The organism is Cellulomonas soli, from assembly GCF_052036975.1.
Taxonomy (GTDB): domain Bacteria; phylum Actinomycetota; class Actinomycetes; order Actinomycetales; family Cellulomonadaceae; genus Cellulomonas; species Cellulomonas soli_A.
This window is the reverse complement of record NZ_JBQIAR010000020.1, coordinates 1-42,204: the sequence shown is the minus strand read 5'-3', so window position 1 is coordinate 42,204 and position 42,204 is coordinate 1. Positions and strand designations below refer to the sequence as shown.

Below are 42,204 nucleotides of genomic sequence, written 5' to 3'. Positions count from 1 at the left end.
CATGAGCGAGCATCCCGGACAACTGTCGCCGATGTCCTGAGACATGCTGTCGCCGATGTGCTGAAACCACACACCACCGCTACCGCCAACGATGTCCCAGGACGTCGACGACAGCCCGAACCCGGATCAGGGTTCGGGCTGTCGTGCATTCCGGGGGCCGTCTACTGCTGCCGCGTCCGGCCCTCTGGCGGGATGCCGTACTCCGGGTTGATGAGGTCGCTCCATTGCCCGAAGGCCGGGCGCTCAAGCCAGAACCCCTGGACGGGCGCATCCTCGAGCGTCAAGACGTCCTTGGAGTCGGCTGCGACCGCCCTGTCGATGACCTGAACTCGTGCGCTGCCGTCTGGTTCGAAGACCGCGGTCGTGGTGCGGACGGCGCGCTCGCGGCGGTAGCGCCGGTCTCGATCCGGGTACTCGAAGTCGGTGGTGATCCACCGCCAGAGGCGTCCCTCTCGCCAGTCGTAGTCGACGGACCGGGTACGCGTCCGGTGCGGGTCGAGGAAGACCACGCGCACGCAGCGGTTCACCGCGACCGTCAACGCCCAGCGCGGGCGGGGGCTGACACCGTCGGTGCCCACCGCCGTGAAGGCGCTCGCCGACGACTCGTAACGTTGCTGCGCCTCCGCGGCATCGATCCAGGTGATGGCGGAGGCGCCCCGCCCCTCAGCCCAGTAGTCGGCGTACCGAACGCTGTCGCTCACTACTCAGTACGTCCACTCGTCCGCGTCGAACTCGGTGTCGGAAGTGCTGCCGCGTGGCTTCACCAGGTGCCACCCGTGGGACGCCGTCGACGCACGGGAGGCACCGTGAGCGTCGGGACGGCGCGGAGCATGAACCGGTCGAAGTGCGGAACGGTGAACGCCGCGTAGCCGTGCTGCGGGGTGTACAGCAGCCCCATGTCGATCAGCTCGGCCCGGGTAGGACCGAGCTGTGTGGACTCGCGGTCCAGGAGTGACGCGACGTCGGCGGCCTTCTGCGGCTCGGCGCCTAGCTGGGCCATGGCGCGCAGGTACGCGCGCTGCAGCTCGGAGGTGCGGTCGAGCCGGACGCGGAAGAACGAGGAGTCGAGCTTGGCCTCGTACAGGTCGACTGCGGCATCGATGTCGTCGCGTGTGATGGGTGCCGTCTCGGCGACGCCCCACACGGCGTAGCCGAGCTCTTGGATGAAGTATGGATAGCCGCCGGTGACCTCGAAGGCGCGGTCCAGGGCTGCGGCATCGAAGTCGACGCCCTCGACGACGGCGGGCTCCCGCAGTGCCCGTCGCGCGTCGTCCTCGTCGAGCGATCCGATGATCGGGAACTTGAACAGTCGTTCGGCGTAGGACTTGGCGTCCCCCGCGAGCTCGGCCATCTGGGGTAGGCCGGCCCCGACGAAGGTCACGGGCAGGCCACGTTGGACGGTCTTGTGCAAGGCTATGATCAGCGCCTCGAGCTGTGCCTTGGTGAGGAACTGGACCTCGTCGAAGAGCATGACGACCCCGCGCTGGCGGTCCTGGGCCGCCTCACCGATCGCGACGAGCACGTCCGTGAGATCCATGACGAGATCGCCGTGGTCGGCGAGGCCCTCGATCACGTCGACATTCAGGCCAGCTTGGATCTGCCCGCTCGGGTCCACGGTGACGGTGAAGGACCCGAGTGCGGCTGCGGCCCGGTGGAACCGGTCGGTCCAGCGCGCGCGTGGCGCGAGCTGGAGGAGTGCCGCCCGGAGCTTGAGGGCGGTCTCCTGGCGGAAGGCGGCGTCGTCATGCTTGCTGACCTCGAGCTCGACGACGGCCCAGTCGGCTGCCAGGGCCTTGTCGCGGAACTGGCCCAGGAGGACCGTCTTCCCGACTCCGCGGAGCCCCGTGATGATCATCGACTGCTCGGACCGCCCTCGCGCGAGACGCTTGAGCAGGATGTCGAACGAGGCGAGCTGGTCGTCGCGCCCGACGAGGACATCCGGGCGAGCGCCGGCGTTCGGCGTGTACGGGTTGCTGACCGGGTCCACGAGCCACCTTACGAGTCTTAGGCCGCTTTATCTGCTTTGGATAAGACAGCCTAAACCTTGAAAGGTCGGCGGCGCATCGGCAGCCTGACCGCGATGCATGGCCCTCGTGACCGCGCTGTTCAGGCCGGGTGGCGGGCCGCCTCCACATGGGTAGGGAAGACTGCGGCGAAGGTCTCGGCGGTGGTGACGAGCCACTGCGCCCCCCCTCGAGTGCGGCGAGGTGAAGGGGCTCGCGGTCGTACGGGCCGTCTGACGCGTCGTCACGCAGGTCCGAAACGGCGTACCGGAGCTTCGCTGCGGGACTATGGCGCCATGCGTCTGCCCTGGAACCGCCGCCCGCCCGCCGTGGTCGATGCGTCCCCGCCGGAAGACCTTGAGGACGAGACGTCCGGCTGGGATGCGATCACTGCCGCGATGGTGGCGTTGCACGGCGCACCGGAGAAGCGGCATGTCGCCTACCACCCGGGCGTCGCGTTCGGCAGCCCGCTGCAGGGAGCGTCGGTCTTCGACGCAGGCGACCACTGGCACTACGTGACGTACGGACTGAGCGAGTTGTTCGGCCCCGACCCAGACGTCGCGCCGGAGGTCTCCGGTTGGGGCATCGAGCTGACGATGCGCGTGGTCCGAGGCACCGACGACGCGCCTCCTGAGTGGCCGTTCGGGATGGTGGCCGCGCTCGCGGCGCAGGTGCGGGAGACGGGCTGGATCCCGGCGCACGGGAGTCGCGCCGACATGCAGTCGCCGATCACCGGGTACCCGTGGAACCGTGCCGGTGTCCAGACGGGCCTGACGGCGTTTGCGTTCGTGGTCGACGGGCCGCTGGGTCGGATCGTCACGCCGCACGGGTCGGTGACGTTCATGCAGGCGGTGGGGGTGACCGAGGGCGAGCGGGTGCTGATGACGCAGTCCACGACGGACGAGGTACTCGCGGTGCTCCCGCAGGTGGCGGGCCTGCCTGTGACCGATCCTGGTCGCGCCTGAGAGATATCCAGGCGCCCCGGTCCTTCCCGAACCGGCACCATGGACCCATGAGCACCGACACCCTGACCCAGCTGACCGCCGACCTGACGACCGCCATGAAGGCCCGTGACGCCGATCGCGTGAGCGTGCTGCGCCAGGTCATCGGCGCGGTCCGGGCGGAGGCGAAGGCCGGCACGGTCGAGAAGGAGCTCACCGAGGAGGAGGTCCTCAAGGTGCTCACGCGTGAGGTGAAGAAGCGCCGCGACTCCGCGCAGATCTACACCGACGCCGGTGCCCCGGAGCGGGCCGAGGTCGAGACGCGGGAGGCCGACGCGATCGAGACGTACCTGCCGGCGCGGCTGTCCGCCGACGAGCTGGAGGCGCTGGTGCGCTCCGTCGTGGCGGACCTGGGGGCGACCAGCGTGAAGGACATGGGCGCCGTGATGAAGGAGGCGACCGCCCGGGCTGCCGGGGCCGCGGACGGCAAGGCGCTCTCGACGCTGGTCCGGGCCACGCTGCAGGGCTGAGCGCGACAACGGCGAACGACGAGCGGGGTGGGGTGCGCACGACGCGCACCCCACCCCGCTCTGTCGTGCTCGGGTGCTACCGCTAGCTGCCCAGGCCCGAGCTGATCGCGGTGATCAGCTCACCGTTCGACGTGTCGCCCGACAGCTCCCAGAAGAACGCGCCGCCCAGGTCGTTCTGGTTGGCGTAGCTCATCTTCCCGGCGATGGTCGCCGGGGTGTCGTAGCTCCACCACTGGCCGTGGCAGAACCCGTAGGCGGTGCCGCCGACGGTGCCGGTGGCCGGGCAGGTGTTCTTGAGGACCTTGTAGTCCTCGATGCCGGCCTCGTAGGTGCCGGGTGCGGCACCCGTCGCCGAGCCTCCGGGTGCCGCCTGGGTGACGCCCGTCCAGCCGCGGCCGTAGAAGCCGATGCCGAGCAGCAGCTTGTCCGAGGGGATGCCCAGGGACGTGAGCTTGTCGATCGCGGTGTCGCTGTCGAAACCGGCGATCGGCTGGTTCGGGTAGGACGTCAGCGGGGAGTGCGGTGCGGTCGGCCCGGTGGGGTTGAACGCACCGGCGTAGTCGTACGTCATCGGCATGAAGAAGTCGACGGACGAGGCGGCGGCCGCGTAGTTCGCCGCGTCGATCTTGCCGCCGGAGGTGCCGTCGGCGGTGATCGCCGAGGTCACCAGGTCGGTGCCGAACGCCGAGCGCAGGGCGCGCATGAGGTTCGGGTACGCCTCACGGCCCGAGGTGTCGCACGCGACGCCGCACGCGTTCGGGTACTCCCAGTCGATGTCGATGCCGTCGAACACGTCGGCCCACCGGGGGTCCTCGACGAGGGTGCGGCACGACGCCGCGAACGCCGCCGGGTCGGCTGCGGCCTGCGTGAAGCCACCCGACCAGGTCCAGCCGCCGAACGACCAGACGACCTTGAGGCCGGGGTGCATGGCCTTGAGCTTGCGCAGCTGGTTGAAGTTGCCGCGCAGGCTCGCGTCCCAGGTATCGGCGACGCCGTCGACGCTCTGCTCGGCCGTGTACGCCTTGTCGTAGTCGGCGTACGAGTCACCGATGGTGCACTTGCCGTTCTGCACGTTGCCGAACGCATACACGATGTGGGTCAGCTGGTCCGCGGAGCCCGACGTCTCGATGTTCTTGACCTGGTAGTTGCGGCCGTAGATGCCCCACTCGGTGAAGTAGCCGACCACGCGTCCGGAGCCGTCACCGGGCGTGGCCGGTGCGGTCGGGTCGGTGGTGGGCGGCGTCGTCGGCTGCGTGGTGGGGTCGGGTGTCGGGTCGCTCGGGTCGGTGGTGCCGGAGCAGGCACCCTGGTCGACCCACACGCCCGAACCGCCGGAGGTGCTGGGCTCCTCGCCCTGCGTCCACCACTTCGCCGACCAGGTGTGCTCGGCGTGCGAGACGAGCGCGCCGCCGGTGTAGGTGGCGGTGGCGCTCCAGGCGTCGGCCGTGCAGCCCGCCGGGTCGGCGGGGTCCGTGGGGTCCGTCGGGTCGGTCGGGGTGGTCCCGGCGCAGGCACCCTGGTCGCGCCAGACGCCCCACTCGCCGGTCGTGCCGGGCTGCTCGCCCTGCGTCCACCAACCGGCCCTCCACGTGTGGCCGTCGAACGTGACGGTGGCGCCGCCGGTGTAGACGGCGTCGGCGGACCAGGTCTCGCCGGTGCAGGTGGCGGCCGTCGTGACGGCTGCGGCGGCCCGGGCGGGTGCTGTGCCCGCGCTGCCCGCGGCCTGCGCGCCGAGTGCGCCGGCGACCGGCGTGATCGTGACGAGTGCCAGTGCTGCTGCGGTCAGTGCTGCTCGGATGCTTCTCATCGACCCCTCGTTCTGTCGGTGGGTGCGCACACCGGCGTTCGCCGGTGCCCGGGCTTCGTCGCCCGGTGCGCACGGGGGTTGCTCGCGGTGGCCGCGTGGCCCGGTCGGGCCGCGGCCCTCAGTCAGGATTCGGCTGGGCTCCTTCCGTCGGTCGGCAGGAGGTCACTGGCCCGCGGTCGCCCAGGCGGCACCGGCGACGCGGGAGGCGAGGCCGTCGAACGACCAGCGGTCCACGACGAGCACGGCACCACCGGGCGCCTCCGGGAGCCACCACTGGGTCTGTGGGACGGTCAGCTGGACCTCGCCCTCCGCGGTGGCGCACGCGACCGCGACCGTGGAGAGCGTGCCGTCGATCCCGTCGATGACGATCTCGGTGACCTGCGGCTGCGCGTCACTCGGCTGCGGGGTGAGCCCGTTCGGGCACCCGGTGCCGTCCTGCGTGTACGCCTGGGACCCGTCGAAGTCGGCGGCGACGGCCTCGCCCTGCAGCACTGCGAACGCGGGGCAGATCTGACCCTCGGCGCACCCTGCGGCCTGCACCACCGTGACGCCGGCGGTGGTGGCCCCGACCTGCCAGAGGTCGGGGACGCCCAGGAGCAGGGGGCCGACGACGGCACGGGTGTCCGTGGTCGTCTGCGCTCCCGTGGCGCTCGGGCTCGCGTCGGGCTGGGCGGTGGTGGGTGCCGCGTCGTCCGCGGTGTGCGGGCTGCACCCGGTCAGCAGGGCAGCGGCGAGGGGGACGGCGAGGGCGGCGAGGACGACGGCTGCTCGCCGGCGCGGGGAGGGGGCGGTGCTGGTCGGCATCGGGTTCCTTCCCGAGCGCCGTGAGGCGTGCGCAGCGCACGGACGCGGGGCCCTGGGAGTGGGACAAATCGGACGTGTCCCATCGTGGCGGGGGTCGCCGCCCAGGTCAGCCCTCCGGTGTGCGGAGTTTGTGAAGATGCCATACAAATCCGCTGCGCCCCGGCCGAGGCGCGAGCTGCGGGTGGGGAACGGTCAGTCGAGCCAGACCACGACGCCCGTGACCCCGCCGAGCACCGCCGCGACACCCGCACGGACCGCCCTCGCGCAGCGCTCCGGCGTGAACGAGCCCGGGTCGTAGGTCGAGGCGGACCCGAGCCCTTCGCCGCGGTACGACGCACCCGACCAGTCGGCGGCGGTGACGTTGGCGGTCGGTTCGGCGATCTCGGCGCCGACGACCAGGAACTGCTGGTCCAGGTGGTTGGCGGAGACGATGGCCAGCGGGTCGACCAGGTCCTCGCCGGCGCTGACGATCAGGTCGCCGCCCATGGCCAGTGCGTCGCTGAGGGTGGGGATCAGGTCGGCCGGCGTCCCGGCCGTGAGGGTGCGCAGGTCGACGTCCTCGGCCAGGGCCCAGTCCTGCACGGCGGCGACCAGGGCCCGGGTGGGCTCGTCGTCGCCGGAGGTCACCAGCACCACCCGGTAGCCCTCGCGGGGGCCGATGCCGTCCCATGTGCCAGGCCCGGGGACGATCGTCGCCTCCGGTGTGGGCGTCGGGTCGGGGGCGACGAAGCCGACGTCGAGGGCGCCGACGGCCACCGGGCCGGGGTGCGGCTGCGACCAGTCGGACCCCGTGGAGCACCCGGTGATCAGCGCCGCGGTGAGCGCTGCCACGGCCAGCGGTGCCCCGGCGTGCACCACGCGGGTGGGCAGGGTCGAGTCTGGCGCACGGGTGGGGCGGGGTCGCACGGGGTCGTCCTCCGGACGGGTGGGCGTGAGGGCGGCGGGGCCTCTTCGTACCTCACCGTGCAGGCCGTGGCGTACGTCGCACCAGGTCACGCGCCGAGCGTTCCGCGCGAGTTCGCCGACGGTCTCCTCCTCGTTCACGCGACTCGGACAGATTGCGCGAACCGACGATCGTCAGGAGCACGATGTCCCGCCGCGCCAGCAGCGCCACCCGCACCCGACCGGCCGTGCCGTTCCCGACCCCGAGCCGGTCCAGCACCATGCCGCGGACCTCGACCTCGCCCCGACACGGGCGGGCGTGGTCACCGGCGCGCGCACTGGCACCTCTGGCGCTGCTGGTCTGGGCGGCGCTCACGCTGGTGGCACCGCCTGCCTCCGCCCACGGCTTCTCGTCGGTCGTCTACGTGGACGTCGAGGCGCCCGAGCCGGGCGCGGTCCGCACCCAGCTGGGGCTCGAGTACGACCTGCTGGTGGTGTCCGCGGCCGACGCGCAGGGCGACGACCCGCTGTTCCAGGACGGGACGGCGGCGTTCGAGGGCGGCGACCCGCAGGAGCAGGCCGCCGCGCTGGACGCCCACGCGGGGACCGTCCTCGACTACGTGACGGCGCGGTTCACCGTGGCGTCCGGCGGGCGTGCGTGCACGCCTGAGCAGGTCGGCGACGTGCAGGTCGAGGAGCGCGACGGCGTGCCGTACGCGGTGCTCACGCTCGACCATGCCTGCGACGCCTCGGACGGCGCCCACGAGCTGACCAGCACCCTGTTCGGTGACGCGGAGGGTTACGTCACAGGCACCCGCGCCGTCGTGAAGTACACGCTCGACGGTCGCTCGGGCAGTGCGGCGCTCGACGCGGAGCACCCCACGTTCTCCACCGAGCAGGCGTGGACCGAGCGGTTCGCCGAGTTCTTCCGGCTCGGGGCCGAGCACCTGCTGACCGGCACCGACCACATCCTGTTCCTGCTGGCGGTCATCGCCGGGTCGCGGCGCCTGCGGGAGATCGTCCTGGCTGCCACGGCGTTCACCGTGGCCCACTCGGTGACGTTCGTGATCGCCGCCACGGGCCTCGTGCACGTGCCGGCGCAGGTCGTCGAGCCGATCATCGCCCTGTCGATCGCGGTGGTCGCCGGTGGCCACCTGTGGCGGCTGCGCGAGCAGGGCACGCAGGCCACCGACCTGGGACCGGGTGCCTGGCTGGGGCTCGACCGTCCCGGCCTGGTGCGCCTCGGCGTGGTCTTCGTGTTCGGGCTCGTGCACGGCCTCGGGTTCGCCGGGGCCCTGGGCATCGACGAGCCGTGGTCGTGGCAGCTGCTGTGGTCGCTGCTGGTGTTCAACGTCGGCATCGAGGCCGTGCAGCTGGCGATCATCGCCGTCGTGTTCCCCGTGCTGGCCCTGCTGCGGCGCCGCTGGCCCCGGGTCGGGCTGACTGCCACCGGCACCATCGCCGGGGTCGTCACCGTCACGGGCCTCGTGTGGTTCGTGCAGCGCCTGTGGGGTGGCTGACGGTCGGCCGAGCGCCCGGCAGGTGTTCCGGCCAGAGCCACCGCACGGATCGTCGCTGTTCAGAGGGGGTTCACCCGGCGGCGGGAGCGTGGGCGCGATCGTCCCGATTGGCCGGGTTCGTCCCGGTGGGGCCCTCGCCCGCACATCTCCCTCTGGCATCCCTCTGGCACGAAGAGAACGGACGGCGCATGTCCTCCAGAACGAGCGCTCCACGTGAGCGTCACGACCGGCTTCCCGTGCGGCTCGCCGCACTGGCCGTCGGCACCGCGGTCGCCCTCGGCGGGTTCGCGGTCGCCCCGGCGACCGCCGCCGACACGGTGACGACCGCCGACGCGGCCACCCTGACCGGCATCATCCTGGGCGTCGGGGCCGACGAGTCCCAGCGCATCGTCACCTGGTACTCCTCGGCCGACACGGCCCAGGTGGTCCAGCTCGCCCCCACGGCCTCCGTGGTCGACGGGGCGTTCCCCGCCGACGCCATCACCTACGCCGCGACCGGGTCGGCGAACATCGCCACCAGCGGCGGCTACAACCGGCACGCCGTCATCACGGGCCTGCAGCAGGACACCGCGTACTCCTACCGCGTGGGCGCCGAGGGCAGCTGGTCGCCCGCGTACGCGTTCCGCACGCAGTCGTTCGAGGGCGACTACGACTTCCTGTTCTTCGGCGACCCGCAGATCGGCGCGTCGGGCGACATCGCCCGCGACCAGGCCGGCTGGACCGACACGCTCGACGTGGCGCTCGCGGCCAACCCGAACACCGAGCTGCTCGTCTCCGGCGGCGACCAGGTCGAGAAGGCCAACACGGAGGCCCAGTGGACGGCGTTCCTGGCGCCCGACAAGCTGCGCCAGTACCCGTGGGTCGCCACCATCGGCAACCACGACGTGGGCGGCAAGGCCTACGAGCAGCACCTGGCCACGCCGAACACGGACCGCTCCGGCGCGCTGTACTCCAACGGCGACCCGTCGTCGAACACGTCGGGCGGCGACTACTGGTACATGTACAAGGACGTGCTGTTCATCGACCTGAACAGCAACTCGTACGCCACCGCGCAGGGCGGCGGCGGTGACGAGGCGCACCTGGCGTACGTGCGCGACGTCGTCGCGAACCACGGTGCCGACGCCAAGTACACGGTGCTCGTCTACCACCACGCGATCTACTCCGCGGCCGCGCACGCCAAGGACGCCGACGCCAAGGTGCGTCGCGTGGACTTCCCGACGGCGTTCTCCGAGCTCGGTGTCGACCTGGTGCTGCAGGGCCACGACCACGTGTACACGCGCAGCTACCTGATCAAGAACGGCGAGAAGGCGAACCCTGACGAGCAGCCCGGTGCCGCCGACGTGTTCGCCGGTCCCGGTGGCGTCATGTACGTGACGGCCAACTCGGCGTCGGGCTCGAAGTACTACGACATCACCGCCCCGGACGCCACGGGCACCTCGGGTGCCGGGAACGGCGCCGACCCGCTCAACCCGTCGAGCTACTGGTTCAACTCCGTGCAGGACCAGGAGCACGCGCGCACGTACGTCAAGGTGCAGGTCCGCAACGACGCGCTGGTGGTGGAGAACATCCGCTCCGGCACGTGCGACGCCCCCAACGCGGCCGTCGAGCTGGCCAAGGTCGCCTGGTGCGGCCCGAACAGCGGCGCCACCGCGGCCCAGCCCGTCGGCTCGGTCGTCGACTCGGTGACGGTGCACCCGTACCACGGTGAGGGTCAGGAGATCCAGGTCGCGGTGCCCGAGGCCGCACCCGGTGAGTTCGGCTGGACCATCGACGGGCACAACGGCCTCGTCGACCTGGGCACGGCCGTCGAGAAGGACCGCACGTACTTCGAGGCGACCGGTCACCTCAACCCGATCACCGTGTCGGACACGCGCCGCTCGCAGGCGCCGTGGTCCATCTCGGCGTCCGTCGGCGACTTCCGCGACGCGTCGAAGACCTTCCCGGGCTCGTACCTCGGGTGGACCCCGGCGGTCGTCGAGGCCGGTGCCGGTGCCCACGCGGGCGGTTCGGTCGCCTCCGGGTTCGACGGCGGCTCCGGCCTGTCCGTCGCCGGGACGCTCGGCTACGCCGACCAGGGTCACGAGACCGGCACCGCGACGCTCGGCGCCGACCTCGACCTGAAGATCCCGAGCAGCGTGGACACGGGCAGCTACCGCGCCACGCTGACGATCACGGCGCTCAGCAGCTGAGCTGACGCCCGCCTGACCGGGTGGGGCGGGTGCGATCCGGCACCCGCCCCACCCGGCCCACCAGCTCCACCTGCTCCACCTGCTCCACCCGACCGACCGCACGACCCCGAGGACCCTCATGCCCGTGACCGCGCCCCGCACCGTCCCGCCGACCGCCCGCAGCGTCGTGGCGGTGCTGCTCACCGTGCTGGCGGGGGTCGCCGCCGTGGCCACCGGCCCCGCCGCGTCGGCCGAGGACGTGACGTGGACGGTCCGTACCGCCTCCAACGCGTTCGGCTCCGACCGGACCGGGTACTCCTACGGCATCGACCCGGGGACCACCGTCGAGGACGCGCTCGTGGTGGCCAACCACGGCGACCAGGCGCTCGAGCTGGCCGTGTACGCGGCCGACGGCTACACGACCGACGCGGGCCGGCTCGACCTGCTCACGCGCGACGTCGACTCCTCGGCTGTGGGTGCGTGGCTGCAGACACAGGTCGACACGGTGACCGTCGAGCCGGGTGGCTCCGTCGAGGTCCCGTTCACGCTCGCCGTCCCGGCTGACGCCACGCCGGGCGACTACGCCGGCGGTGTGGTCACCTCGCTCGTGCAGGCCGATGCCGCCGAGGGCATCACCGTGGACCGCCGGCTCGGCATCCGCGTGGACGTGCGCGTCGGCGGCGAGCTGCGACCGGCGCTCGCGGTCGAGGACGTGCACCTGACGTACGACGGGACCGCGAACCCGGCCGGTGCGGGTGACGCCACCGTCACCTACACGGTGCACAACACCGGCAACCAGGCCCTGTCCGCCGAGCAGGCCGTGGCGGTGACCGGCCCGTTCGGTCGCCTGCGCGTCGAGGCACCGACGGTGGAGGCTCCGCCGCAGCTGCTGCCGGGGGAGCGGTGGACGGTCACGGTGCCGGTGCCGGACGTCGTCCCCGCGGTGCGTCTGGGCGCCGAGGTCGCGGTGACCCCGGTGCTCGTGGACGCCTCCGGCTCGACCTCCAGGCTGGACGCGGTGCGGGCGGGCGGGGGTGCGTGGGCGGTGCCGTGGGCGACGCTGGCCGTGGCCGTCGTGCTGGTCGGTGCCGCGCTGGCCGTGCCGCGCGTGGTGCGGGCCCGCCGCCGGGCGCGTGCTGAGCAGGAGGCGCAGCGCACGGCGCAGGCCGTCGAGCAGGCCCTGGCGGAGCTCAGCGCGAACGCGTGACGTCGGCGGCGAGCGTCCGCCGGTACCAGTCGCGGATCGCGTCGGCGCACTCCTGCGGGGCGTCGGACTGCACGAAGTGGCCCGCGCCGGGGACCTCGACCACCTCGGCGTGCGGCCACTCGCGACGCCAGCGGTCCAGCTCGGCCTGGCGGAACGCGATGTCCCGGTCGGCCCAGAGCACCAAGGCGGGTGTGTCGCGCCGGTCCGCCAGGCTGCGTTCCACCCGGCTGAGCAGCTCGGCCGCGTGCACGATCTCGCGGGGGAGCACCGCGGAGGCCTGACGCCGGGCCGGGGTTCCGAGTGCCCCGCGGTACAGCCGCATCTCGGCACGGCTGAGGCGTCGGCGCCGGTGGCCGAGGGGCACCATGAGGTTGACGAACAGGTTCGCGTGACGGACCAGGAACGCCCCGACGGTGCCGCCCATCATCTGCGAGAAGCGTTCGAAGTGCCGGTCGCCGGTGATCGGCCATGCCCACGTGTTGGCGACGACGATGCCGCGGATGCGCCCGGGTTCGCGGGCGGCGAGGTCGAGCCCGATCGGCCCACCCCAGTCCTGCAGGACGAGCACGACGTCGCGCAGGTCGAGCTCGCGGACCAGGTCGGTGACGACGTCGGCGAGTGACGTCACCCGCCCGTCGAACCCCGCGGGTGCGCGCGACAGTCCGAACCCCGGCAGGTCGGGCACCACGCACCGGAACTCGTCGGACAGCCGCGTGACCAGCCCGCCGTAGACGGCCGACCAGGTGGGGTTGCCGTGCAGCATGAGCAGCGTCGGCCCTGAGCCCTGGTCGATGAGGTGTACGACGTGCTCGCCGACGCGGCGCGTGGTGGTGGTGAACGGGTACAGGGTGGGGTCCAGCCAGGCGGGTCGGGCGGCCTCGGGGTCGGTCGTGGCGGGGTGGAGCAGGTCGGGGTGGAGCGTGTCGTCGCGCATCATCGCCTCCTGTTTCACTTGATATTCTCAACCATAACGACGACGAGGGGAGTGCACAACGGTGCGCAGCTACGACCAGTTCTGCGGGCTCGCGTACGCCCTCGACCTCGTCGGCGACCGCTGGACCCTGCTCGTCGTCCGCGAGCTGCTCCTCGGCCCCCGGCGCCACCGCGACCTCGCCGACGCACTGCCGGGCATCGCGAGCAACCTGCTGGGCGACCGGCTGCGCGCGCTCGAGGACGTCGGCATCGTCACCCGCGACGCCGCCGACGGCCGCAAGTCGGTCGTCTACTCGCTCACGCCCCGTGGCGAGGACCTGCGCGAGTCGGTCCTCGCGCTCGTGCGGTGGGGCAGCGGCGCGATGACCGCCGGGCCCCGACCCGACGACACCGTCCGACCGGCCTGGGTCGGCCTCGCCCTCGAGGCGCTGCTGACCGGGCGTCCGTCCTCCCGCACCGGCACCATCGCCCTGCTCACCGGACCCGATGCCGTGCTGATCCGCCTCGACCCCGCCGGGACGCACGTCACCACCGTCCCCGCAGGGCACGCCGACACCGCCGACGCGGTGCTCGACGCACCCGCCGCCCTGCTGCTCGGGCTCGTCTCCGGCGCGGTGCCCCTCGCGGTCGTCACCATCCGCGCACAGCTGGTCCGCGACCCCGACGCGCTGCTGCCCGCGCTCGCGGGAGCGGGCGCCGCCGTGCGCGCACGAGCCTGATGCGATCTGATCGGGACGAGCTGCCCGCACCCGCGGCCCCGACCCCGGAGGACCCGATGGCCACGATCGTCTCCACCCTGTTCATCTCGCTCGACGGCGTCGTCGAGATCGACCCGGCCTGGCACTTCCCGTACTTCGACGAGCACATGGGCGCCGCGGTCGCCGAGGACTACGAGGGCGCCGACGTGCTGCTGCTCGGGCGCGTCACCTACGACAGCTTCGCCGGCGCGTGGCCCGAGCGGGAGACCGCCGGCGGGGAGGATGCGACGTTCGCCGCACAGCTGGGTGACACCCGCAAGGTCGTGGCCACACGAGGGCACCAGGACCTCGGCTGGCGCAACGCCGAGGCCCTGCACGGCGACCTGGTCGACGCGGTGACGACACTCGCCGCCGAGCCGGGGCTGAACAAGATCCTGGTGCCGGGCTCGATCTCGGTGGTACGCCAGCTGCTGGCCGCGGGGGTGCTCGACGAGCTGCGGCTGCTCGTGCACCCGGTGGCGGCGCGGCACGGCGAGCGCCTGTTCGACGAGGGGGCGCCGATCTACCCGCTGCACCTGCTGCGCTCGGAGATCTTCCCGACGGGCGTGGTCCGGCTCGTCTACGCACCCGGTGAGCTGCCGAGCGCCGCGACGTACGACGACGTCACCGACAAGGTCCCGGGCGCGAGTGCGGGCTGATCGCTCACCGGCACCCGATCCGCCTGGTCACCGCCTGGTCACCGCGCGCACGAACCACACGACGCCGGCCACGATCGCGACGAGGATGAGCAGCACGACGAGGTGCCAGGGCTTCAGGGCCGTCATGTGCCCACGCTAGGGTCCGACTCCCGGCGGCGTGGCCGGTTCGAGGAACACGATGACGGGGACATCCCGTGGAGAGGTCACGCCGGCGGTTCGGCGAACCACCCGCCCGGCGGCGGGGAGGGCAACCGGGCGTCGTCCGGCTCGACCGGCGGGTCGGGCTCCCACGGCCACAGCACGACGACCGCGGCAGCGGCCTCGGCGAGCGCCGCGGCCGGCAGCGTGTGCCGCCCCTCGGGCAGCCCGAGCAGCGGGTTGGCGACCACCACGAGCACGTCACCCGGGGGCGGTGCCGGGGTCAGCCAGTACGTCTGCTGGAACGACCGGCCGCCTCCGCCGCCACCGGTCGGGGTCAGCGCGTACGTGCCTGCCTCGGCGCGCGGGTCGAACCCGTGCCCGGGCTGCGCCACGACCCGGGTGCCGTCCGCGAGCGCGACGCCGACCCACGTCTGCTGGACGCTCTCCCACAGGTCGTGGTGGCGGGCGTGGTCGACGTCGGCCACCCGCAGCCGCAGCTCGAGCTCGAGCGCCAGCCCCGAGGCGTACACCCGGACGCCGGACAGCAGCAGGGCGCGGCTCTCGGTGCGGGCCAGCACGTGGACCCCGCCCAGGCCGGCGCCCGCCTCGTTCTCCGGGGGGTTGTGCCGGGACAGGAGCGCCTGGAACGCCGCCGGGTCGTCCCCGTCCGACGCGAGGGACAGCGAGGAGAAGTGCATGGTCCGAGGGTCGCAGCCTCGTGTGAACGGTGTCGAGGGCTACTCCTGGGGCACGTCCAGGAGTCGGACCGTGACCCGGACGACGTCACCGGTGGCGACGCCCTCGGCCTGACGCACGGTGCGCTTGACGGGCAGCGAGTACGTCTTGCGGTGCGAGTCGGGGAACAGCGACGTGCGCCAGGTCGAACTCCCGAGGGTGGCTTCGACGCGCACCGACCCGAAGCCGCGCTCGACGGGTGCGGCGACGTCGGCGATCTCGTCGGACACCTCGTGCGGCAGGTGCGCGAACACCCAGGCGTCGGGGCGGTCGTCGCGCCAGGGTGCCAGCGGTGCCTCGAACTCGTACGTCACGCGTCGAGTGTGACGCCGGGCGCGGGGGAGGTCGAGGGGTCGGCCGCAGGGTGCAGGCCGAGCAGCGTCGCGGTGAGCGGGGCCAGCGGCAGCTGGGCGGCCTGCTCGAGGTCCACCCAGACGGCTTCGGCGATCTCGGCGGTCGGGACGGCGTCGACCACGCCGTCGACGGCGAACACGTGCGCGGAGATGCGGTGACCGGGTTCGTTGGCGGCGGGTGCGTCGTGGTGGCCGAGGGGGCGGACCTGGTCGGCGGTGACGTGGACGCCGAGCTCCTCGGCGACCTCGCGGACCAGGGTGTCGTGCGGCTCCTCGCCGGGTTCGATCTTGCCGCCGGCCTGCATGAAGGCCGTCGTGCCGCGCTTGCGGACCAGCAGGTAGCGGCCGGCCTCGTCGACGATGAGGGCGGCGGCGACGTGCAGGGTGGGGGAGAGCATGCTCCCATCCTGCGGCATGGGTGGGGCGACGGACCGGTTGCGTTGATACCCCCGGGGGTATAGATTCGGCGTCGAACCAGACATCCGCCCCCCGGCGACACCCGAAGGAGAACACCCCATGTGCAGTCCCGCCCGATGCCAGCGCTGCGGCAAGGTCACCTGGACCGGCTGCGGCATGCACGTCGACTCCGTCATGGCCAACGTGCCGCAGTCGGAGCAGTGCACCTGCCGCTGAGGCGCGACGCGGCGACCCCCGATCAGACCGTGGCCACGAGCCGCCGACCCCTCCCCGTGCGGCGGCTCGTGGCCACGGTCGTCGGGGCGCCCGTCCTCCTCGCCGTGCTCGTCGCCGCAGGAGGCGGCCCGCGGAACGCCTCTGCCGTGTGGTTCGCGCTGGTCGGCGCCACAGCCGTTCTCGGCGTACTCACGATCGCCTCGTTCGTCCCCGAGCGCGGCCAGAGCCTCGCCGCAGCCCGCGGATGCGCCCCGTGCTCGGCCATGTCCCTCGCCACCGTGGCCGGGGCCGCCCTGCTGCTCGGGTTCGCACCCGGCCAGGTCACGATGGCACTCGCCGCGCTCGCGGTCGTCGCCGCCGGGCTGCTGCGGCGAACCCTCGACCTGCGATCCCCGGCAGCCTGCCCGACGGGCTGAGCGCACCCCTGCGACCGCACCATCCGCACCTGCGCTGCGGTGGGTGCCCTCACCGACGGTCCGACCGCTCCAGGTCACCGTCCCCGGTCCGCTGCACGTCGCGGCGGTCGACGGGGCGCCTTCCTCCGGTCGCGCCGCGCTCCAGACCCTCGTCTCACGGCTGCGCGCGACGACCAGCCCCGGTCTCCTCGCCTCGACGTCCACCGGCTACCGGCGCGACGTCGACCCGGCGGGTGTCGACCTGGACCGTCCCGAGGTGCTCGGACGATGGGCGAGCGAGGAGCTCAGCACGGGCAACCCAGGGACAGCGGACGCGGAGCCGGAGCGGATGCGCAGGTCGACGCCGTCGACGGCACGGTTGTCGCCGAAGGTCTTCACGAGCCCGTGCGCCTCGACGGCCCAGGGCGAGGGGTGCTGGGTCTCTGGTCAGGGGACGACCCTGCGCCCGAGCGCTTGCGCGGTCCTCACGCCCCGCTGACATCGCGCTGACATCGCCGGACCCGCCCCCGACCTGCACCACGGGCCCTTACGCTGGCCGTACCCGTGCCGACGGGTGCACCTGCCGTGTGAAGGGAACGAGCCATGACCCAGGACCCGTCCGCCGCGCAGGGGGTCGCCCCGCTGGCGCCGCCGACCCCGCTCGAGGCGCCGTTCGCGCTGACGGCGCCGGAGCCGGTCAAGCCGGTCGCGCTGACCGCGGCACCGGCCATGGCACCCGCGGTGGACCCGCAGGTCGTGCCGGGGCTCGACGCGAAGGTCGACTCGTACCTGGCGTCGCTGACCGCCTCCCCGGCCGGGTCGCCGCAGTTCGCCGCGCAGGCCGCCGACGTGCGCACGATGGGCGACGCGGACATCCGGCACGCCGCGGAGTCCTCCAACCGCCTGCTGCAGACCCCGGTCAACGCGATCCGGGAGGGTGGGCTCGCCTCGGGCTCGAAGGTCGGCAGCACGCTGCTCGACCTGCGGCGCACGGTCGAGGACCTCGACCCCTCCGGCGCGCAGGGCGCCCGCAAGATCCTCGGGTTCATCCCGATGGGCGACAAGATCGTCGACTACTTCCGCAAGTACCAGTCCGCGCAGAGCCACCTCGACGCGATCCTGCACGCGCTGCGTGACGGCCAGGACGAGCTGCGTCGCGACAACGTCGCGCTGACCATGGAGAAGACCGCGCTGTGGGAGGCGATGGGTCGCCTCAACCAGTACGTGTACGTCTCCGAGCGGCTCGACGCCCGGCTCTCGGCCGCGATCGCCGACCTGGAGGCCACCGACCCGGACCGCGCGCGGGCGCTGCGTGACGACGTGCTGTTCTACGTCCGGCAGAAGCACCAGGACCTGCTCACGCAGCTGAGCGTGTCCATCCAGAACTACCTGGCGATCGACATCCTGGTCCGCAACAACGTCGAGCTCGTCAAGGGCGTCGACCGGGCCGCGACCACCACGATGTCGGCGCTGCGCACGGCCGTGATCGTCTCGCAGGCGCTGAGCAACCAGAAGCTCGTGCTGGACCAGATCTCGGGCTTGAACGCCACGACGTCCGACCTCATCGAGCGCACGTCGGTCATGCTCAAGGACAACTCCGCGGCCATCCAGCAGCAGGCGGCCTCGGCCACGATCGGCCTGCCGCAGCTGCAGGCCGCGTTCGCGAACATCTACGCGACGATGGACGCCATCGACTCGTTCAAGGTGCAGGCCCTGGACTCCATGGCCGCCACGATCGGCACCCTGGAGACCGAGGTCGGCAAGTCGCAGAGCTACCTGGCCCGCGTGCAGCAGCGCGACGAGCGGCTCGCCGCGGGGGCGCTCGACCTCGACCCGACCGCCGGTCGGTGACGGCGGGCGGTCCACGGTCCGGCAGACGAACCACGACGGGACGGGAGGGGTGCGGATGGGTGTCGGCGACCTGTTCGCGCGGCTGACCGGCCGCGCCGAGCCGGAGCGCGCGGCGCTGCCCTCTGCCCCGACGGCCGACGACCTCGAGGTGGCGCTCGTGCGCGTCGAGGCGATGGTGGCCGCCGGGGCCGTGCCCGCGCCCGTGGCCTCGCGTGTCGCCCGGGTCGTGCGTGTCGTGCGGGACACCGTGCCGCGGCTCGACAGGCTCGGCGCGGGGTCGCAGGACGCGTACGACGTGATGGCCACCGCCACCCGCTACCTGCCCGAGGCGGTCGGCGCCTACCTGCGGCTGCCGCGCGAGTGGGCGAACTCCCGCCCGGTCGACAACGGGCGGTCGTCGTTGCTGGTGCTCGTCGACCAGCTCGACCTGCTCGGTCGCACGATGGACCAGGTGCTCGACGCGGTGACCAGGGCCGACGCGGTCGCCCTGGTCGCGCACGGGCGATTCCTGGCCGAGAAGTTCGGCCACCCCGAGGGGTCGGGTGCGCTCAGCCTGGGTGCCGCGCCCGTGGTGCCGCCCGCGTCTGCCGGTCCGGGTCAGCCCACGCCGCTCCCCGGGTCGACGTCGTGACGGCCCCGCTCGCGGACGCGCTCGCCGTGCTGTCGGCTGTGGCGTCCGCCGCCGGTGTCGACCCGGCCGAGGCTGCGCCGGAAGGGGCCCGCCTGGCGGCTGCCGTGGCCGAGTCCTCGCCCGGGGCGGCGGCGGACTGGTCCGTGCAGACCGGGACCGACGGCGGCACGCAGGCGTTCTTCGACGCGGCCTCGCGCGGGCGTCGGTGGCGGTCCGCGCCGACGGACCACCTGTCGTTGCTGGTCGCGTCGGGATCGCCGCACGCACGGGCGTACGCCGAGGCGCTGGTCGAGGTGACCGCGGCGGCCGCGACGCTCGGAGCGCCGACCGCGCGGGTCGCGGGCAACGCCGCGCTCGCCGGGGCGGCGCAGCTCGCCGCGCTGCCGGTGGCGGCGGACGCGGGCGGTGCCCGGCCGATGCTCGACCCACCCGCGCTCGGCCTGCCGGACGGGCTCCCGGGACAGGCCCCCGGGACCGACTCCGCGCATCCTGCGTCGGTCGCGGAGACCGACGCCCCGCCCGGGGTCGACGCGCCCGCGTCCGCCCCTGTCCCGCGCCGCAGCGCCGAGGAGCTGCTCGCCGAGCTCGACGAGCTCGTCGGCCTGGGCACCGTCAAGCGCGAGGTCCACCAGCAGGCCGCCGTGCTGCGCATGGAACGGCTCCGGGAGGCCGAGGGCCTGAGCACGCCCACGCTCACCCGGCACCTGGTGTTCACCGGCAACCCGGGCACCGGCAAGACGACCGTCGCCCGTCTGGTCGCCGGGATCTACGCCGCGCTCGGCGTGCTGAGCACCGGGCACCTCGTCGAGGTCGACCGCGACGACCTCGTGGCCGGCTACCTCGGGCAGACCGCGCCGCGCACCACCGCAGTCGTGGAGAAGGCGCGTGGCGGCGTGCTGTTCATCGACGAGGCCTACGCGCTCGTCGGCGACGACTACGGCCGTGAGGCCGTCGACACCCTGGTCAAGGCCATGGAGGACGACCGCGGCGAGCTCGTGGTCGTCGTCGCGGGCTACCCCGGGCCGATGTCCGCGCTCATCGCGACGAACCCCGGCCTGGCCAGCCGCTTCCGCACGACCATCCACTTCCCCGACTACACCGACGAGGAGCTCGTGACGATCTTCGGGCTGCTCGTCGACGGCGGGGACTTCACCGCGGGCGAGGGCACGTCGGACCGGCTGCGGGAGATCCTCGCCGGCACGCCGCGCGACGAGGGCTTCGGCAACGGCCGGTTCGTGCGCAACCTGCTGGAGACCGCGATCGGCAACCACGCGTGGCGGCTGCGCGACGTCGCCGACCCCACCCCCGAGCAGCTGCGCACGCTGCTGCCCGAGGACCTCGAGGACCACAGCACCGCCGACCCGGCGGGTCCCGCCGTCACGCAGGGCACGCTCGACCCTGCACACCGAGGAGACGACACGTGACGATCACGGCCCCCACCCCGCCCGTGGCGGTCGGCCCGCCGGACCCCGGCGCGACCCCGCCGCCGACGAGCCCCGCCGCGCTGGCCGCGCGGGTGCGCGCCGCCCGGGGTCGACCGACCCCGGTGCGCATGCGCAGCCTCGCCGCGGCGCTCGTCGTGGTCGGCCTGCTCGTCTCGGCGACCGTCGGCTGGTCCTTCTGGTCGGCCGACCGTGCCCTGGGGCGTGCCGACGCGAACGCCGCACAGCTCGTCCGGCTGCAGGACCTGCAGACCCGGCTCGTGCGGGCCGACGCGGACGCGACCAACGCGTTCCTGGTCGGCGGCCTCGAGCCGGCCGACCAGCGCGCCGACTACGACCAGGCCATCGACGACGCCACCGTGCTCGTCACGCAGGCCGCCCGCGCGCAACCCGCCGACGGTGCCCTGCTCTCCGACCTCAACACCGCGATCGTGGCGTACACGAACGACGTCGAGCTGGCCCGGGCCGCGAACCGGCAGGGTCTGCCGGTGGGCTCCCAGTACCTGCGCAACGCCTCCGCGTCGCTGCGCGCCGACGCCCTGCCCGCCCTGGCCGCGCTCATCGATGCCGACGCCGCACGGGTGGAGGCCGAGCTCGACAACGCGCGCAACGCCTGGGCGCTGGCCACCGTCGCCGGCCTGGTCGCGATCGCCGCGCTGGTGGGCGGGTCGGTCTGGCTGGCACGCCGCACGCACCGGTACCTGAACGGACGCCTGGTCGGCGCCGGCCTGGTGCTCGTCGCCCTGACCGTCGGCTCGACGGTCGTCCTCGGGTCGGTGACCTCGCAGGTCACGCACGTGCGCGACACCGACTACGCGGGGGCTCTCGCGCTCGCGCAGGCCCGGCTGACGGCCTACGACGCGAAGGCCGACGAGTCGCTCACGCTCATCGCCCGCGGCAGTGGCGGCGCGTTCGAGGAGGCCTGGGTGGCCTCGGCCGCCGCGACCGTGGCCTCGCTGCAGACCGCCACGGACGCCGGTGCGGTCTCGTCGACGGTCGCCCTCGAGTGGGACTCGTACGCGCAGCTGCACCACCAGATCCGTGCGCTCGACGACGGCGGGGCGTGGGACGACGCCGTCGCGGCCGCGACCGACCGCTCCGAGGGCTCGGCCAACGCGGCGTTCGCGGCCTTCGACACCTCCAGCGGCGACGCGCTCGACCGGGCGGGCCAGGCCACGTCGGCCGGGCTCGCGGACGCCGCCGGCGGTCTGACCCTGGCGACCTGGCTCGCGGTGCTCGCGGGTCTCGGGGTCGCCGCCCTGTGCTGGGGCGGGATCTCCCGCCGGATCGAGGAGTACCGGTGATCACGACCCGCCGCCCCCGCACCACCCTGATCGCACTGGCCGTGGCCGTGACGGCCCTGCTCGGCGCATGCAGCGGCACCGACGTCTACGCCGAGACGACCCTGCCCTCGCCCACGCCGAGCGCCGCCCCGACGACGGCCGCACCCACCGCGGCCGCCACCCCGGCCGTGTGCGCCGACCCGCTCGCCTCCTACGCGCCGCAGGGACCGCTGCCCGCCCCCGACGCGCTGCCCGCCGGCTCGACGATGGCCGAGATCCGCGCGCGCGGCCGGCTCGTCGTCGGGGTGTCCGCCGACTCCCTGCTGCTGGGCGCACGCAACCCGATCAGCGGGCAGATCGAGGGCTTCGACATCGACATGGCCCGGCTCGTGGCGCAGGCGATCCTCGGCGACCCCGACGCGATCGAGCTCAAGGTCATCACCGCCGCGCAACGCATCCCGTCGCTGCAGGACGGCACGGTCGACCTCGTGGCCCGCAACATGACGATCACGTGCGACCGGTGGTCGCAGATCGCGTTCTCGGCCGAGTACTACGAGTCCGGCCAGAAGGTCCTCGTGCCGCTCGCCTCGACGGCGACCTCGCTCGACGACCTGGCCGGCCAGCGCGTGTGCGCACCGGCCGGCACGTCCAGCCTGGCGAACCTCGCCGACCACCCCGACGTGGTGGCCGTCGCGGCGACCACGCACACCGACTGCCTCGTGCGGTTCCAGCAGGGGCAGGTCGACGCGATCACCGGGGACGACACCGTGCTCGCCGGCCTGGCCGCGCAGGACCCGTACGCGAAGGTCGTCGGCGAGGCGTTCACGCAGGAGCCGTACGGCCTGGGCATGAACAGCGACGACGTCGACCTGGTCCGGTTCGTCAACACGGTGCTCGAGCAGGCGAAGGCCGACGGCACCTGGACCGCCTCGTACGACCGGTGGCTCGCAGACGCGCTGGGTGCCGCACCCGTGCCGCCCGTTGCCGTGTACGGACGGTGACGGCCGCCGTGGCCGACGCCCCCGTCGTCGCACCCGACGCACCCGCGGCACCCTCGGGCTGGGGGCGCCCCGTCGACCCGGCGGCGACCGCGACCTACCTCGAACGCCTCGCCGCCTGGCGTGCGGGTCGCCGCGCCGAGCTCGACGCGCTGGACACCGCGGCGCTCGCCTCCGGCGGGAACGACGTCACCGCGGACGTGACGCTCGCGATGGCCGTGTTCCAGACCGTCGCAACCCGCCACGACGAGCTGCTGCGCGTCTGGGCCGGTGGACGCGTCGGTCCCGTCGAGCTGTCCCGGCTCTCCGCGCTGGTCTGGGGTCGCACCGACCCTGCGGCCACGGCCGGAGGCGTGGCGGGTGCGGACCCGCACGGCGTCTCGCTGCCCGAGGCGTGCCGGCTCTCGGACGCCGTGACCGCCCAGCTGAGGCAGCGGCTCGCGCTGACCACGGTCGGCGGCGACGTCGTGGCACGCCTCACCGCGCTGCGTGCCTCGGCCGAACGTGTCCGCGACCTGGTCGACGCGCTGCCGGCCGGCCCGGCCCGGGACGCCTCGGCCCGCCGGCTCGCGGACGTCGACCGCAGGCTCACCGAGGTGACCGACCGGGCCCGGCGCGGGGCCGACGTCGGCGGGCTGCTCGGCCCGCTGGACAGCGACGTGGCCACGGCCGAGCGTGACCTCATCGTGGCCGGTGCGCGGGCACGCGACGACGCGCGCGACATCGCCCGGGCGACCTCCTGGCGGGCCGGGCTCGCGACGAGGGCCACCCGTCTGGAGGCCCTCGTCGAGCAGTGCGTGGCCGCGGTCGTCCCGGCGCCCGTGCTCGGCGTGCCGCGGGTCGACGCGCTCGGCCCGGTGCCCGCCGAGGCGGACGCCGTCGACGCGTACCTCGTCCGGCTCGATGCCGTCGAGCGGGCGCTGGCGCACGCCGAGGCCACCTACCAGGCGCCGCTGCGCGAGGTCGAGGACCTGCGCGGTCTGCTCGGTGCCTCGGACGCGCAGGCCGTCGCCCGCGGGCGCGAGGGGCTTCCCGAGGTCGGGGCGCTCGCCGGGGTGGCCGCCGAGGTGCTGGCCGCCCGACCCGTCGACCTGCCTCGCGCACGGGCGCTCGTTGCCGCCTACCGGGTGCTGCTCGACGCCGCCCCGACCGCCGTCACCCCACCCGCGGGGCCCGCCCGCCCCGCCTCCCCGACCGCCCCTGGACGGAGCTCATGACCTGCACGCAGCCCGGTTGCACCGGGACGATCCTCGACGGGTACTGCGACGTCTGCGGCACCCCCGGCCCCGACGGGTCGACCGGCGCCGCTGCCACCGCCGGACCCACGGGTGCACCCGCCGGCACCGACGAGGCGGTGTCCACCCGCACGTCCAGCCAGCGCCTGGCCTCCACCGCGATCGGGTCGGCACGCACGGGCCGCACCGGGACCACGCGCCGGGTCGGCTCGTCGTCGACCCGGCTGCGCGCCGCACGGCTCGGCGCCGGGCTGACCACGATCGCCCCGGCGCCCGCGGTCGACGCGGCCGCCGCACTCATGGCCGACCCGCAGGTCGCCGAGGAGAAGCGGTTCTGCCCGTCCTGCGGGGCGCCCGTCGGGCGTGCCGTGGGGGACCGGCCCGGACGTACCGAGGGGTTCTGCCCGCAGTGCCGCAACGCGTACTCGTTCGCGCCCAAGCTGCACCCCGGCGACCTCGTCGGCGGGCAGTACGAGGTCGCCGGCGCGCTCGCCCACGGTGGCCTGGGCTGGATCTACCTCGCTCGCGACAAGAACGTGTCCGACCGCTGGGTGGTCCTCAAGGGCCTGCTCAACACCGGTGACGCCGACGCGCTCGCCGCGGCGATCGCCGAACGGCAGTTCCTCGCCCAGGTCGAGCACCCGCGCATCGTCGAGATCTACAACTTCGTCACGCACGACGGTGCCGGGTACACCGTCATGGAGTACGTCGGCGGGCACTCCCTCAAGGGCCTGCTCAAGGACCGCATGGCGGCTGCGGGGCGCTACGACCCGTTCCCGCTCGACCAGGCCATCGCCTACGTCCTGGAGATCCTGCCCGCGTTCGAGTACCTGCACGACCTGGGCCTGGTCTATTGCGACTTCAAGCCGGACAACCTCATCCAGATCGGTGACGACGTCAAGCTCATCGACCTGGGCGGCGTGCGTCGGCTGGACGACCAGGACTCGGCGATCTACGGCACGGTCGGCTACCAGGCCCCCGAGGTCGCCGAGATCGGCACCTCGATCGCCTCCGACGTGTACACGCTCGGGCGGACCCTGCTGGTGCTCGCGATGGAGTTCCGCGGGTACCAGTCGACGTACGTCGACTCGTTGCCGCCGGTCGCGCAGACGCCGCTGTTCCAGCGGTACGACTCGTTCTACCGGTTGATCAGCAAGGCGTGCGCCGCCAACCCGGACGACCGGTTCGCCTCGGTCGCCGAGCTGCGCGTGCAGCTGCACGGGGTGCTGCGCGAGGTCGTCGCGCACGACCGTCCCGAGGGTGGTGCCGCGCGCGACGTGGCACCCTCGCTGCTGTTCACCGCCCCGGACAGTGCCGCGGCGACCCTGACCTGGGAGCACCTGCCGCTGCTGCGGCCGGACACCGCGGACCCGCAGCTGGCCTGGTTGGCGACCGTGGACGTCCCGGACGCACGCGCACGGCTCGCGCAGCTCGACGCCGCGCCGCAGCGGTCGGCGGAGGTGCTGCTGGCGATGGGCAGGGCCGCGCTCGAGGCCGGGCTGACGGACCGGCTCACGCAGGCGACGGACGAGCTGCTGGCGGCGGACGCGTGGGACTGGCGTGCGGTGTGGTTGCAGGGCCTCGGTGCCCTGGCGGCCGGTGACGGGAAGCGGGCGCAGGCCTCGTTCAACGCCGTGTACGGGCAGGTCGCCGGTGAGCTGGCGCCCAAGCTCGCGCTCGCGGCGGCCTGCGAGGCGTCCGGGGAGCCGGACATCGCCGAGGCCCTGTACCTGACCTGCGCGCGCACCGACGGCGCGTACGTGCCGCCGGCCGCGTTCGCGATCGCGCGGATCCGGGCGGCCCGCGGCGACGGTGGGGGCGCGGTCGCGGCGCTCGACCTGGTGCCGCCGACCTCACGCGCGTACACCGAGGCGCGGCGGCGCCGGGCGGTGACGCTCGTGGCGTCCGACGGTGGGCTGCCCGCGCTGGCCGAGGCGATGGCCTCGATCGAGGGTGTGGGCGTCGACCCGGTCGACGGTGCGTGGCTGACGGCGGACGCGCTGGCCCGGGCGCTGGCGATCGTGCAGGCCTCCGGGCCGCAACCGGCGCTGCGCATCGGGCAGTACGCGGCGGCCGAGGAGCCGCTGCGGGACGGCCTGGAGAGCACCTACCGGCGGCTCGCCGAGACCGCCGGCACGCCGCAGGAGCGCGTGGTGCTGGTCGACGCGGCCAACGAGGTCCGTCGATGGACGCTGCGATGACCGGCCCGGAGGCCGAGCCCCGCACGTGCGCGCACTGCGGCACCGTCGCGGCCGCCGATGCCGTGTTCTGCGAGGCGTGCGGGGCCGACCTGCCGGTCCTGGCGACGGTGACGGCCGCCGGGGACCCGCGGCCCACGGCGGCCACGTCGGGCAGCAGCGCCGTGACCACGCCGCTGCGAGCGGTCGCCGCCGCGCACACGGCCGCCGCGGAGACCGCCCCGCTGTGCCCGGACCCGGCGTGCGGGGGGCCGGTCGACGCCGACGGCTACTGCACGGTGTGCGGCACGCTCGCCCCGCGGCCGCGGGACCACATGGTCGAGGCGCCCGCGGGCTGGATCGCCTCGGAGTCGGACCGGGGTCGGCGTCACCACCGCAACGAGGACGCCGCTGCGCTGGCCGCCGACCCGGCGCCCGGCAGCTGGGCGGCGCTCGTCGTGTGCGACGGGGTGTCGACCTCGGAGAGCTCGCACGTGGCCTCGTTGGCCGCTGCCCGGGCCGCCCGGGACGTCCTGGTGCGTGAACGCGGTGCGGGCCTCGCGCAGGGGTCGGCGCTGCAGGCGCTGTCCGCCGGTCGGCTGGTGGCCGCGGGCGCTGCGGCGGCTCGTGCGGTGGCGGCGGTCACGCTCGCCGAGCACGTCGACTCGCCGCCGTCCTGCACGTTCGTCGCGGCGCTCGTCGACGGGCACCGGGTGACGGTCGGGAACGTCGGCGACTCGCGCGCGTACTGGGTGCCCGACGGCGCCGAGGCGCAGGTGCTCACCGGCGACGACTCGGTGGCCGCCGACCAGGTGCGGGCCGGTGTGCCGCGTGCGCAGGCCGAGGCCGGTCCGCAGGCGCACGCGATCACCCGCTGGCTCGGCGTCGACGCCGACGACCAGGTCCCGACGGTGACGCACCTGGAGGTCGGCGCACCTGGTTGGCTGGTGCTCTGCTCCGACGGGCTCTGGAACTACTGCTCGGAGGCGAGCGACCTGGCGGACCTGGTGCGCGGGGCGGTCGCGTCCGCGGGCGGCGACCCGGCCGCGGCGTGCACGTCGTTGGTCGGTTGGGCGAACGAGCAGGGTGGCAAGGACAACATCACGGTGGCGCTGGCCCGGCTCGGCGCGACGACCGACGAAGGAGAACCCGCATGAGCAGCTTCACGGCCGCGGTCTACCAGAACGAGTTCCTGGCCGACGGGTCGACCGACGTGCACGCGATCGTGACGGTCGAGTGCACCGGCGCGGGGCAGGCCGGTCAGCAGGGCACCGGTGAGGCGGCCGAGCTGATCATCGTCGACTGCTCGGGCTCGATGGGCCCCGAGGGCATCCGGGCGGTGCAGGCCGCGGCGGCCGCGGCGCTCGACCAGATCCTGGACGGCACGTGGTTCGCGGTCGTGGCGGGCAACCACCAGGCGTACGTGCTCTACCCGTACGACCCGCGGCGGCTGACGATGGCCCGCATGTCCCCGCAGGCCCGGCAGGCGGCACAGGCGTCGCTGGCGGCGTTGCGGCCGGAGGGCGGCACGGCCATGGGCACGTGGCTGGAGCTGGCGGCGACCCTGGTGCGGACGGCGCCGACCGTGACGCAGCGGCACGCGATCCTGCTCACCGACGGCAAGAACCAGCACGAGTCGCCGGCCGAGCTCGACGCACGCGTGAGCACCGCGGTGGGCACGCTGCAGGTCGACTGCCGTGGCGTGGGCGCCGACTGGGAGGTCGGCGAGCTGCGGCGGATCGCCCAGGCGCTGCTGGGCACGGTGGACCTGATCCCGCGGCCCGACCAGATGGCCGAGGAGTTCGCCGCGCTCATGCGGGCGTCGATGGCGCGCGGCGTCGCGGCGGCCGAGCTGCGGGTGTGGGCGCCGCAGGGCGCGCAGGTGCTGTTCGTGCGGCAGGTCTCGCCGTCGGTCGAGGACCTCTCGGCCCGTCGCACCGAGGTCAACCCGCTCACGGGCGCGTACCCGACGGGCTCGTGGGGCGACGAGTCGCGCGACTTCCACGTCGCGGTCCGGCTGCCGGCCTCGCGCCCGCTGGGGCAGGAGCAGCTGGCGGCGCGCGTGCAGCTGGTCGTGGGCGGCGAGGTGCAGTCGCAGGGCCTGGTGAAGGCGAAGTGGTCGGACGACGACGAGCTGACGGCCCGGATCAACCCGGAGGTCGCGCACTACACGGGTCAGGCCGAGCTGGCCGAGGCGATCCAGGAGGGTCTGGCGGCGAAGGCGTCGGGCGACGACCGGACCGCGACCGCGAAGCTCGGGCGGGCGGCCCAGCTGGCGGCCGAGACCGGTAACGAGGAGGCGACCGCGAAGCTGCGCAAGGTCGTCGACATCGAGGAGCCGGCGACCGGCAAGGTGCGGCTCAAGCGTCAGGTGGACCGGCTCGACGAGATGGCGCTGGACACGGCCTCGACGAAGACGACCCGGGTGAAGCGGTGAGCGCGGGCACGTGCCCGCAGGGGCACCTCTCGCAGGCGGACGACTACTGCGACGTGTGCGGGGCGCCGATGTCGGCCTCGGCACCTGTGGTGGTTGCCGCTCCCGTCCCCGCCGGTCCGCCGTCCGCGGCCCCGGCGGCACCGACGGTCGAGCTGCCGTGCCCGAACTGCGCCCTGCCGAACCTGCCCGGTGCGCTGTTCTGCGAAGGGTGCGGCTACGACTTCACCACGGGGGCGCTGCCGCGGACCACAGCACCGGTCTCGGGCGCGGCGTCGGGCCCGGACGTGAACGCGGCGGCCCCCGACGCCGCGGTGGTCCTGTCGGCACCGGTCGCGCCGGCCGTCCCGTTGGAGTGGGTCGCCGAGCTGTGGGTCGACCCGGACTGGTACGCCGAGCAGGACTCCACCGAGCCGTGCCCGTCGCCGGGGCTGCCCGTGTCCGTGCCGCTCACGGTCCGGTCGCTGCTGGTGGGCCGGGTGTCGCGGTCGCGGGGCATCCATCCGGAGATCGACTGCGATGGTGATGAGGCCGTCAGCCGCCGTCAGGCGCAGCTGACCACGGACGGCACGCGCTGGTTCGTGGAGGACCTCGCGTCGTCGAACGGCACGTACGTAGGCCCGGCATCTGGCCCGCTGCCGACGGTGCCCCTCACGCCGGGGCAGCGTCGTGAGCTCGCGGAGGACGACCGCGTGTACGTCGGTGCGTGGACGAGGCTCGTGGTGCGGCGTGCGACGCCGGAGGAGCAGGCCTCGGGCGTGGTCTGAGCCTGGGGGAGGTCACACTCTCGCTGATACCGAAAACACCGAAAAGGGTTGCTGCCAGCAGGACGCCATGGCACGCTTCGGGTGAATTCGTTGCTTTCTCAGCGTAGAGAGGCGTTCGACGTGACCCCGACCGCACCTTCGCGACACCGGGCGCGCCGCCCGTTCGTCGCCGGACTCGCAACCCTTTGCCTTGCCGCGACCACCCTCGCCCCCCTCGCCGCCGCGGCGGCACCCGGCGCCGAGGTACCGCAAGCCAGCCTCGGGTACCCGACGTTCAGCGGCTCGGCGAACCCGGTGCCCACGACCGGTGTGGACTACACGCCGTCGGCCTACCTGCAGCAGGTGTTCGACCAGGACGTCGCGCAGGGCGCCGGCACCGCACCGGGCCAGGACTTCTGGATCGACCGCATGCTCGCCCGCACCGGCCCGATGTACGACGGCACGGAGAACCTCGTCGCATTCACCCGCGGTCGCGCGGTGTTCATGAAGACGCACACCCCGACCGCGCTCGGCTGGGACGGTGACGTCGCCTACTGGGAGTCGCTCGGCAACGGCGGGGCGTTCACGTACACCGTCACCGTCGGCGGCTCACCCGTCACGCTCACCGAGCAGCCGTCGCAGCGCAGGCAGACCCCGAGCTACTTCACGAGCGTGTTCACCGGCAGCGGCTTGGTGCTCGAGCAGACGAAGTACATCACCGACCAGGACGTCATGGTCGCCGGCGTCACGGTCACCGACACCAGCGGCGCGGCACGCGCCGTGCAGCTCGTGGCCACGTCCCCGCAGACCACGCACGCCGAGGGCGACGAGCTCGTCGGCGCCGAACGCGTGTTCAACGACCTGACCACGGTGTACCCGCGGTTGTCCGGCGACGGGTTCACGGCGCAGGGGCAGAGCCTCGTCGCCGACCTCGCGGTGCCCGCGGGCGGCTCGGCCACCACCAAGCTGCAGCTCGGCATGCTCACCGACGAGCGCCCCGCCACCGCCGCCGACTACGCGGCCTACCGGGCGGCCAGCCCCGCCGAGGCGTTCCGCACCCACGTCACCGCCTACAACAAGTGGTGGGCCGACAACGTCCCGTACCTCGACACGCCCTCGGACGACATCGACAAGACGCTCTTCTACCGCTGGTGGCTCATGCGGTTCAACTACCTGGACGCGGACATCCCCGGCAACGACTACCAGTTCCCGACCTCCATGGAGGGCGTGCTCGGGTACGACAACGCGATCGTGCTGACGGTCGGCATGTTCGTCGACGACCTGAAGTACTTCCGCGACCCGGCCTACTCCTACGGGCCCGTGGTGTCCGTCGGCGAGACGTCCAAGGGCGGCAAGTTCGTCGACAACCCCGGCGACCCCGCGAACTGGTCGAACAGCTACACGCAGTACATCACCGAGGCCGCCTGGCGGGCCTACGAGCTGCACGGCGGACCCGGCGCGATCGGCGCCACGCTCGGGCAGCACTCGCAGGATGACGTCGAGGGTCTGCTCGCCGCCTACGACTCCAACGACAACGGCCTCATCGAGTACTCGTGGGGTGCGATGACCGGCAACGACGCCGACGCCGTCTCGTTCCACTGGACCGGGCACGGCTCGAACATGGACCGCACGGAGAGCGCCTACCTGTACTCCAACGCCAAGGCCGCCGCCGAGCTGTTCCGCGTCGCCGGGCAGGACGAGAAGGCCGCGCACATGGAGGCGCTGGCCGCCCGGGTGCGGTCCGCGGTGCTGCAGTACCTGTGGGAGCCGGCGCAGTCCACACCCGACAAGGTCGGGCTCACCGGCAACCTGCTCAAGCACCGCATGACGCAGGACGGCACGCTCAACCCGTACAAGGAGATCAACAACTACTACCCGTTCACCGTCGGCCTCATGCCGAAGCAGGGCGACCCCGACTACGACCCGTCGTACGTCGAGGCGCTACGCCTGTTCGCCGACGCCGACCAGTACCCGGTGTTCCCCTTCTACACGGCCAACCAGGTCGACAAGGCGGACTCCCCGGAGGCCGGGTCGAACAACTTCTCGGTCATCAACTCCACCGTCATGTTCCGCATGCTCGCCTCGGTGCTGCGCGACTACCCCTCGCCGTACGTCGACGCCGACACCTACAAGCAGCTCCTGTACTGGAACGCCTGGTCGCACTACCAGGGCGGCGACAACCGGCAGCCCAACCAGAACGAGTTCTGGTCGAACGGCTCCGCGGCCGACGGCGGGTCGATCGGGTACCGCTCGTGGATCCACCACACGATCCTCGGGGCGACCAACTTCACCGTGATCGAGGACGCCATGGGCCTGCGGCCCCGGGCCGACGGCAAGGTCGAGCTCGACCCGATCGACATCGACTGGCCGTACTTCACGGTCGACAACGTCCGCTATCACGACCGCGACCTGTCGGTCGTGTGGGACCAGACCGGGGAGCACTACGGACCTTCGGTGCCCGCCGGGTACTCGGTGTACCTCGACGGTGAGCTGGCCTTCACCGTCGACGACCTCGCCCACGTCGTCTACGACCCGGCGACCGGCCAGGTCGAGCTGCCCGACGGCGGCGCCCAGGTCGTCACCGCCACCGGCACCACGCTGGCCGCCGCGTCCGACGTCCGGTTCGAGGCCGGCTCGCGCGTGATCGACGTGTTCGCCAAGGCAGGCACCGACATCGCGACCGAGTCGACCGGTTCCGTGAACCTCGCGGCAGGCCGACCGGTCACCGCGACCTTCGAGGCGACCGGGCGGACCGCCGGGGGCGCGGTGGACGGCTCCACCGCGAACGAGCCGTTCTGGGGCACGGTCGGCTCGCCGAACGCCACCGACCAGCTCGAGGTCGACCTCGGCTCGGCCCAGCCCGTGGACGACGTGCGGCTCTACTTCTACCGGTCGTCGTCCACCGCGACCGTCGCCGGGTACGCGGCCCCGTCGCTGTACACGCTCGAGTACCGCGACGCGGCCGGGTGGCACGTCATCCCGCAGCAGGCCCGTACCCCCGTCTACTCCACGGCCAACTACAACCGGGTGCAGTTCCCGCAGGTCACGGCCGACCGGCTGCGCGTCACCGTGACCCATGCGTCGGGCTTCCGCACCGGTCTCAAGGAGATCCAGGCCTACGCCACGGGCGTCGCGGCGCCGCCGTCCACCAACGCCGCACCGAAGGCCTCCGCCTACCGCGACCCGACGTACGACCAGCCCGGGCAGGTGCGGCTGATCGGCACGGTCAGCGACGACGCGCAGCCCGCCGGCACGCTGACCAGCAGCTGGTCCGTGCTCAGCGCACCCGAGGGCGCCGAGGCCATCGTCGCCAGCCCCGCGGCGGCCACCACCGTCGTGCGGTTCGACACCAGCGGCCGGTACGTGCTGCGGCTGACTGCCTCCGACGGCGAGCTCAGCACCGCCACCGACGTCGTGGTCGACGCGCAGATCAGCGCGTCCGCGAAGGTCAACGTCGCCACCGACGCCACCGCCTCGGCCTCCGCGGTCACCGGATGGAACCGGGTCGCCGCCATCAACGACGGCAACGCCTCCTACCCGATCGCCGCCGAGTCCGACGCCTGGGCCACCTGGGGCACGGCCGCCGGTGCCGGCAACACCTACACCGCACGGCTCACCTGGCCGACGCCGGTGCGCGTCGACGAGTCGCGCGTCCTGTTCCACTCCAATCGCGACCCCGGCGGCATCCTGCCGCCCTCGTCGTGGAACCTGGAGTACCTGGACGACGACGGCACCACGTGGCTGCCCGTCCCCGACCCGAGCGGGTACCCGACCGAGGACGGCACGTTCAACGCCGTCACGCACGGCTCCGTGACCACCACCTCGCTGCGGGCCACGCTCGTCCGCAACGGCTCGTCGTACCCCGGCATCATCGAGTGGCAGGCCCTCGCCGAGGAGCCCGTCGCGGTCGAGCAGGTCGCCGTGCGCACGCTCGTCGGCACACCACCCGTGCTGCCCGGCGCCGTCGAGGTCGTCTACGCCGACGGGACCCGCGTCGAACGGGCCGTGTCGTGGCAGGACGTCCCCGCGCAGGCCTACGCCGAGCAGGGCAGCTTCACCGTCCCCGGCTTCGTGTCCGGCACGTCGCGGCTCGCCCGGGCCACCGTCTGGGTCCGCCCGACGGACGCCGTGCAGATCAACACGTTCGCCCCCGTCGCCGTGACCACGGTGGCCGGCGCCGCACCGCAGCTGCCCGCCCGGGTGGTCGCCGTGCACAACGACGGGTCCGAGGCCTCGGTCGCGGTCACCTGGGACGCGATCGACCCGGCGCAGTACGCCTCCGCCGGTGAGCTCACCGTGCAGGGCACCGTGGCCGGCACCGACAAGCGGCCCGAGGCCACCGTGACCGTCACCTCGTCCGCACCGCAGGCACCGCAGGTCGCGCTGACCGCCGACCCGACCGCCCCCGCGAGCGGCTGGTACGCCGGACCGGTCACCGTGACGGTCACCGCCACCGACGACACCGACCCCGCCCCCACGGTCGAGGTCCAGCTCGACGGCGGGGCCTGGGCGGCGTACACCGCACCCGTGGCCGTCGGCACCGACGGGCAGCACGTCGTGCGGGCCCGTGCCACCGACACCGACGGTCTCGTCTCGCCGGTGCAGGCGCTCGCGGTCGCCGTCGACACCGTGGCCCCGACGGTCACGGCGACGTTCGACGAGGGTCGCCGTCGGCTCACGCTCACCAGCACCGAGACGGGTTCGGGCACCGCCTCCGTCGAGTACCGCGTCGGCGACGGGCCGTGGACCGCGTACGGCACGGGCGCGACCGTCGCGCAGCAGGCCACGGTGGCCTACCGGGCCACCGACCGCGCCGGCAACGTCTCGACGACCGGCACGCTCGACGTCCCGGCACCCGACCCGGATGCTCCGGTCAACATCGCCCCCAACGCGACCGTCACCGTCTCGGCGACGACCACGTGGAACCGCGCGACGGGCATCACCGACGGCGACGCCACGGTCCCCGTGACCTCGCAGAGCGCCGCGTGGGGCACCTGGAACATCGCCGGCGACACCCAGTGGGCGCGGCTCGACTGGCCCGCACCGGTCACCACGCAGGCCAGCCGTGTGCTGTTCTTCGACGACGGCGGGGGCATGCGCGCACCGTCGTCGTGGACGCTGGAGTACCTGCTCGAGGACGGCGCCACCTGGGCGCCCGTGCCGGGGGCCTCGCCGTACACGGTGACGACCGGGGCGTTCGACACGGTCACGCACGAGCCGGTCACCACCACGGCCCTGCGCGTCACCCTGACCAAGCCGGCGAGCGGGTACGTCGGTCTCGTCGAGTGGGAGGTCGACAGCCTGCCGGTCGTCCCGCTCGCGCTGGCCGTGCCCACCGAGCCGGTCACCGCAGGTGACGGCTTCACGGCGACGCTCACCGGCGGGGCAGCGGACACCGCCTACACGGTGACGCTGGAGCCGGACGGCCTCGCGCTCGGCACGCTCACCACGGACGCCACCGGCAGCGGCGTGCTGCACACCGCGACGCTGCCGCGCGACCTGACGGCAGGCGAGCGCACCGTGCAGGCCGTGGCGGGCGACAGCGCCGTCGAGGCGCCACTCACCGTGCAGGCCGGTCCGGCCGAGGCGGTCGTCGTGGCCGGGACCGTGCAGGTCGTCGGTGCCCCGCTCGTCGGGCAGGAGCTGCGGGCGGTGACCGAGGGGTGGGGGCCGGAGGGTGTCCGCCTGGCCTACCGGTGGTCCGTGGACGGCACGGTCGTCCGCGGCGCCACGTCGGCCACCTACACCCCGACGCGGCACGACCGCGGCGACCGGGTCACCGTCGAGGTCACCGGTCACCTCGACGGGTACGAGGGCCGTTCGGTCACCTCCGAGCCGACCGCGCCCGTGGCCACACCGGTCGTCCAGGCCGGTGCCGTCGCCCTGACCGGCACGGCACGCGTCGGCGAGCCGCTGCACGCCACCGCGACCGGTTGGGCGGACGGCGTCCGCCTGCAGTACCGGTGGAAGGTCGACGGTCGCGAGGTGCGCTGGGCCACCCGGTCCACGTACACCCCGCAGCCGGGCGACGTCGGCCGCTCGATCGTGGTCGAGGTCCGCGGCAGTCTGCCTGGTCACGACCCGTCCGGCTGGGTGTCCTCACCGCCGACCGTCACCGTGCAGCCCGGTGAGCTCACGTCACGCACCGTGACGATCACCGGCACGGCACGCACCGGCTCGACGCTGCGCGCCACGACCGACCGGTGGGAACCCCGCCCGGTCGAGCTGAGCTACCAGTGGTTCGTCGACGGGAACGCCGTGCGCGGCGCCACCCGGTCGACCTGGACCGTGCGCGGCGCCGATCGGGGCGACGTGATCACGGTGAGCATCACCGGCACGAAGGACGGCTACACGCCGGCCTCCCGCACCTCCTCCGGCGTGAAGGTGGGACGTTGACCATGCAGACGACGACGGTGAACCGCACGTTGCAGCCCCGGCGCCGCCGGTCGCTCGCCACCGTGCTGGTCGGTGCCCTGGTGGGCACGCTCGCGGCCGCGCTGCCGGCCGCCCCGGCCTCGGCGCAGGTGCCCGACCCGGTGCCTGTGCACTCGGCGGGCAACCCGATCCTGGCCGACGGCTCGTACTACTCGGCGGACGCCGCCCCCCTGGTCGTGGACGACACGCTGTACGTCTACACCGGGCACGACGAGGCGGCCGAGCAGCAGGCCGGGTTCGAGATGCACGACTACGGCGTGCTGGTGACCGACGACGTGGCATCGGGGGAGTGGCAGCACTACGCCGACGTCATGGACCCGGGCGAGGTGTTCGGCTGGGCGACCGGCAACAACGCCTACGCCGGGCAGGTCACCACGGGCGCCGACGGCCGTTACTACTGGTACGCCCCGGTGGAGTGGGACAACACGGCCGTGCCGAACCGCATGGCCATCGGTGTCGCGGTCTCCGACACCCCCGTCGGCCCGTGGGCGGACGCGATCGGGGAGCCGCTGCTGACGTGGACCGACGTGTTCGGCAGCAGCACCACCGGCCAGGAGGTCATCGACCCGCACGTCTTCACCGACGTCGACGGGCGCGTGTACCTGTACTGGGGCTCGTGGGGCGTGGCCCGGGCGGTCGAGCTGGAGCCGACGATGACGGCGACCACGGGCCCGATCAGCACGCTGTCGGGGCTGACGTCGTTCTACGAGGCGCCGTGGGTGTTCGAGCGTGAGGGCACCTACTACCTGGCGTACGACTGGAAGCAGGGCGGCAGCGAGTGCACGCCGTCCAACTACCAGGCGTGCATCGCGTATGCGACCGCCGACAGCCCGTTGGGGCCGTGGACGTACCAGGGGATCATCCTGGGCGGTACGTCGGCGACGACCGTGCACCCGTCGGTCGTCGAGCTCGACGGGCGGTGGTACCTGACCTACCACACGAAGGACGCCGTCGGCGGTGGGCACTTCCGCCGTTCGGTCGCGATCGACGAGGTCACCTGGGACGGCGACCGCATGAACCCGGTGGTCCAGACCCGGGCGGACGACCCCGCATACCGGCTGAGCGACAACCTCGCCACGGGTGCGCACGCCTCCGCCTCGTACACCGAGCAGCCCCCGATGACGTTGCGGGCGCTCAACGACGGCCGGGCCCTGACCGCGCTGCTGCCGCCCGACCAGTGGGGCAACTACCGCGGCACGACGATGACCCAGCAGACCGACTGGATCCAGTACACGTGGGACGCCCCCGTGCGCACCGGCGGTGTCGGCATCGAGCTGCACCGCGACGGCAACTGGATCCGGCCGCCGGCCTCCTGGACGGTGGAGTACCTGGACGCCGCGGGGGACTGGCAGCCGGTGCAGGGTGCGACGTACCCGACCGAGACCGATGTGTGGCACACCGTGGCCTTCACCCCTGTGACGACGACCGCGCTGCGGGCGACGTTCCGCGGGCAGGACGAGGGTGCCGCGGTGCACTCGGTGGCCGTCTCCGAGTGGGAGGTCTACGCGGTCGCGGCCGACGCGATCGAGCCGGTCGCCGTCGCGACGCGCACCGGTGAGGCGCCCGCGCTCCCCGCCGCCGTGCGGCTGCCGTTCGGCGACGCGGGCCGGCTGTGGGTCCCGGTCAGCTGGCGTGCGGTCGACCCGGCCGCGTACGCCGCACCCGGCACGTTCACCGTCGAGGGCCGTGCGCTCGGGCAGGCCGCCGCGTACGTGACCGCCACGGTCACGGTCGGTGACGGCACGGTCGACCCCGGTCCCGACGACACGACGGCCCCGACGGTGGTCCTTGCCGCCTCGGGCACCGCAGGCCAGGACGGCTGGTTCTCCTCCGCCGTGACCGTGCGTGCCGCGGCCGACGACGACGTCGACTACCTGCCGACCGTCGAGACCCGGGTGGGCGACGGCGCCTGGGCGAGCGCCCCCGGCGTCCGCTCGGTCGACGTGCCCGTCACCGCGCAGGGCCCGACGACCGTGCAGGCCCGGGCCCGCGACGCCGCCGGCAACCTCTCCGCCGAGGTGAGCCGCACGGTGAAGGTCGACACCACGGCACCGGTGGCCGGAGGCACGCTGGACGCCGCAACCCGCACGGTGACGCTCGACGCCTCCGACGCGCTGTCCGGCCTGGCGGTGCTCGAGCACCGGTGGGACGGCACGGGCGACTGGGTCGCGAGCACGCCGGGCACCACGGGCACCGCGGGTGCCGTCGTGCCGGCGCCTGACCCGCTGCCGCACGAGCTCACGTACCGCGCGCGCGACCTGGCCGGGAACGTCACCAGCGGGACCGTCCGGGTCCCCGTCGCCGACGGCGCCCAGCTGCAGGGCAACGTCGCGCCGTACGCCACGGCCTCGGCATCGTTCACCTCGGGCTGGGAGGACGTCGCCGGCCTCAACGACGGCACCAACGGCGTGCTGGAGGACGACGCGTCGAAGGTCGGTGCGAGCTGGGGCACGTGGGACCGCGTGGGTGAGCAGTGGGCCCAGCTGACCTGGGACTTCGACGTGACCGTCGACCAGGTGGGCGTGTGGTGGTACCAGAACGTGCCCGACGCGCAGAACGAGGGCCTCATCGCCCCCCGCAGCTGGGTGCTGCAGCACCAGGCGGCCGACGGCAGCTGGGTCGAGGTGACCCTGGCGGACGGTGCGACCTACGGACGCGACAGCGACGGGTTCGCGACCGTCGCGTTCGCCCCGGTCACCACGCGTGCGTTGCGGATCGTCGCCCAGTCCTGGGGTGCCGCCGCAGGTCAGGGCTCGGTCGGTATCCGCGAGTGGCAGGCGGTCGCTCCCGCGCCGGACGGCACCGTGACACCGGTGGCCCCCACGTTCACGCCCGCCACCACGTGCACGGCCGGCGTGCCCGACGCCGCGCGCGTGCAGGTGCCGACGGTCGAGGGCGTGGTCTACCGGGTCGACGGCCAGGTCGTGCAGGGCACGCTCGAGGTGGCGGCGGACGCGACGGTGACGGTCACCGCCGAGGCTGCCGACGGGTTCGTGCTGGCCGATGCGGCGGTGCGCGAGTGGGCGCAGACGTTCGTCGCCCCGCCGTGCCCGGTGGTGCTCGTCCCGGTCGCGCCGCAGGAGCCGACGTTCACCGGGTCGGTGTGCACCGACGGTGAGCCGGGGCCGGGCACGGTGACGGTGCCCGCCGTCGACGGTCTCGTGTACCGGGTCGACGGCAGCGTGGTCGAGGGCGCCGTCCAGGTGCCCCTCGGCACGACCGTGTCGGTGCTGGTGGGCCCGGCCGAGGGGTACGTGCTCGAACCGGGTCCGCAGGCCGTCACGTGGGCGTTCCGCGCCGACCCGGCGGACTGCTCGCCCGGGGTCGCGGTGACGCCGGGGAGCGTCACGGTGCTGGGGGTCGCGAAGGTCGGGCTGCCGTTGCGGGCAGTGACGTCGGGGTGGGAGCCGCGGGCAGTGCGCCTGGCGTACACGTGGTCCGCCGACGGTGCGGTGGTCGCCGGGGCGGAGTCGGCGACGTTCGTGCCGACGGCCGCGCAGCAGGGCACCGTGCTCACGGTGCGGGTGACGGGCTTCGGTGCGGGCCTGGTGTCCGCATCCACGGTGTCCGAGCCGACGGGCACCGTCGGGGCTCGCCCGTGGTGGCTGCCCGGGCATGACCGCACGGGGGCCGGGCTGGGCGGGGGGACGCCGCGGGAGTCGTCGAGGACCGACGGGGCGTGGTGGCTGCCGGATCCGACGTGGGGCGTCCCGTCGGAGTGACGGCCGGCCACCGGGTGCGCGGCCGCCCCTCCTGATCCCGTCGAGGCGGTGGGGTCAGGGGTGGGCGGCCGTGGGCTGCGCGGCGGGCCGGGGTCCGGTGGAGCCGCGCGGCACGAGCCGTGCCGGGATGGTCTCGGTGCCGGAGACCGGTGAGCCGTCGATCGCCTCGAACAGGCGCGCGGCGGCGCGACGGCCCAGCGTCTCCAGCTCCATGTCGACACTGGTCAGCTGCGGGCGGGCGTTGAGGGCCAGCAGCTCCCAGTTGTCGTACCCGCTGACGGCGATGTCGTCGGGCACCCGCCGACCGGCCTCGCGGAGTGTGTCGAGCACGCCTCGGGCGATCTGGTCGCTGCCGCACAGCACGGCGTCGACGTCGGGGTGCTGTGCGAGCACGATGCCGGCGGCGGTGCGGCCCCACTCCTCGGACCAGCTGCCGTAGAGCGCCTGGCCGCCGAGCATGCCGATGCCGGCGGCGTCGAGGGCCTGCACGGCGCCGGCGACGCGGTCGTGCGCGGCGCCGTAGCCGGGGTCGCCCATGACGACGGCGATCCGGGTGCGCCCGCACGCGAGCAGGTGCTCGGCGACCAGGCGACCGCCGCCGACGTTGTCGCTGACGATCGACATGTCGCGCGGGTCGGTCGAGGGGGCGTAGGCGTAGACCACGGGGATCGGCAGGGTGCGCCCGAGCGGCGGTCGCGGGTCGGGTCGTGCGCCCACGACGATGAGCCCGTCGACCCGGCGGCCGAGCAGGGCCTGCACGTGGAACTGCTCCCGCAGCGAGTCGCCGCGGGCGTCGCACAGGAACACCGACATGTTGCCGGTGCCGGCGGCGTCCTCGGCGCCCATGAGCGTGGGGATCGAGAACCGGCCGTCGAGGTCGTGGGTGACCAGGCCGACGGTGCCGGAGCGCCCGGACAGCAGGTGCTGGGCGAGCACGTTCGGCGAGAAGTTCAGCTGCTCGGCCGCGGAAACGACTCGCTCACGGGTTTCGGCCTTGACCTGGGCGCGTCCGTTGAGGGCCTTCGAGGCGGTCGCGATCGAGACCCCGGCGAGCTTGGCGACGTCCGAGAGGGTCGTCACCTTGCGTGCGTTGCTGCCGATCTCCTGCATGATCACCGCCTTCGTCGGGTCGGGGCTCGAGCCCCGCACCATCGTCCCGTTGATCGTAGCGGCCTCGGAGCGCGTGGTGCAGCGGCGCGTCGCTCCTGGTCAGCCGTCCGTGACGGTTGACGGCCGTGGGGTCCGCGAGTATGTTCACCGAAAAGGCTTTCGTCAGTGGTGACGGAGCGCCTCACGGAACGCGGTACCCCGCACGGCCCGCCCAGGGCCGCACGGGCTCAGCACTTCAACGACGAATGCTCGAGGAGAGAACGATGAGCAAGCGCTTGTTCCGATCGCGGGGGGCGCGAGGCGCGGCGGTGCTCGTGGTCGCCGGCCTCGCCCTGACCGGCCTGACGGCCTGCAGCAGCGACGACAGCACCACGCCCGGCGGCGGCGACGCCGCCACCATCGGCCCGGACGGGGTCGACGACGGCACCGAGCTGAGCATGTGGACCCGTGCCCCGCTCGAGCGCCAGGCCAAGGCCCTGGTCGAGGCGTACAACGCCTCCCACGAGAACCAGGTCAAGCTCGAGATCATCCCCAACGACGACATGGAGGGGAAGGTCGGCGGCGCCGCCACCAACGAGGACCTGCCCGACCTGCTCGCCGGTGACGTGGTGCGGCTGCCCTACTGGGTGGACAACGGTCTGTTCACCGACCTCACCGAGCAGATCGACGGGCTCGAGTACGCCGACGACATCACCCAGGGCCACGTCGACGCCGGCACCGACGCCGACGGCGCCAAGCACACCGTGCCGTTCGTCACCGACATCTCCGTCATGGTCTGGAACAAGGACCTGTACCGCGAGGCCGGCCTCGACCCGGAGAAGGGCCCCACGACGCTCGAGGAGTTCCGCGAGCAGGCGCAGGCGGTCGCTGACCTGAAGAAGCCCGGCGTCTCCGGCACCTACTACGGCGGCAACTGCGGCGGCTGCCTGGTGTTCACCTGGTTCCCCTCCATCTGGGCCTCCGGTGACGAGGTCCTCAACGACGGCGGCACGGAGGCGCTCCTGGCGAGCGACTCCGCCAAGGCCGTCTACGACACGTACGCGCAGCTCAACGCGTCCGGCGCGGTCGGCACCGGCTCCGAGGAGGAGAACGGCAGCACGTGGACGGCGCCGTTCTCCAACGGCACGGTCGGCGTGATGCAGTACCCCAACACCGCCGTGTACGCGGCGCAGGAGGCCGGCATCGACGTCGGGGTCGGCGCGATCCCCGGGGTCGACGGCGGGGAGTCGACGTTCCTCGGCGGCGACGCCATGGGTATCTCGAAGGACTCCGAGCACGTCGCCCAGGCCTGGAACTTCCTGTCCTGGATGCTCTCGGACGAGACCCAGCTCGAGGTCGTCGCCAAGGACGGCGAGGTCCCCGGACGCAACTCGCTGCTCGACAACAAGTACGCGCAGGAGAACCCGACCGCCCTGACGATGAACATGATCGCCGCGAGCGGACGCACCCCGGTCGCCCCGTACTTCTCGGAGGCGTTCAACGCGTCCGGCAGCCCGTGGGTGAACCTCATCCGCAACGCCACGTTCGACCAGACCGGCACGGTCGACGAGGACAACGACGCCATCACGGCGGTCCTCGAGCAGTAGCAGCAGGCGTGCGGTGGCGTACCGCCCGCGTCACGCAGCAGTACGCCCTGTCTCTTATACACATCTCGCAGGGGATAGTCAGATGACGCTGCCGACGACTCCGCGA

At 73.5% G+C, this 42,204-nt stretch carries 32 protein-coding genes; 22 read left to right on the top strand and 10 right to left on the bottom strand.

Annotated features, from left to right (window positions below; all coding sequences use genetic code 11):
• Window positions 1-161: 161 nt before the first annotated feature.
• Complete coding sequence (locus ACTHAM_RS16565) at window positions 162-701, bottom strand: hypothetical protein (protein ID WP_440689468.1); 540 nt, start codon at window positions 699-701, stop codon at window positions 162-164.
• 59 nt (window positions 702-760) lie between these two features.
• Window positions 761-1,987 (bottom strand): ATP-binding protein, encoded by a 1,227-nt coding sequence (locus ACTHAM_RS16560; RefSeq protein WP_440689466.1) that lies wholly within the window; start codon window positions 1,985-1,987, stop codon window positions 761-763.
• Between the two features lie 312 nt (window positions 1,988-2,299).
• Between ACTHAM_RS16560 and ACTHAM_RS16555 the strand changes: the two genes are divergently transcribed.
• Window positions 2,300-2,968, top strand: coding sequence for a suppressor of fused domain protein (locus ACTHAM_RS16555; RefSeq protein WP_440689464.1), 669 nt, complete (start codon window positions 2,300-2,302; stop codon window positions 2,966-2,968).
• A 47-nt stretch (window positions 2,969-3,015) separates the two neighbouring features.
• Complete coding sequence (locus tag ACTHAM_RS16550) at window positions 3,016-3,474, top strand: GatB/YqeY domain-containing protein (protein ID WP_440689462.1); 459 nt, start codon at window positions 3,016-3,018, stop codon at window positions 3,472-3,474.
• A gap of 82 nt (window positions 3,475-3,556) precedes the next feature.
• On the opposite strand, the gene ACTHAM_RS16545 is transcribed toward ACTHAM_RS16550, so the two are convergent.
• The 3 genes from ACTHAM_RS16545 to ACTHAM_RS16535 all read right to left on the bottom strand — a co-directional run bounded on the left by ACTHAM_RS16545 (window position 3,557) and on the right by ACTHAM_RS16535 (window position 6,991).
• A complete protein-coding gene (locus ACTHAM_RS16545) occupies window positions 3,557-5,281 on the bottom strand; it encodes a glycosyl hydrolase family 18 protein (RefSeq protein ID WP_440689460.1) in 1,725 nt (574 codons plus the stop codon).
• A 162-nt stretch (window positions 5,282-5,443) separates the two neighbouring features.
• The gene (locus ACTHAM_RS16540; protein WP_440689458.1) at window positions 5,444-6,085 is read right to left on the bottom strand and encodes a hypothetical protein; all 642 of its coding nucleotides are present in this window, start codon (window positions 6,083-6,085) and stop codon (window positions 5,444-5,446) included.
• A gap of 192 nt (window positions 6,086-6,277) precedes the next feature.
• The gene (locus ACTHAM_RS16535) at window positions 6,278-6,991 is read right to left on the bottom strand and encodes a hypothetical protein (RefSeq protein WP_440689456.1); all 714 of its coding nucleotides are present in this window, start codon (window positions 6,989-6,991) and stop codon (window positions 6,278-6,280) included.
• Window positions 6,992-7,173: 182 nt separating this feature from the next.
• Here ACTHAM_RS16535 and ACTHAM_RS16530 point away from each other — a divergent pair, with 182 nt between their 5' ends.
• The 3 genes from ACTHAM_RS16530 to ACTHAM_RS16520 all read left to right on the top strand — a co-directional run bounded on the left by ACTHAM_RS16530 (window position 7,174) and on the right by ACTHAM_RS16520 (window position 11,862).
• Entirely contained in the window at window positions 7,174-8,487 is a 1,314-nt protein-coding gene (locus ACTHAM_RS16530; protein ID WP_440689454.1) for a HupE/UreJ family protein, read from the top strand.
• A gap of 188 nt (window positions 8,488-8,675) precedes the next feature.
• On the top strand, window positions 8,676-10,676 hold the full coding sequence (locus tag ACTHAM_RS16525; protein ID WP_440689452.1) for a fibronectin type III domain-containing protein: 2,001 nt from the start codon (window positions 8,676-8,678) through the stop codon (window positions 10,674-10,676).
• Window positions 10,677-10,800: 124 nt separating this feature from the next.
• Window positions 10,801-11,862, top strand: coding sequence for a WxL protein peptidoglycan domain-containing protein (locus tag ACTHAM_RS16520; protein ID WP_440689450.1), 1,062 nt, complete (start codon window positions 10,801-10,803; stop codon window positions 11,860-11,862).
• Here ACTHAM_RS16520 and ACTHAM_RS16515 read toward each other — a convergent pair.
• Window positions 11,846-12,796, bottom strand: a complete 951-nt coding sequence (locus tag ACTHAM_RS16515) for an alpha/beta fold hydrolase (protein WP_440689448.1) — start codon at window positions 12,794-12,796, stop codon at window positions 11,846-11,848. The genes ACTHAM_RS16520 and ACTHAM_RS16515 overlap by 17 nt on opposite strands.
• Before the next feature lie 61 nt (window positions 12,797-12,857).
• Here ACTHAM_RS16515 and ACTHAM_RS16510 point away from each other — a divergent pair, with 61 nt between their 5' ends.
• Complete coding sequence (locus ACTHAM_RS16510; RefSeq protein WP_440689446.1) at window positions 12,858-13,514, top strand: winged helix-turn-helix transcriptional regulator; 657 nt, start codon at window positions 12,858-12,860, stop codon at window positions 13,512-13,514.
• Entirely contained in the window at window positions 13,514-14,191 is a 678-nt protein-coding gene (locus tag ACTHAM_RS16505; protein WP_440689444.1) for a dihydrofolate reductase family protein, read from the top strand. Before ACTHAM_RS16510 ends, ACTHAM_RS16505 begins: the two co-directional genes overlap by 1 nt.
• A 203-nt stretch (window positions 14,192-14,394) precedes the next feature.
• Here ACTHAM_RS16505 and ACTHAM_RS16500 read toward each other — a convergent pair whose 3' ends face one another.
• The 3 genes from ACTHAM_RS16500 to ACTHAM_RS16490 are packed head-to-tail and all read right to left on the bottom strand — an operon-like array spanning window position 14,395 to window position 15,818.
• Entirely contained in the window at window positions 14,395-15,030 is a 636-nt protein-coding gene (locus ACTHAM_RS16500) for a hypothetical protein (RefSeq protein WP_440689442.1), read from the bottom strand.
• A 39-nt stretch (window positions 15,031-15,069) separates the two neighbouring features.
• A complete protein-coding gene (locus tag ACTHAM_RS16495; protein WP_440689440.1) occupies window positions 15,070-15,381 on the bottom strand; it encodes a DUF1905 domain-containing protein in 312 nt (103 codons plus the stop codon).
• Window positions 15,378-15,818 (bottom strand): NUDIX hydrolase, encoded by a 441-nt coding sequence (locus tag ACTHAM_RS16490; protein ID WP_440689438.1) that lies wholly within the window; start codon window positions 15,816-15,818, stop codon window positions 15,378-15,380. The genes ACTHAM_RS16495 and ACTHAM_RS16490 overlap by 4 nt, the downstream gene beginning before the upstream one ends.
• Before the next feature lie 264 nt (window positions 15,819-16,082).
• On the opposite strand from ACTHAM_RS16490, the gene ACTHAM_RS16485 reads away from it, so the two are divergent.
• The 14 genes from ACTHAM_RS16485 to ACTHAM_RS16420 all read left to right on the top strand — a co-directional run bounded on the left by ACTHAM_RS16485 (window position 16,083) and on the right by ACTHAM_RS16420 (window position 39,402).
• On the top strand, window positions 16,083-16,469 hold the full coding sequence (locus tag ACTHAM_RS16485; RefSeq protein WP_440689436.1) for a hypothetical protein: 387 nt from the start codon (window positions 16,083-16,085) through the stop codon (window positions 16,467-16,469).
• 43 nt (window positions 16,470-16,512) lie between these two features.
• Window positions 16,513-16,947, top strand: a complete 435-nt coding sequence (locus ACTHAM_RS16480; protein ID WP_440689434.1) for a hypothetical protein — start codon at window positions 16,513-16,515, stop codon at window positions 16,945-16,947.
• 104 nt (window positions 16,948-17,051) lie between these two features.
• Complete coding sequence (locus tag ACTHAM_RS16475) at window positions 17,052-18,299, top strand: toxic anion resistance protein (RefSeq protein WP_440689432.1); 1,248 nt, start codon at window positions 17,052-17,054, stop codon at window positions 18,297-18,299.
• Between the two features lie 55 nt (window positions 18,300-18,354).
• Window positions 18,355-18,930, top strand: coding sequence for a hypothetical protein (locus ACTHAM_RS16470; protein ID WP_440689430.1), 576 nt, complete (start codon window positions 18,355-18,357; stop codon window positions 18,928-18,930).
• On the top strand, window positions 18,927-20,354 hold the full coding sequence (locus ACTHAM_RS16465; protein WP_440689429.1) for an AAA family ATPase: 1,428 nt from the start codon (window positions 18,927-18,929) through the stop codon (window positions 20,352-20,354). The genes ACTHAM_RS16470 and ACTHAM_RS16465 overlap by 4 nt, the downstream gene beginning before the upstream one ends.
• Window positions 20,351-21,676 (top strand): hypothetical protein, encoded by a 1,326-nt coding sequence (locus tag ACTHAM_RS16460; protein WP_440689427.1) that lies wholly within the window; start codon window positions 20,351-20,353, stop codon window positions 21,674-21,676. The genes ACTHAM_RS16465 and ACTHAM_RS16460 overlap by 4 nt, the downstream gene beginning before the upstream one ends.
• Window positions 21,673-22,656, top strand: coding sequence for a glutamate ABC transporter substrate-binding protein (locus ACTHAM_RS16455; RefSeq protein ID WP_440689425.1), 984 nt, complete (start codon window positions 21,673-21,675; stop codon window positions 22,654-22,656). The genes ACTHAM_RS16460 and ACTHAM_RS16455 overlap by 4 nt, the downstream gene beginning before the upstream one ends.
• Before the next feature lie 8 nt (window positions 22,657-22,664).
• Window positions 22,665-23,870: a hypothetical protein gene (locus ACTHAM_RS16450; protein WP_440689423.1), complete on the top strand. Its 1,206-nt coding sequence runs from the start codon at window positions 22,665-22,667 to the stop codon at window positions 23,868-23,870.
• Window positions 23,867-26,089, top strand: a complete 2,223-nt coding sequence (locus ACTHAM_RS16445; RefSeq protein ID WP_440689421.1) for a tetratricopeptide repeat protein — start codon at window positions 23,867-23,869, stop codon at window positions 26,087-26,089. The genes ACTHAM_RS16450 and ACTHAM_RS16445 overlap by 4 nt, the downstream gene beginning before the upstream one ends.
• On the top strand, window positions 26,074-27,222 hold the full coding sequence (locus tag ACTHAM_RS16440) for a protein phosphatase 2C domain-containing protein (protein WP_440689419.1): 1,149 nt from the start codon (window positions 26,074-26,076) through the stop codon (window positions 27,220-27,222). The genes ACTHAM_RS16445 and ACTHAM_RS16440 overlap by 16 nt, the downstream gene beginning before the upstream one ends.
• Window positions 27,219-28,502 (top strand): VWA domain-containing protein, encoded by a 1,284-nt coding sequence (locus ACTHAM_RS16435; RefSeq protein ID WP_440689417.1) that lies wholly within the window; start codon window positions 27,219-27,221, stop codon window positions 28,500-28,502. The genes ACTHAM_RS16440 and ACTHAM_RS16435 overlap by 4 nt, the downstream gene beginning before the upstream one ends.
• Complete coding sequence (locus tag ACTHAM_RS16430) at window positions 28,499-29,266, top strand: FHA domain-containing protein (RefSeq protein ID WP_440689415.1); 768 nt, start codon at window positions 28,499-28,501, stop codon at window positions 29,264-29,266. The genes ACTHAM_RS16435 and ACTHAM_RS16430 overlap by 4 nt, the downstream gene beginning before the upstream one ends.
• Window positions 29,267-29,386: 120 nt before the next feature.
• Window positions 29,387-35,641, top strand: a complete 6,255-nt coding sequence (locus ACTHAM_RS16425) for an Ig-like domain-containing protein (RefSeq protein ID WP_440689413.1) — start codon at window positions 29,387-29,389, stop codon at window positions 35,639-35,641.
• Window positions 35,642-35,643: 2 nt separating this feature from the next.
• Window positions 35,644-39,402 carry a family 43 glycosylhydrolase gene (locus ACTHAM_RS16420; RefSeq protein WP_440689472.1) on the top strand — a complete coding sequence of 1,253 codons (3,759 nt, stop codon included), beginning with the start codon at window positions 35,644-35,646 and terminating at the stop codon, window positions 39,400-39,402.
• Between the two features lie 54 nt (window positions 39,403-39,456).
• Here ACTHAM_RS16420 and ACTHAM_RS16415 read toward each other — a convergent pair whose 3' ends face one another.
• Window positions 39,457-40,512, bottom strand: coding sequence for a LacI family DNA-binding transcriptional regulator (locus ACTHAM_RS16415; RefSeq protein WP_440689470.1), 1,056 nt, complete (start codon window positions 40,510-40,512; stop codon window positions 39,457-39,459).
• 263 nt (window positions 40,513-40,775) lie between these two features.
• Here ACTHAM_RS16415 and ACTHAM_RS16410 point away from each other — a divergent pair, with 263 nt between their 5' ends.
• On the top strand, window positions 40,776-42,098 hold the full coding sequence (locus ACTHAM_RS16410) for an ABC transporter substrate-binding protein (RefSeq protein ID WP_440689411.1): 1,323 nt from the start codon (window positions 40,776-40,778) through the stop codon (window positions 42,096-42,098).
• Window positions 42,099-42,204: the final 106 nt, after the last annotated feature.

Coding starts and splice junctions, on each gene's coding strand:
- ACTHAM_RS16445 (WP_440689421.1), top strand. CDS start 23,867: ATGACCTGCACGCAGCCCGGTTGCACCGGGACGATCCTCGACGGGTAC.
- ACTHAM_RS16470 (WP_440689430.1), top strand. CDS start 18,355: ATGGGTGTCGGCGACCTGTTCGCGCGGCTGACCGGCCGCGCCGAGCCG.
- ACTHAM_RS16550 (WP_440689462.1), top strand. CDS start 3,016: ATGAGCACCGACACCCTGACCCAGCTGACCGCCGACCTGACGACCGCC.
- ACTHAM_RS16555 (WP_440689464.1), top strand. CDS start 2,300: ATGCGTCTGCCCTGGAACCGCCGCCCGCCCGCCGTGGTCGATGCGTCC.
- ACTHAM_RS16540 (WP_440689458.1), bottom strand. CDS start 6,085: ATGCCGACCAGCACCGCCCCCTCCCCGCGCCGGCGAGCAGCCGTCGTC.
- ACTHAM_RS16530 (WP_440689454.1), top strand. CDS start 7,174: ATGTCCCGCCGCGCCAGCAGCGCCACCCGCACCCGACCGGCCGTGCCG.
- ACTHAM_RS16500 (WP_440689442.1), bottom strand. CDS start 15,030: ATGCACTTCTCCTCGCTGTCCCTCGCGTCGGACGGGGACGACCCGGCG.
- ACTHAM_RS16420 (WP_440689472.1), top strand. CDS start 35,644: ATGCAGACGACGACGGTGAACCGCACGTTGCAGCCCCGGCGCCGCCGG.
- ACTHAM_RS16475 (WP_440689432.1), top strand. CDS start 17,052: ATGACCCAGGACCCGTCCGCCGCGCAGGGGGTCGCCCCGCTGGCGCCG.
- ACTHAM_RS16505 (WP_440689444.1), top strand. CDS start 13,514: ATGCGATCTGATCGGGACGAGCTGCCCGCACCCGCGGCCCCGACCCCG.
- ACTHAM_RS16415 (WP_440689470.1), bottom strand. CDS start 40,512: ATGCAGGAGATCGGCAGCAACGCACGCAAGGTGACGACCCTCTCGGAC.
- ACTHAM_RS16515 (WP_440689448.1), bottom strand. CDS start 12,796: ATGCGCGACGACACGCTCCACCCCGACCTGCTCCACCCCGCCACGACC.
- ACTHAM_RS16440 (WP_440689419.1), top strand. CDS start 26,074: ATGGACGCTGCGATGACCGGCCCGGAGGCCGAGCCCCGCACGTGCGCG.
- ACTHAM_RS16525 (WP_440689452.1), top strand. CDS start 8,676: ATGTCCTCCAGAACGAGCGCTCCACGTGAGCGTCACGACCGGCTTCCC.
- ACTHAM_RS16490 (WP_440689438.1), bottom strand. CDS start 15,818: ATGCTCTCCCCCACCCTGCACGTCGCCGCCGCCCTCATCGTCGACGAG.
- ACTHAM_RS16435 (WP_440689417.1), top strand. CDS start 27,219: ATGAGCAGCTTCACGGCCGCGGTCTACCAGAACGAGTTCCTGGCCGAC.
- ACTHAM_RS16545 (WP_440689460.1), bottom strand. CDS start 5,281: ATGAGAAGCATCCGAGCAGCACTGACCGCAGCAGCACTGGCACTCGTC.
- ACTHAM_RS16410 (WP_440689411.1), top strand. CDS start 40,776: ATGAGCAAGCGCTTGTTCCGATCGCGGGGGGCGCGAGGCGCGGCGGTG.